The 57,671-nt window shown below is 69.9% G+C and carries 50 protein-coding genes, 1 tRNA gene and 1 pseudogene (2 of these 52 running past the window's edge); 30 read left to right on the top strand and 22 right to left on the bottom strand.

Going from position 1 to position 57,671, the window contains the following annotated elements; all coding sequences use genetic code 11:
• Positions 1–281 carry the 5' end (the start) of a CCA tRNA nucleotidyltransferase gene (locus ACFFR3_RS36900; RefSeq protein ID WP_345393119.1) on the bottom strand. Its footprint begins 1,117 nt before the window's first position, so the window shows 281 of its 1,398 coding nt (coding positions 1–281); its start codon is at positions 279–281; the stop codon falls past the left edge of the window.
• A 158-nt stretch (positions 282–439) separates the two neighbouring features.
• On the opposite strand from ACFFR3_RS36900, the gene ACFFR3_RS36895 reads away from it, so the two are divergent.
• From ACFFR3_RS36895 to trxA, 8 genes are all read left to right on the top strand, one after another.
• Positions 440–964: an aminoacyl-tRNA deacylase gene (locus ACFFR3_RS36895; RefSeq protein WP_379484635.1), complete on the top strand. Its 525-nt coding sequence runs from the start codon at positions 440–442 to the stop codon at positions 962–964.
• A 20-nt stretch (positions 965–984) separates the two neighbouring features.
• Positions 985–3,144 carry a DUF6049 family protein gene (locus ACFFR3_RS36890; protein ID WP_364368734.1) on the top strand — a complete coding sequence of 720 codons (2,160 nt, stop codon included), beginning with the start codon at positions 985–987 and terminating at the stop codon, positions 3,142–3,144.
• Positions 3,141–4,745, top strand: coding sequence for a murein biosynthesis integral membrane protein MurJ (murJ, locus tag ACFFR3_RS36885; protein ID WP_345393127.1), 1,605 nt, complete (start codon positions 3,141–3,143; stop codon positions 4,743–4,745). The genes ACFFR3_RS36890 and murJ overlap by 4 nt, the downstream gene beginning before the upstream one ends.
• 166 nt (positions 4,746–4,911) lie before the next feature.
• The gene (locus tag ACFFR3_RS36880; protein ID WP_379484634.1) at positions 4,912–6,432 is read left to right on the top strand and encodes a protein kinase family protein; all 1,521 of its coding nucleotides are present in this window, start codon (positions 4,912–4,914) and stop codon (positions 6,430–6,432) included.
• A 15-nt stretch (positions 6,433–6,447) separates the two neighbouring features.
• Positions 6,448–7,083: an RNA polymerase sigma factor SigM gene (gene sigM / locus ACFFR3_RS36875; RefSeq protein ID WP_345393136.1), complete on the top strand. Its 636-nt coding sequence runs from the start codon at positions 6,448–6,450 to the stop codon at positions 7,081–7,083.
• On the top strand, positions 7,073–8,098 hold the full coding sequence (locus ACFFR3_RS36870) for an anti-sigma factor family protein (RefSeq protein WP_345393139.1): 1,026 nt from the start codon (positions 7,073–7,075) through the stop codon (positions 8,096–8,098). The genes sigM and ACFFR3_RS36870 overlap by 11 nt, the downstream gene beginning before the upstream one ends.
• A gap of 164 nt (positions 8,099–8,262) precedes the next feature.
• On the top strand, positions 8,263–9,195 hold the full coding sequence (gene trxB / locus ACFFR3_RS36865) for a thioredoxin-disulfide reductase (protein WP_345393142.1): 933 nt from the start codon (positions 8,263–8,265) through the stop codon (positions 9,193–9,195).
• A gap of 10 nt (positions 9,196–9,205) precedes the next feature.
• Positions 9,206–9,520 (top strand): thioredoxin, encoded by a 315-nt coding sequence (gene trxA / locus ACFFR3_RS36860; RefSeq protein WP_345393145.1) that lies wholly within the window; start codon positions 9,206–9,208, stop codon positions 9,518–9,520.
• Positions 9,521–9,743: 223 nt separating this feature from the next.
• On the opposite strand, the gene ACFFR3_RS36855 is transcribed toward trxA, so the two are convergent.
• Complete coding sequence (locus tag ACFFR3_RS36855) at positions 9,744–10,361, bottom strand: GNAT family N-acetyltransferase (RefSeq protein WP_345393148.1); 618 nt, start codon at positions 10,359–10,361, stop codon at positions 9,744–9,746.
• Positions 10,362–10,538: 177 nt separating this feature from the next.
• Between ACFFR3_RS36855 and ACFFR3_RS36850 the strand changes: the two genes are divergently transcribed.
• From ACFFR3_RS36850 to ACFFR3_RS36835, 4 genes are all read left to right on the top strand, one after another.
• Positions 10,539–11,864, top strand: coding sequence for an aminotransferase-like domain-containing protein (locus ACFFR3_RS36850; protein WP_379484633.1), 1,326 nt, complete (start codon positions 10,539–10,541; stop codon positions 11,862–11,864).
• A gap of 169 nt (positions 11,865–12,033) precedes the next feature.
• Positions 12,034–12,990 (top strand): D-alanine--D-alanine ligase family protein, encoded by a 957-nt coding sequence (locus ACFFR3_RS36845; RefSeq protein ID WP_364368722.1) that lies wholly within the window; start codon positions 12,034–12,036, stop codon positions 12,988–12,990.
• Positions 12,991–13,198: 208 nt separating this feature from the next.
• On the top strand, positions 13,199–14,245 hold the full coding sequence (locus ACFFR3_RS36840; protein ID WP_364368719.1) for a threonine aldolase family protein: 1,047 nt from the start codon (positions 13,199–13,201) through the stop codon (positions 14,243–14,245).
• A 433-nt stretch (positions 14,246–14,678) separates the two neighbouring features.
• Positions 14,679–14,864, top strand: a complete 186-nt coding sequence (locus tag ACFFR3_RS36835) for a hypothetical protein (RefSeq protein ID WP_379484632.1) — start codon at positions 14,679–14,681, stop codon at positions 14,862–14,864.
• Positions 14,865–15,962: 1,098 nt separating this feature from the next.
• Here the strand turns inward: ACFFR3_RS36835 and ACFFR3_RS36830 are convergent.
• The 8 genes from ACFFR3_RS36830 to rpmH all read right to left on the bottom strand — a co-directional run bounded on the left by ACFFR3_RS36830 (position 15,963) and on the right by rpmH (position 23,410).
• Complete coding sequence (locus ACFFR3_RS36830) at positions 15,963–16,925, bottom strand: ParB/RepB/Spo0J family partition protein (protein WP_364368713.1); 963 nt, start codon at positions 16,923–16,925, stop codon at positions 15,963–15,965.
• 1,620 nt (positions 16,926–18,545) lie between these two features.
• Positions 18,546–19,313 carry a ParA family protein gene (locus tag ACFFR3_RS36825; RefSeq protein WP_345409462.1) on the bottom strand — a complete coding sequence of 256 codons (768 nt, stop codon included), beginning with the start codon at positions 19,311–19,313 and terminating at the stop codon, positions 18,546–18,548.
• 305 nt (positions 19,314–19,618) lie between these two features.
• Positions 19,619–20,290, bottom strand: a complete 672-nt coding sequence (rsmG, locus tag ACFFR3_RS36820; protein WP_345393151.1) for a 16S rRNA (guanine(527)-N(7))-methyltransferase RsmG — start codon at positions 20,288–20,290, stop codon at positions 19,619–19,621.
• Between the two features lie 842 nt (positions 20,291–21,132).
• Complete coding sequence (locus tag ACFFR3_RS36815) at positions 21,133–21,621, bottom strand: Jag family protein (RefSeq protein WP_364368706.1); 489 nt, start codon at positions 21,619–21,621, stop codon at positions 21,133–21,135.
• A 20-nt stretch (positions 21,622–21,641) separates the two neighbouring features.
• Positions 21,642–22,565, bottom strand: a complete 924-nt coding sequence (gene yidC / locus ACFFR3_RS36810; protein ID WP_364368703.1) for a membrane protein insertase YidC — start codon at positions 22,563–22,565, stop codon at positions 21,642–21,644.
• A 4-nt stretch (positions 22,566–22,569) separates the two neighbouring features.
• Positions 22,570–22,854: a membrane protein insertion efficiency factor YidD gene (gene yidD, locus ACFFR3_RS36805; RefSeq protein WP_355417625.1), complete on the bottom strand. Its 285-nt coding sequence runs from the start codon at positions 22,852–22,854 to the stop codon at positions 22,570–22,572.
• Positions 22,851–23,213, bottom strand: coding sequence for a ribonuclease P protein component (rnpA, locus tag ACFFR3_RS36800; protein ID WP_345393154.1), 363 nt, complete (start codon positions 23,211–23,213; stop codon positions 22,851–22,853). Before rnpA ends, yidD begins: the two co-directional genes overlap by 4 nt.
• A 59-nt stretch (positions 23,214–23,272) precedes the next feature.
• Positions 23,273–23,410 (bottom strand): 50S ribosomal protein L34, encoded by a 138-nt coding sequence (rpmH, locus tag ACFFR3_RS36795; RefSeq protein WP_043614899.1) that lies wholly within the window; start codon positions 23,408–23,410, stop codon positions 23,273–23,275.
• Between the two features lie 483 nt (positions 23,411–23,893).
• Here rpmH and dnaA point away from each other — a divergent pair, with 483 nt between their 5' ends.
• The 9 genes from dnaA (at position 23,894) to ACFFR3_RS36750 (ending at position 35,646) form a co-directional block, all read left to right on the top strand.
• Positions 23,894–25,435 carry a chromosomal replication initiator protein DnaA gene (dnaA, locus tag ACFFR3_RS36790; protein ID WP_379484658.1) on the top strand — a complete coding sequence of 514 codons (1,542 nt, stop codon included), beginning with the start codon at positions 23,894–23,896 and terminating at the stop codon, positions 25,433–25,435.
• Between the two features lie 542 nt (positions 25,436–25,977).
• Positions 25,978–27,117 (top strand): DNA polymerase III subunit beta, encoded by a 1,140-nt coding sequence (gene dnaN / locus ACFFR3_RS36785; protein WP_345393157.1) that lies wholly within the window; start codon positions 25,978–25,980, stop codon positions 27,115–27,117.
• Between the two features lie 45 nt (positions 27,118–27,162).
• A complete protein-coding gene (gnd, locus tag ACFFR3_RS36780; RefSeq protein ID WP_345393160.1) occupies positions 27,163–28,107 on the top strand; it encodes a phosphogluconate dehydrogenase (NAD(+)-dependent, decarboxylating) in 945 nt (314 codons plus the stop codon).
• A 64-nt stretch (positions 28,108–28,171) separates the two neighbouring features.
• Positions 28,172–29,416, top strand: coding sequence for a DNA replication/repair protein RecF (gene recF, locus ACFFR3_RS36775; RefSeq protein WP_364368695.1), 1,245 nt, complete (start codon positions 28,172–28,174; stop codon positions 29,414–29,416).
• Entirely contained in the window at positions 29,406–29,918 is a 513-nt protein-coding gene (locus tag ACFFR3_RS36770; protein WP_364368692.1) for a DciA family protein, read from the top strand. The genes recF and ACFFR3_RS36770 overlap by 11 nt, the downstream gene beginning before the upstream one ends.
• A 341-nt stretch (positions 29,919–30,259) precedes the next feature.
• Positions 30,260–32,203, top strand: coding sequence for a DNA topoisomerase (ATP-hydrolyzing) subunit B (gyrB, locus tag ACFFR3_RS36765; protein WP_345393163.1), 1,944 nt, complete (start codon positions 30,260–30,262; stop codon positions 32,201–32,203).
• Positions 32,204–32,221: 18 nt separating this feature from the next.
• A complete protein-coding gene (gyrA, locus tag ACFFR3_RS36760) occupies positions 32,222–34,720 on the top strand; it encodes a DNA gyrase subunit A (RefSeq protein ID WP_364368689.1) in 2,499 nt (832 codons plus the stop codon).
• Between the two features lie 3 nt (positions 34,721–34,723).
• Positions 34,724–35,446 (top strand): DUF3566 domain-containing protein, encoded by a 723-nt coding sequence (locus ACFFR3_RS36755; protein WP_345393166.1) that lies wholly within the window; start codon positions 34,724–34,726, stop codon positions 35,444–35,446.
• A gap of 126 nt (positions 35,447–35,572) precedes the next feature.
• Positions 35,573–35,646: transfer RNA gene (locus tag ACFFR3_RS36750), tRNA-Ile, on the top strand.
• 739 nt (positions 35,647–36,385) lie between these two features.
• Here ACFFR3_RS36750 and ACFFR3_RS36745 read toward each other — a convergent pair.
• A complete protein-coding gene (locus ACFFR3_RS36745) occupies positions 36,386–36,943 on the bottom strand; it encodes a GNAT family N-acetyltransferase (RefSeq protein WP_345393169.1) in 558 nt (185 codons plus the stop codon).
• 134 nt (positions 36,944–37,077) lie between these two features.
• Between ACFFR3_RS36745 and ACFFR3_RS36740 the strand changes: the two genes are divergently transcribed.
• The 4 genes from ACFFR3_RS36740 (at position 37,078) to ACFFR3_RS36725 (ending at position 39,755) form a co-directional block, all read left to right on the top strand.
• On the top strand, positions 37,078–38,121 hold the full coding sequence (locus tag ACFFR3_RS36740; RefSeq protein WP_345393172.1) for a DUF418 domain-containing protein: 1,044 nt from the start codon (positions 37,078–37,080) through the stop codon (positions 38,119–38,121).
• A gap of 83 nt (positions 38,122–38,204) precedes the next feature.
• Positions 38,205–38,387, top strand: a complete 183-nt coding sequence (locus tag ACFFR3_RS36735; protein WP_364368682.1) for a hypothetical protein — start codon at positions 38,205–38,207, stop codon at positions 38,385–38,387.
• Positions 38,362–38,904, top strand: a complete 543-nt coding sequence (locus tag ACFFR3_RS36730; RefSeq protein ID WP_379484631.1) for a GNAT family N-acetyltransferase — start codon at positions 38,362–38,364, stop codon at positions 38,902–38,904. The genes ACFFR3_RS36735 and ACFFR3_RS36730 overlap by 26 nt, the downstream gene beginning before the upstream one ends.
• 5 nt (positions 38,905–38,909) lie before the next feature.
• The gene (locus ACFFR3_RS36725) at positions 38,910–39,755 is read left to right on the top strand and encodes a hypothetical protein (RefSeq protein WP_379484630.1); all 846 of its coding nucleotides are present in this window, start codon (positions 38,910–38,912) and stop codon (positions 39,753–39,755) included.
• Between the two features lie 43 nt (positions 39,756–39,798).
• Here ACFFR3_RS36725 and ACFFR3_RS36720 read toward each other — a convergent pair whose 3' ends face one another.
• Positions 39,799–40,719, bottom strand: a complete 921-nt coding sequence (locus ACFFR3_RS36720; RefSeq protein ID WP_379484629.1) for a GNAT family N-acetyltransferase — start codon at positions 40,717–40,719, stop codon at positions 39,799–39,801.
• Between the two features lie 173 nt (positions 40,720–40,892).
• On the bottom strand, positions 40,893–41,465 hold the full coding sequence (locus ACFFR3_RS36715) for a hypothetical protein (protein ID WP_364368670.1): 573 nt from the start codon (positions 41,463–41,465) through the stop codon (positions 40,893–40,895).
• 74 nt (positions 41,466–41,539) lie between these two features.
• Between ACFFR3_RS36715 and ACFFR3_RS36710 the strand changes: the two genes are divergently transcribed.
• Entirely contained in the window at positions 41,540–42,265 is a 726-nt protein-coding gene (locus tag ACFFR3_RS36710) for a hypothetical protein (protein WP_379484628.1), read from the top strand.
• Between the two features lie 492 nt (positions 42,266–42,757).
• Here the strand turns inward: ACFFR3_RS36710 and ACFFR3_RS36705 are convergent, their stop codons facing one another.
• A complete protein-coding gene (locus ACFFR3_RS36705) occupies positions 42,758–43,378 on the bottom strand; it encodes an FMN-binding negative transcriptional regulator (RefSeq protein WP_345393190.1) in 621 nt (206 codons plus the stop codon).
• Positions 43,379–43,412: 34 nt separating this feature from the next.
• Here ACFFR3_RS36705 and ACFFR3_RS36700 point away from each other — a divergent pair, with 34 nt between their 5' ends.
• Positions 43,413–44,741: an aminotransferase class I/II-fold pyridoxal phosphate-dependent enzyme gene (locus ACFFR3_RS36700; RefSeq protein WP_364368664.1), complete on the top strand. Its 1,329-nt coding sequence runs from the start codon at positions 43,413–43,415 to the stop codon at positions 44,739–44,741.
• Between the two features lie 159 nt (positions 44,742–44,900).
• On the opposite strand, the gene ACFFR3_RS36695 is transcribed toward ACFFR3_RS36700, so the two are convergent.
• The 3 genes from ACFFR3_RS36695 to ACFFR3_RS36685 form a co-directional block, all read right to left on the bottom strand.
• Entirely contained in the window at positions 44,901–46,127 is a 1,227-nt protein-coding gene (locus ACFFR3_RS36695; protein WP_379484627.1) for a Dyp-type peroxidase, read from the bottom strand.
• Positions 46,124–46,648: a copper chaperone PCu(A)C gene (locus tag ACFFR3_RS36690; RefSeq protein WP_345393196.1), complete on the bottom strand. Its 525-nt coding sequence runs from the start codon at positions 46,646–46,648 to the stop codon at positions 46,124–46,126. Before ACFFR3_RS36690 ends, ACFFR3_RS36695 begins: the two co-directional genes overlap by 4 nt.
• A 96-nt stretch (positions 46,649–46,744) precedes the next feature.
• Positions 46,745–47,299 carry an MFS transporter gene (locus ACFFR3_RS36685; protein ID WP_364368658.1) on the bottom strand — a complete coding sequence of 185 codons (555 nt, stop codon included), beginning with the start codon at positions 47,297–47,299 and terminating at the stop codon, positions 46,745–46,747.
• A 314-nt stretch (positions 47,300–47,613) separates the two neighbouring features.
• On the opposite strand from ACFFR3_RS36685, the gene ACFFR3_RS36680 reads away from it, so the two are divergent.
• Positions 47,614–48,324, top strand: coding sequence for a hypothetical protein (locus tag ACFFR3_RS36680; protein ID WP_345393205.1), 711 nt, complete (start codon positions 47,614–47,616; stop codon positions 48,322–48,324).
• Here ACFFR3_RS36680 and ACFFR3_RS36675 read toward each other — a convergent pair.
• Genes ACFFR3_RS36675 through ACFFR3_RS36665 form a run of 3 tightly spaced genes read right to left on the bottom strand, consistent with a single transcriptional unit; the run spans position 48,321 to position 54,420 of the window.
• Entirely contained in the window at positions 48,321–50,960 is a 2,640-nt protein-coding gene (locus ACFFR3_RS36675; RefSeq protein WP_345393208.1) for a LuxR C-terminal-related transcriptional regulator, read from the bottom strand. The genes ACFFR3_RS36680 and ACFFR3_RS36675 overlap by 4 nt on opposite strands.
• 48 nt (positions 50,961–51,008) lie before the next feature.
• Positions 51,009–51,170: a hypothetical protein gene (locus ACFFR3_RS36670; RefSeq protein ID WP_345393211.1), complete on the bottom strand. Its 162-nt coding sequence runs from the start codon at positions 51,168–51,170 to the stop codon at positions 51,009–51,011.
• A gap of 43 nt (positions 51,171–51,213) precedes the next feature.
• The gene (locus tag ACFFR3_RS36665; protein WP_379484626.1) at positions 51,214–54,420 is read right to left on the bottom strand and encodes an AfsR/SARP family transcriptional regulator; all 3,207 of its coding nucleotides are present in this window, start codon (positions 54,418–54,420) and stop codon (positions 51,214–51,216) included.
• A gap of 108 nt (positions 54,421–54,528) precedes the next feature.
• On the opposite strand from ACFFR3_RS36665, the gene ACFFR3_RS36660 reads away from it, so the two are divergent.
• Positions 54,529–55,044 (top strand): universal stress protein, encoded by a 516-nt coding sequence (locus ACFFR3_RS36660; protein ID WP_364368646.1) that lies wholly within the window; start codon positions 54,529–54,531, stop codon positions 55,042–55,044.
• Here ACFFR3_RS36660 and pdxR read toward each other — a convergent pair.
• Positions 55,003–56,394 carry a MocR-like pyridoxine biosynthesis transcription factor PdxR gene (pdxR, locus tag ACFFR3_RS36655; RefSeq protein WP_379484657.1) on the bottom strand — a complete coding sequence of 464 codons (1,392 nt, stop codon included), beginning with the start codon at positions 56,392–56,394 and terminating at the stop codon, positions 55,003–55,005. The two genes, ACFFR3_RS36660 and pdxR, sit on opposite strands and share 42 nt — an antisense overlap.
• 65 nt (positions 56,395–56,459) lie before the next feature.
• On the opposite strand from pdxR, the pseudogene ACFFR3_RS36650 reads away from it, so the two are divergent.
• Positions 56,460–57,221: pseudogene (locus ACFFR3_RS36650) on the top strand (MFS transporter); the annotation flags it as partial.
• 411 nt (positions 57,222–57,632) lie between these two features.
• On the opposite strand, the gene ACFFR3_RS36645 reads toward ACFFR3_RS36650, so the two are convergent.
• Positions 57,633–57,671, bottom strand: partial view of a heavy metal translocating P-type ATPase gene (locus tag ACFFR3_RS36645; protein ID WP_379484625.1) — the 3' portion only. Its footprint extends 2,187 nt past the window's final position; 39 of the gene's 2,226 nt are visible here — the last part of the coding sequence; its start codon lies beyond the right edge, outside the window — the gene reads right to left on this strand; its stop codon occupies positions 57,633–57,635.

The raw sequence follows: 57,671 nt of genomic DNA, 5'->3' as shown, positions 1-57,671 counted from the left end.
TCGCTGCGGTACGTCGTGATCTCGATCAGCCGGTCGCCCTTGCGCAGGCCGACCGTGCCGAAGTCGATGCCGATCGTCCACACGGCGTCGGCCCAGTCTCTGGCGATCTCCAGCACCTGCTCGGGGCGGGCGTCGGTGGTCAGGTCGAGGTCGTTGCCTGCGCGCCCGAGCAACAGGTCGCGTACGGGCCCGCCGACGAGGGCGAGCTCGTGACCCTGTGCGGCGAACAGGCGGCCGAGCTCGTCGGCCACTGGGGCGATCTTGCGGAACAGGTCGTTCATGGCCTGCTGCTGGCTTTCGGTCAGAGTTGAGTCGGACAAACTGCGATCGGCCTTATCTGAGTGTGCTTCCGGAACATATCCCCCGAGCCACACCAGGTCCGGGTTACCGTCGGTCAAGGGACCGTCGGGGGGCACTGGAATGCGGCAAGGAGGACTATATGAAGGACGCCCTCGCGCTCCACCGCTGGCTCCTCGCACACCAGGTCCATCATGAGATCGTACGCCTTCCGCGTCCCATGACATGCGCGGAAGAGCTGCCGGAGACGGTCTTCGCGGCCGCCGGGCGCTGCCTCATGGTCACGGTGCTGGACGTCACGACCAGGGTCGGCAGCGAGGTCGTCATCGCCGTCACCACCCCCGTCTCGTCGCCGCCGCGGCCCGGGATCGTCGGAGGGCTGCTCGGCGCCCGCCAGGTACGCCCCGCGCCCGCCCACGTCGTCAACGCGGCCACCGACTACGCCGACGGGCTCGTGTGCCCGCTGCTGCTGCCCGCCGCGCTGCCGATGTTCATCGACGACCGGCTGCACGCGGACGACGAACTCCTCTACACGCCCACGGGAGAGCGGCACACCGCGCTCGCCATGAGGGCTCTCGACCTGCTGGCCGTCCTGCCGGGGAAGATGGTGGACCTCCGCGGCACACGCCCGCGAGGATCACGTGCGGCGGTCGCGCGACGGCACTGAACCCGTACCATTGCGGGCGTGTGTCGTCCTCGTCCGGCTCGGGCCTGCGCGTGATCCGTAAGACCACGCTGCTCGCCGCGCTGTCCGCCGCGTTGCTCGCCCCCACGATGGCGGTGACGCCCGGCGAGGCTGCCGCGACACCGGTCCTGACCGAGATCAGGCGGCAGACGCTCGCCGTGTCGATCACGTCGATCACGCCCGAGGTGCCGAAGAGCCTGACCGATGTGATCAAGATCACCGGCACCGTGCGCAACGACACGGGCACCGCGATGTCCGGCCTCCAGGTGCGGCTGCGCTACAGCGCCCTGCCCTTCACCGACCGCGCCTCGATGGCCACCTACCAGGCCGACCAGAACAACGCGACGCTGCCGAGCAGCGTCTCCACGCGCAACTCGTTCCAGAATCTCGAGCCGCTCGATGTGGGCGGCACCGCGCGCTGGGAGATCACGGCCACACCCGTGCAGCTCGGCCTGCGGCAGTTCGGCGTCTATCCCATCGCGGTCGACGTCGCCCAATGGGGTGTGCCGCTCAGCGCGCAGCGCACCTTCCTGACGTACGCGCCGCCCACCACGCCGCGCCCGCCGCGCAACAAGCTCGCCGTCGTGCTGCCCGTCATCGACCAGCCGCGCCGGGCCACCGACACCGACCCCGACGCGCCCGGCAAGGGCCCGTTGTTCCTCGACGACAAGCTGAGCCAGGCCGTGACCGGCCGCGGCCGGCTGGCCGACCTGCTCAGCATCGCGCAGTCGGCGCCGAGCAGCGTCACCTGGGTGGTCGATCCCGCGCTGCTCGACGACCTCAGCGCGATGACCAAGGGCTACCAGGTCAAGACGAAGGACGGCAAGCGCTCCCAGCCGCCGAGCGCAGCGGCGGGCCAGTGGCTGACCGACATGCGCACCTCGCTGGCCGCCTCCCCCGTGGTGGCCCTCCCCTACGCCGACCCCGACGTGGCGGCGCTGGCCCACCAGGGGCTCGACCCGCAGACCCGCAGGGCAGTCGAGCTCGGCGGGCAGAAGGCCCAGCAGTTGCTCAGCGCCAAGGCCAAGACCAACCTCAACTGGCCGGCCGCCGGCGTGCTCGACCCCGACGCGCTCGACCTGCTCGCCGTCAGCGGCGTCAACACCGTGCTGCTCAACTCCACCAACCTGCCGCCGCAGCCGCCCGTGCCCACCACGCCCGACGCCGCCGCGACGCTCGACTCGGTCAACGGCCCGGTCACCGCGCTGGTCGCCGACCCCGAGCTGAGCCGCCTGTTCGAGCCGGCCGGGCCCACCTCGCAGGCGCTGACCAGGCAGCGGTTCATCGCCGAGACCGCGATGATCGCCGCGGAGCCGGGCCAGACCGTGCCGCGGTCGCTGGTCGTCGCGCCCTCCCGGCGGTGGAACCCCAACCCGGCGCTGATCAGCTCACTGCTCAAGACCGCGGGCCGGCTGCCCTGGCTGCAGCTGACCACGCTGGAGTCGCTCAAGCCGGGCAAGACGTCCGTGCCGCGCGCCGGGCTGACCTACACCGACCAGAACCGCAAGCAGGAGCTGTCCGGCAAATACCTCGACTCGGTGAAGGAGTCGTGGTCGATGGCGCAGCTGCTGTCCCGGGTCACCACCGACGGCGCGCCGTCCAGCTTCGACGCCGCCGTGCTCCGCCTGACCTCGTCGGCCTGGCGCGACAGCACCCGCGCAGGACGCGCCGCGGCCAAGATGGTCGGCACCGCCGTCACCAACACCACCAACAAGATCCAGATCTTCGGCGTGGGCGGCCCCCGCACCCTGGCCGGCAGCAGCGGCGTGGTGCCCATCAGCGTGAAGAACGGCATGGGTCACCCCGTCGCCCTTTACATCGACGTCAAGTCCGACAACCCCGAGCTGCTGCAGATCAAGATCGTCGAGGAGACGCGGACGATCGGCCCGGGCCAGAGCACCACGTTCCAGGTGACGATGAACGCCACCCCCGACACCAGCGGCGACGCCACCGTGACCGTGCAGCTCAAGACCCCCGACGGCCAGCCCTACGGCAAGCCGCAGCGGCTGACGATCCGCACCACCGGCTACACCGGCATCGCCCTGGTGATCGTGGGCGCCGCGCTGACCGTGATGCTCGCCGCCGTCGTCACACGGCTCTTGCGGCGCAGGTCGCAGCGCAAGCTCGCGCGTACCAAGACCCGGGAGAGTGAGACCGTATGAGCCGCATGCTGCGGGCCAGCGCCATCATGGCGGCCGGCACCATGGTGTCCAGGGTCACGGGGTTCGTGCGGACGATGGTGCTGGCCTACGCCATCGGCACGGCGGCGCTCGGCGACGCCTACAACGCCGCGTACGCGATCCCGTACAGCATCCTCGACCTGCTGCTGCTCGGCGTGCTGAGCAGCGTCGTGGTGCCGATGATCGTGCGGGCCCAGCAGCACGACGCCGACGGCGGCAGGGCCTACGAGCAGCGGCTGCTGACGCTCTCCACCGGCGCGCTCATCGTGGTCGCCGCGATCGCCGTGCTGGCCGCGCCGCTGCTCATCGACCTCTACACGGTCTGGGACCACGGCAGCAGGGAATACGACGTCGCGGTCACGCTGGCCAGGTTCATCCTGCCGCAGCTCGCCTTCTTCGGCGTGGGCGCGGTGGCCGGCGCCATCCTCAACACCCGCGACCGCTACGGCGCCCCCATGTGGGCCCCGGTCGTCAACAACCTGGTCGTCATCTGCGTCTTCCTGCTCTACGCGGTGGCCGGGCCCGGCAACGACATCTCCCGCGTCACCACCGGCGATCTGGCGCTGCTCGGCGTCGGCACCACGGCCGGCATCGTGGCGCAGGCGGCGGTGCTCATCGTGGCGCTGCGGCGGGCCGGGTTCCAGTTCGTGCCGCGCTTCGACCTGCGCAACGCGCGGCTCGGCGAGATGGGCAAGGCCGGCGTCTGGACGATCGGCTACGTCATCGTCACGCAGGCCGGCTTCATGCTGACGACCAACCTCGCGAGCGCCGCGGGTGACGAGGTGGCGGGGCACGGCATCAGCCCGTACACGCTGGCGTTCCAGCTTTTCCAGCTTCCTTACGGCGTGATCGGCGTCTCCGTGATCACCGCGATGCTGCCCAGGATGAGCAGGGCCGTCGCCGACGGGCGCTTCGGTGACGTGCGGGCCGAGTTCGGGTCGAGCGTACGGCTGGTCTGCGCGCTCATGGTGCCCGTGTCGTTGCTGCTCATGGTGGTCGGGCCGGCGATCACCGTACCCATCTACGGCCACGGCGCCAACTCCGTGGCCGACGCCGTCTACATCGGCAACGTGCTGCAGGTCTACGGGCTCGCGCTGGTGCCGTTCGCGGTGTTCCAGCTGCTGCTGCGGGTCTTCTACAGCTTCGGCGACACGCGTACGCCCGTCTTCATCGGGGCCGGCACGACCGCGGTCAACGCGGTGCTCATGGTGCTGTTCCACCTCCTGCTGCCGGCCAGGTACGCGGTGATGGGGCTGGCGCTGGCGTACACGGTGGCCTACGGGCTGGGCGCGGTGCTGGCCTGGTGGCTGGCCGCCCGCCGGGTGCAGGGGCTGGACGGCTGGGCCGTCGGCATGGCGATGACCAGGATGTATCTCGCGGCGCTGCCCACCGCCGTGCTCGCGCTCGCCACGGTCTGGGTGATCACCACGGTGTTCGGCGGGCTCGACTTCCTCAACTCCGTGATCGTTCTGGCGATCGGCGGTGGCCTGGGAATGTTGCTCTATCTCGGCGTAGCCCACAGAATGCGCATCCCGGAGGTCAACTCGATCGTTGGGATGGTCGCGAGGCGGGTAGGTCGGTAAAGAACGCGGGCGGAATCTCCTCGGCACTACCATGGAGCCCGACACGCGCGAATGGAAGCAGGAGGGGCGTGGGCGGATCCACCCGGCATAGCGTGCCTTCGTGGGACACCACCACGCAGGTGAGTCGAACCATGAGCACGTCCGATCGGCCAAGCGGAGTGAGCCAGTGAGCAGCACGTCGGCCGTCGCACCCGGCACCCGTCTCGCCGAGCGTTTCCGGCTCGAAGATCGCGTCAGCGAGTCCGACGGCGCCACCCTGTGGAAGGCCATCGACGAGATCCTCGCCCGTCCCGTCGCCGTCCACACCTTCGCCCCCGACTTCCCACGCGTCCACGAGGTCGTCACGGCCGCCCGCGCGGCCAGCCGGCTCACCGACCCCCGGCTGACGCAGGTCTTCGACGCCGCCGAGGACGACAAGTCCGCCTACGTCGTCAGCGAGTGGGTCACCGGCGAGTCGCTGACCGACCTGCTCGCCGCCGGCCCGCTGGAGCCCGATCGTGCGGCCGGGCTGATCGCCGAGGCCGCGGAGGCGCTCGCGCACGCCCACGAGGCCCACCTCTACCACCTGTGCCTTCGCCCCTCCCACCTGGTGTGGACGACCGGCAACACGGTCAAGGTGCTCGGCGTCGCGGTCGACGCCGCCATGTGGGGCCTGACCACCGACCAGCCGGCGCTCGACGACGCCGAGGGCCTCGGCCGGCTGCTGTACGCGGGCCTGACCGGCCACTGGCCGGGTGACGAGGAAGAGGGCGGGCTGCCCGCCGCCCCCATGAACGACGGCCACTTCTGCACGCCCCGCCAGGTGACCGCGGGCGTGCCCGGCTACCTCGACACGGTCACCGTGCGGGCCTGCCTGCCCGAGTCGCGCAGGGGGCAGGGCGCGCTGTCGAGCCCGTCCGAGGTGGCCGAGGCGCTGGCCGACGTCGCCAGGCCGATGCCGATCCCGATCTCCTACCCCTCCACCCCGGCGGTCGCCTCGGCGTCCCACACCGAGGGCCTCGACATCGCCCACCGGCAGCAGTCGGCGCCGCCTCCCCTGCCGCCGGTGATGCAGCCGCGCCGGCCGTCCGGCGGGGGCGGCAGCACGCTCAACCGGGTGCTGATGACGCTCGTGGTGCTGCTCGTCATCGCCGCCGTGGGCGTGGGCGCGTGGACGATCGGCCGCAGCCTGGGCAGCCCGACGACGTCGCAGACGACCAGCGCCAGCCCCACCGCATCGGCCTCCGCGCCGGCGGAGACGCAGGCCGTCAAGCCGGTCAAGGCGCAGGGCTTCGACCCGCTCGGCGACGGCGACGAGAAGCCCGACCTCGCCAAGCTGGCCATCGACGGCAAGCCCAGCACGCTGTGGAAGACCGAGACCTACACCAGCGCCGACCTGGGCAGACTCAAGGACGGCGTGGGCCTGCTGCTCGACATGGGCAAGTCCGTGCAGATCAGCGACGTGGTCGCTACGCTGTCCGACGCGTCGGGCGCGACCGTCGAGCTCAAGGTGGGCGACTCCCCTGAGCTCGGGTCGCTCAAGACAGTCGCCACGAAGAAGAACGCCGCAGGTAAAACCACCCTCGCTCCGGAACAGGCGGTGACCGGCCAGTACGTTTTGATCTGGTTTACGCGCGTTCCGACAGATGCGGGCACTTTTCATGGCACCATCTATGAGGTAGTGGTGCACTCTCCCGGATCGGCATAATCAGGAAACTCTCTTGTGAACTCCCCACCCGAGACACCCTCAGCAGCGGAGCGGCCGGCGGTCACAGACGCCGAGCTGCTGACCGCACATATCCACGGGGATCCACACGCCTTCAGCGAAATCGTCAAGAGACACCGCGACCGCATGTGGGCGGTCGCCCTGCGCACGCTCGGTGACCCCGACGAGGCCGCCGACGCCGTGCAGGACGCCTTCGTCTCCGCTTACCGCAAGGCCGCCACGTTTCGCGGCGAAGCGGCCGTCACCACCTGGCTGCACCGCATCGTGGTCAACGCCTGCCTTGACAGGATGCGCCGTAAATCCGTCCGGCCCGTCGCCGACGACGAGCTGATCGAGGCCGCGGAGCGCGAGACCCCGCTGCCCGACCAGACCGTCGAGCGCGAGGTGTCGATGGAGGTTTCGGCCGCGCTGAAAATGCTGCCCGCCGACCAGCGGGCCGCGCTCGTGCTGGTGGACATGATGGGCTACTCAGTCGAAGACGCAGCTCAGGTGCTGCAAGTGCCGAGTGGCACGGTGAAGAGCCGGTGCGCCCGAGGGCGCGCGAAACTTGCCCCAATTCTTTCGCATCTGCGGAACCGAACCGACCTGAACCGCGTCTCATCCGCGAAGGGAGCAGAACTTCGTGACGGGTGATACGCACTACGATCTGGAAATCCTCGCCGAGCTGGCCGAGGGTCTCCTGGACGCCGACACGGCACGCCAGGTCCGCGAGCATCTCGCGGTCTGCGACCCCTGTGGGGAGCTACTGGCCGACCTGGCGGCGGTTCGCGAGGTGCTGGCCGCGACGCCCACACCGGCCATGCCGATGGGTGTCGCACTGCGCATCGACAAGGCGCTGGCCGCCGAGGCCGAGTCCAGGCGTGGCGGGGGTGTCGGCCTCGCGGAACCACCGGACTGGGATGAGCTCATGCGGGACGCCCCGTGGGAGCGGCCGGCGGAGGTCCCCGAGCCCGTGCGGCTCCATCGGGACGTGCCTGCTCAGGCCCCGGAGCCGACGCGTCTGTCCGGGGACTCGCCCGCCGAGGTCCCCGAGCCGGCTTCGACCGGACCGGGCGGCATGCCTGAGCCGGTGCGGCTCGGCGTGGTCTCCGACGACGGCACGGTCGTCCCGGCGAAGAGCCGGTCGATCAGGCGGCGCCGGTGGGCGATGCCCGCGGTCGCGGCAGCCGCCGCGGCGGCCGTCGTGGCCGGGTCCGCGGTGGCCGGAACGGCCCTGCTGGCCAGTGGCGGTGAGTCGCCGGCGCCTCCGGTGGCGCTGCCGGTTCCTTCGTCGTCCTCCGCCGCCCCGCAGCCCGAGCGGAGCTCGGTACGGGCGACACCGTCGAAGCCGCCGCGGGGCTACGCCCTGACCAACAGCGACCACAACTACAGCGACCCCGAGCTGCGCAGGCCGCTCGAGCTGTTCCTGGCGCCCGCTCCGATACTGCACGGCGACTCCAACGACGCCGACAAGGTCGCCAAGTGCGTCAGCGCGGTCTCCAACCGCTCCAAGCTCGACGTGTTCGCGGTGGACCAGGGCCAGTACAACGGCCAGGAGGCACTGCTGGTGGCGAGCTGGAAGCAGCAGTCGACCAAGAGGATCCGCATCGACGTCGTCGATCCGTTCAACTGCAAGAACCTGCGCAAGCCCGCCCTGGGCCGCTGGTAGACCACCGTCACCGGCCAGGTCCGCCGGCTGCGAAGCCCGACGTCAGAGCCCGCTTCTCGCGGGCTCTTTCGTTTGTCCCGGCGTTGTGGGGTAGGGCGGGAATCACTGCGGCCTAGGATCTGTTGTCGCCGGTGGCATCGACAGACGAGGAAGGCGTGGGAGCGTTGAGCGACGTTCGTAACGTGATCATCATTGGTTCCGGCCCTGCCGGTTACACGGCGGCCGTCTACTCCGCTCGTGCCGAGCTCAAGCCGCTCGTCTTCGAGGGCTCCGTCACCGCGGGTGGCGCGCTCATGAACACCACCGACGTGGAGAACTTCCCCGGGTTCCCCGACGGCATCATGGGTCCCGACCTGATGGACAACCTGCGCAAGCAGGCCGAGCGCTTCGGCGCCGAGCTGGTCGCCGACGACGTGGTCGAGGTCGATCTGCAGGCTGACCCCAAGGTGGTCAAGACCCACACCGAGACCTACTACGCCAAGTCGGTCATCCTGGCCATGGGCTCCGGCTACCGCGAGCTCGGACTGGAGAACGAGAAGCGGCTCTCCGGCCGCGGCGTGTCCTGGTGTGCGACCTGTGACGGGTTCTTCTTCCGCAACAAGGACATCGTGGTCGTCGGCGGCGGCGACACCGCGATGGAGGAGGCCACGTTCCTGACCAGGTTCGGGCGCATGGTGACCGTCGTGCACCGCCGCGACACGCTGCGGGCCAGCAAGATCATGCAGGATCGCGCGCTCGCCAACGACAAGATCCGCTTCGTCTGGGACTCCGAGGTCGTCGACGTGCTCGGCGAGTCCAGGGTCGAGGCGGTCAAGCTGCGCAACGTCAAGACCGGCGAGGAGTGCGAGCTCGCGACCGACGCGCTGTTCCTCGCCATCGGCCACGACCCGCGCACCGAGCTGGTCAAGGGCCAGATCGACCTCGACGAGAACGGCTACATCAAGGTGGCGTCCCCCTCCACCGCGACCAACATCGAGGGCGTGTTCGCCGCCGGCGACGTCGTCGACCACACCTACCGCCAGGCCATCACCGCGGCCGGCACCGGCTGCGCCGCCTCGCTCGACTCCGAGCGCTGGCTGGCCAACAACGAGAAGTAAGGAGCGCACCGTGAAGGCTGTCACCGACGCCAATTTCGATTCCGAGGTCCTCAAGAGCGACAAGCCCGTCCTGGTCGACTTCTGGGCCGAGTGGTGCGGCCCGTGCCGTCAGGTCGCGCCCATCCTCGAGGAGATCGCCAAGGAGCACGGCGACAAGCTGGAGATCGTCAAGCTCGACATCGACGCCAACCCCGAAGTTCCGCGCCAGTTCGGTGTACTCCAGATCCCGACCCTGAACGTCTATAAGAACGGCGAGGTCGTGAAGCAGATCATCGGCGCCAAGCCGAAGGCCATGCTGCTGCGCGAGCTCGAGGGCATCATCTAGCTCGTCTTCCGGCGGATGGGTTGCCCCCTCGGGGGACGCGCTGCGCCCTGCGAAAGCCCCTCGTGGTTCGGTCCGCGAGGGGCTTTCCGCTTGGCGGGTGTGCGTAGGGGATTGTGACGCTGTGGCGCCTGCGGCACCGTCAGGCGGGCCTGTGAAGCCGTCAGGCGGGCCTGTGAAGCCGTCAGACGGGCCTGTGAAGCGGTTGGACGGGCCTGTGAAGCCGTCAGACGGGACGCAGGGCGCGTTCCGGACTCATGGAGCCCAGGAGGCGTTCGAGAGCCACCTCGACGTCCTCACGCCACGAGACGGCGCTCTTGAGCTCCAGCCGCAAGCGCGGAAAACGCAAATGCGGACGCACGGTCTTAAACCCCACAGAAAGCAAGTATTCCGCTGGAACTACGCAACTTGGTTCTTCCCACTTCAAGTCCCCGAAAGCTTCAATGGCTTTCACCCCGCGCCGCGTCAGGTCTTTGGCGACACCCTGAATCAGCATGCGCCCGAGCCCGCCACCCGAGAACTCCGGAATGATGTGGGCCGTCATGAGCAAGACCGCGTCGGCGCTGACCGGCGAGGTGGGAAAGGCCACCGAGCGCGGGCTGTAAAGGGGCGGGCTGTAGAGCACGAACCCGGCAGGCACCCCGTCGACGTACACGATCTTGCCGCAGCTGCCCCACTCCAGCAGCGTGCCTGAGAGCCACGCCTCTTTCTCAAGGCCCGGGTCGCCCGAGCCGAGCGCCCGCTCCCCGTTGACGGGATCCAGCTCCCAGAACACGCACCGCCGGCAGCGGCGCGGCAGATCTTCAAGATTATCCAGGGTTATGTTGACCAGCCGGCGCGACAACTACCGCCCCTATCGTTGACCCGGAAAAGCGCGCGAAAACCGCGTCCACAGGTGGCATCGTAGCCCAGTACAGATGTCGTCAGCGGACACCACGACGGTCCAGCCCGGTCACGGGCGACATGTCCGTCTGGCGTAATCTGGTATTTCAGTCCGATATAGACACTTAGGAGGTGGGCCGTGACAGAAGAGCTGGATCACGGTCAGACACCCGCGACCCAAGGGTCGCGCATTGACGCCTACGTCGATCGGTACGCCGCGCGAGCTACCGGGATGGTCGCCTCCGAGATCCGAGCTCTCTTCGCCGTCGCGTCGAGGCCCGAGGTGGTCTCGCTCGCCGGCGGCATGCCGTACGTCACGGCCCTCCCCCTCGACATGGTCGGCGAGCTCGTCTCCGACCTCGTCACGCGGCGCGGCCCCGTCGCGCTGCAATACGGCTCCGGCCAGGGTGACCCGCACCTGCGCGAGCAGATCTGCGAGGTCATGAAGCTGGAGGGGATCAACGCCGGGGCGAACGACGTCGTCGTCACCGTCGGGTCGCAGCAGGCCCTCGACCTCATCACCCGCATCTTCATCGACCCGGGCGACGTGGTGCTCGCAGAGGGTCCCTCCTACGTGGGCGCCCTCGGCACGTTCGCCGCTTATCAGGCCAAAGTCGTCCACATCGCCATGGACGACCAGGGCATCGTGCCCGAGTCGCTGGCCCAGACGATCTACGCCCTCGAAACCGCGGGCGCGCCCGTCAAGTTCCTCTACACCATCCCGACCTTCCAGAACCCGGCCGGTGTCACGCTCAACATCGCCCGCCGCCAGCAGGTGCTCGACATCTGCCAGCGGGCCGGGATCCTGGTCATCGAGGACAACCCGTACGGACTGCTCGGCTTCGACGGCGAGCCGCTGCGCGCGCTGCGCGCCGACAACCCCGACGGCGTCGTCTACCTCGGCTCCTTCTCCAAGACACTGGCCCCCGGCTTCCGCGTCGGCTGGGCGCTCGCGCCCCACGCCATCCGCGACAAGCTCGTGCTCGCCATGGAGTCGGCCGTGCTGTCCCACTCCTCGTTCACGCAGCTCGCCGTCGGCCAATACCTGGCCACGCAGCCGTGGCGCGAGCAGATCAAATCCTTCCGCGAGCTCTACCGCGAGCGCCGCGACGCGATGCTCGACGCGCTCGAATCGCTGATGCCGCCCGAGGTGACGTGGACCCGTCCCGGAGGCGGCTTCTTCGTGTGGGCCACCCTGCCCGAAGGGCTCGACTCCAAGGCGATCCTGCCGCGAGCCGTGGCCGAACGGGTCGCGTTCGTGCCCGGCACCGGGTTCTTCTCCGACGGCAGCGGGGCCCGCCACATGCGGCTGTCCTTCTGCTTCCCCCAGCCCGACCGCATCCGCGAGGGCGTACGCAGGCTCGCCGGGGTGATCGAGCAGGAGATGCAGCTGCGCGACACGTTCGGCACGGGGTCCACGCGCGAGCACCAGGGCGTGGACACGCCAGGGCCCGACCTGGCCTAGCCGGCTGATCCGCCGGGACGGGAGGGCGCTCCATGCGCCCTCCCGTTCTCCTTTTCCCCAAGGAATCCGGCTGAGATGGGATGGGATCGCCGCACATAGCACCTCACGTACACCCCCCATCCCCAGCGCCGGTACGGTTGGACAGCGTGTCGTCAGCGGAGGAGTTGTGATGAGCGATCTGGGCCACGTGCTCGTGCTGGCCGGAGGTCTCTCCTACGAGCGAGAGGTGTCTCTGCGCTCAGGTCGCCGGGTCAGCGAGGTGCTGCGGGCCACGGGCATCGACGTCGAGGCGCGCGACACCGATGCCTCGCTCGTCCCCTCGATCCTGGCCGACCCGCCCGACGCGGTCTTCGTCACGCTCCACGGTGGCGCGGGCGAGGACGGCGCCATCCGTTCCGTGCTTGAGCTGCTCGACGTCCCCTACGTCGGCGCCGACCCCGACGCGTGCCGGGTCGCCTTCGACAAGCCGACCGCCAAGGCCGTCGTACGCTCCGTCGGCCTCCGCACCCCCGAGTCCGTCACCCTGCCGAAGGAGACCTTCCACGACCTCGGCGCGACCGTGGTGCTCGGGCGCATCGTCGAGCGGCTCGGGCTGCCGCTGTTCGTCAAGCCCGCACGTGGCGGCTCGGCGCTCGGCGCCTCCTTCGTCCGTACGGCCGAGGAGCTGCCCGCCGCCATGGTCGGCTGTTTCGCGTACGGCGACACGGCGCTCATCGAGCGGTACGTCGAAGGTGTCGAAGTGGCGGTCTCCGTCGTCGACCTCGGCAACGGCCCGGTCGCGCTGCCGGCCGTGGAGATCGTGCCCGACGAAGGGGTCTACGACTACGCCGCCCGCTACACCGCCGGCCACACCGAGTTCTTCGCCCCCGCCCGCCTGTCCGCCGCGGCCGCCGCGGCGTGCGCCGAGACCGCCGTGACGGCGCACACGGCGCTGGGGCTGCGGGACGTCTCGCGTACAGACCTGATCGTGGACGCCGCCGGCGTGCCCCACTTCCTTGAGGTGAACGTGGCGCCGGGGATGACGGAGACGTCCCTGCTGCCGATGGCGGCGGAAGCGGCCGGGCAGGACCTGGGCGAGCTCTGCCGCGCCCTGCTCCAGAACGCCGCCAGCCGCGCCAGTCGCTGAGGGGCGCTTGCATTGGCGCGCTTGCATTGGGGCGCCTGCCGTGGTGGGCACCTGCGTAGGGGGCGCTTCGCGCAAGGTGGCGCAGTGGGCGGGCAGGGGCTTCGCGCAAGGGGGGTGCCAACCGGTCCCAGTGGGCCGCTAGGGGGGCGCTTCGCGCGAGGTTGGCTTGGCACCGACTCGGTGTCAGTGACCTAAGTAGCCTTACGGTGTGCTGTTCGATTCCATGTACCCCAAGAGCTTCGCCAGCGACAACCACGCAGGCGTACACCCGACGATCCTCGCCGCCATGACCGCCGCGAACCACGGGGACGCCCCCGCCTACGGCGACGACACCTGGACGGCCACCTTCGAGGACAAGATCAGGGAAGTCTTCGGCCCGACCGCCCAAGGCTTCCCCGTCCTCAACGGCGCAGGCGCCAACATGGTCGGCCTGGCCCCCATGCTCGGCCGCTACGACGGCATCATCTGCGCCGAGACCGCCCACATCGCCACGCACGAGACGGGCGCCACGGAACGCCTGCTCGGGGTGAAGCTCCTGACGGTCCCCACGGAAGACGGCAAACTCCGCCCTGCGGACATCAAGTCCCGCCTCAACGTCCTGGGCCTCCACCACGAGCCCCAGCCCACGGTCGTCTCGATCTCCCAGGTAACAGAACTAGGAACCTGCTACTCCCCCGAGGAGATAGTCGCCCTCGCCGAGACAGCCCACGAGTCAGGTTTGCGGCTCCACGTCGACGGCGCCCGCCTCGCGAACGCCGCCGCGTACCTGGGCTGTGACCTGAGGTCGATCACCACCGACGCAGGCGTGGACATCTTCAGCTTCGGCGGCACCAAGAACGGCGCCCTAGCCGCAGAGGCCGTAGTGGTCCTGAACCCATCTTTGGCAACCGCAATCCCCTTCCTCCGCCGCCAGTCCCTCCAACTGGCTTCCAAGATGCGCTTCATCTCAACCCAACTGACGGCCCTCCTAACGGACGACCTTTGGCGCGAGAACGCCACCCACGCCAACCACATGGCCATCCGCCTAGCGGACGGCTTGAAGGACATCTCAGGCGTGTCCCTGGCCCACCCCGTACAAAGCAACGCCGTCTTCGCCACCCTCCCCCACGAGGTCGCGAAATCCCTCCTGCAGCGCTACCTGTTCCACTTCTGGGACGAGCCCGCCGGCACCGTCCGCTGGATGACCGCCTTCGACACAACAGAGGACCACGTGGACGACTTCCTAGACTCCCTCCGCAAAGCCTCCACGAGCTAACCCAAGGCACCGCCGGCTCCACGTGAAACCACTCCCACAGCGGCAGCTCCCCCACTCTCCACCAAAGCCGAACTCTTGAGCTCCACCGCCACGAGGGCAAGAGCCGCAACCACGAACCCACAGACCCGCCCACGCCTGAGGCCAGCTACCCCCCACCACCGGCACCCGCATGAGACGAACAACCCGCCGTCTCCCGCTGCCTCGTTTCACGTGAAACAAGGCAGCGAGAGGGCGCGGCGGGAGGGCAAGCACTCGCCCCCGACGGCCGAGGATCGCAGAAACCGAGCACTCCCACTCAACCTCCAACGCACCCGCCGCCGCAGCGCCAGCCCTAGCCCCAGCTCAGCTCCAGCCGAACCGCAACCCCGACCAAAACCAGAACCGCAACGGGCAATGGACAATCGACAGCGGACAACGGCATGGGGCAAACGGCATGGAGCAAACAGCACGGGCACGAGCACCGCACGGGCACGGGCAGGGGCAGGGGCAGGGGCAGGGGCAGGGGCACGGGCACGGGCACGGGCGCCGCACGGCACGGGTACCGCACGGCGACGGCGACGGCGACGGCGACGGCGACGGCGACGGCGACGGCACTAAACCACAGCAACGTTTCACGTGAAACACGCCCAACCACACCACCGCTGAGGGACTCTCTCAAGAACCGGTCCCCCAGACACACGGCGCTCGGCTCAGCACCGCAGCAACAGCTCGTGCGGTTCGCATAGGTGTTCCTGCCCGGATTCGGGGTCGGCGTCGGTGGCACGGACACAACGGGCCCACCACTCACCAACCAGCCGGCACCTCTCCCTACCCCCGCTAACCCCACCGCCTGACCGACTCCCGCTCGCCGTCTCCCTCCCCCGCTTCACCCTCACCCACCTGTCTGTCGCCACCCCACGTTTTCCACCCACACGGGGGGGCACGCAACGCCCTGCCACACCCCGATTGAGCCAACGCACACTCCCCGCCCCGCGGCCCCTCCGCCCCCACATGTCACGCCTCAAGCCGCCCCACCCCATGTCTGAGCCAAGGCACACCTCCCGGCTCCCCGGCTCCCCGGCTCCCCGGCATGTTCACCCTTCAGAGTGGTCCACCCTTCGGGATGACTCACCCCTCGGATGGCTCACCTCGCCCTTGCCTCCTCCCGCACTACTCCGCTTGGCGATGCCGCGCACCCCGGCGCTGCCTTCCAAGACGCCACGCCTCCGCTCGGCTCACCGATTCGGTCAGCGTGCCTCTCCTTGCTCGCGCGCTGCGGATGCCACCGCACACGACCCACCGACGGCTACAAAGGCGGGCTACCCGCCCAGCTGCCGCCCCCGCCCACCACGCGCTGAGCAACGTGTTTCACGTGAAACACCGAGATGCCGCGCTCACCCTTGTTGGGCCTTAGAGCCTGGCCTCGGTCCCCGAGACATCCTGAGAACAGGTGACCGGCCTGATCCCCAGAATGGTCAGCACCCCGGACGGTCGGTCCTCAACCACTAACCGGCCCGGACCGTCTCGGCAAGGCGCTGACGGCTCGGACGCGGTGTCCGTGGGAGATGCCGAGTCGGGGTCGCCGTCGCCGTGCATCTCGCCCTTGCGCCCATGCCGTCGGTTCCGGTCTCAGTCCCGGGGGTGCGGTCTTCGAATCTCCTCAGTGCGGCGGGCGTATCGCTCGTGTCCTTAGACCTGATGCGAGTGACAGACGGGCCCAGAGCCGGAACTTCGGGGGTCAGTCCTCGGTTTCTCGCATTGCTCGGGCTGCCTCCGGGGCCATCGTGCCGATGATGCGCTCCAGGTCGTCGATCGTGGCGAACTCCACGACGATGCGGCCCTTTCGCCGTCCCAGGTCCACCTTCACCTTGGTTTCGAAGTGGTCCGAGAGGCGGTCGGCGAGGTGGGTGAGGCCGGGGGCGGTGGGCTTGACGGGCTGGCGTTCGCGGGGTGCCTTCTTGGCCGCCTTGGCGCTGCCCATGGCGACGATCTCTTCCACCGCTCGTACCGACAGCAGTTCGGCCACGATCCGCTTGGCGAGCTGGATCTGCTCCTCTGCGTTGTCGAGGCCGAGGAGCGCCCGTGCGTGTCCGGCGCTGATCGTCCCGGCGGCGACCTTCAGCTGGACGTCAGGAGGGAGGTTCAGCAGACGCAGGGTGTTGGTGATGTGGGAGCGGGAGCGACCGACCTTCTGTGCCAGCTGTTCGTGCGTCGCCTGGAAGTCGTCAAGGAGTTGCTGGTACGCCGCCGCTTCTTCAAGGGCGTTCAGCTGTTCACGCTGGAGGTTCTCGATCAGCGCGTCCCGCAAGAGGTCGGTGTCCTGGGTGTTGCGCACGATGGCGGGCACCGGGTCCAGGCCGACCTGCTTGCACGCCCGCCAGCGCCGCTCCCCCATGATCAGCTCATACTGGCCACCGCCGATCGAGCGCACCACGATCGGTTGCAGCAACCCGACCTCACGGATGGACGCCGCCAGCTCCTCCAGGCGCTCCTCATCGAAGATCTCACGCGGCTGCCGGGGGTTGGGGACGATCGCCTTGAGCGCGACCTCCTTGAAGTACGCTCCGGCGATCGGCTTGGGACCCATCTCCTCCGTTGACCCGTTGGCCGGGGCCGGCGCCGCCCCCGTGCCGTCAACGATGGGACCGGTCGGGATGAGCGCCCCGAGTCCCTTGCCCAATCCCCGCCGCTGCTGGCTCACTGCGTCTCCTCATCCACCCGGTCGATTCCGGTCACTCCAGGAGAGGTTACCGTTGCGGGCCCGACCGAGTGCCCCCTCGCCACACACCGTCCGGTTGGATTTACACCGACACGGTCACAAACCTGCCCAACCCGTGACTGGACCCCACCCCACCCCCGTTTCGCCCTTCCCCCACCCACCTCCGTTCGGCCTGCGAGGGCGTCGCCACCAAAACCCCCTTGCCCAAGAGCCAGAACGCGCCGCAACGGCGTCACGGAAAACGACTAAAAAAGCGCCGTCGGAAGGCAGGAACATCGGGAGGTGAGGAGGCGGGCCAAGGAAGTTGGAGGACGCGCCCAGAGGACGCAATCCGGCCGTCCGGTCCCGGGCACACGAACCTGGGCACACGAACCTGGGGCACGCTTCAAAGGACACGACCTCAGAGGCGCGATCCCGGGAGCGCGGCTCCAGGGACGCGGTCCCGGGGACGCGGTCCCGGGGGCCCGATCCCGGGGGCACGATCCCGAGGGCACGGTCCTGGGGCACGATCCCGGGCGAGGCGGTCCTGGGGGCACGGTCCTGGGGGCGTGCTCCCCCGGGGCGCGGTCCGGGCGCGCGGTCCTGGGGGCACGGACTTGGGGATCCGATTCTGAGGGTGCGGCACGGTCTGGAACGGCGCTCCGGAGACGCGCCTTGCCGGCTCACTCAAGCGGACTGCATTGGGGCTCGGCTCGGGGCATGCCTTGTGTGGCGTGGCGTGGCGTCCGGTTCAACCGTGTCGTCCAGTCGAAACTGGGCGTGCGGATGAGTGACAGTGGCACTGGGCGGCCAGCCGCAACCGCTGTCACAGAATGCGCCTGGGGTACCGCCACGCGGCGCGCAAGCCGCCCTCACGCGATGGCCAGTGCGGGCAGATGCACGTTGGGCAGGAAGTTGACTGGCGCGGTCCGCGGCCAGGCGGGCGGGCGGGCGTTGGTGGTTACGCGGCTGTTGGTGGCTAGCGGTCGTCCGTGGTCAGCCGACTGCGGGCGGCCAGGCGGAGGTTGGTGGCTAGGCGGTCATCAGTAGTCAGCTGGCCGTAGGCGGCCCCGCGATCATCGGTAGGCAGGCGGCTGTCTGTGACCGGGCAGCTGTTGGTGCCTAGGCGTCCGGTGAGTGGCTAGCCGGCCGTGGACGATCAGGCGTCCGGTGAGTGGCTAGCCAGCCGGGGACGGCTAGGCGTCCGGTGAGTGGCTAGCCGGCCGTAGACGGCCAGGCAGCCGGTCAGTAGTTGGCCGGCCGGGGCGGCCAGACGGCCGTCCGTGGCCGAGCAGCCGGTGGCGCCCAGGCGGCTGCCAGTGGCTGACCGACCGTAGGCGGCTAGGTGGCCGTCAGCGGCTAGCCGACCCTAAGCGGGCGGCCGTCGGTGGTTGGCCGGCCCTAAGCGGCCGAGCGGCCGTCGGTGGCTGGCCGACTATCAGTGGCCGGCTGGCTGTTGGTGGCCGGGTGACCTTCGGTGGTTAACCAGCCGTCGGTCGCCGGGCGGCCGTCGGTAGTTGCGGTGGTTGGCCGACCGTTGGTAGCCGAGCGACCGTTGATGGCCGGTGGCCGGATGGCCGTTGGTGGTTAGTCGACCGATAGTGGCCGGGTGATCGTTGGTGGTCAGGAGACTGTGGCGCGGTGGGCTATCTCGCGGGCTGCGTCCATGTACGCCATCGCGCCGCTCGACCCCGGGTCGTACGTCATCACCGACTGCCCATAGCTGGGCGCCTCCGACAGGCGCACGCTGCGCGGGATGACCGTGTTCAGCACCGTGTCGCCGAAGTGCGCACGCACCTCATCGGCCACCTGGGACGCGAGGCGGGTGCGGCCGTCGTACATGGTGAGCACGATCGTCGAGAGTCGTAGCGTCGGGTTCAGGTGGGCCTTGATCAGGTCGACGTTGCGGAGCAGCTGCCCGAGCCCTTCCAGCGCGTAGTACTCACACTGGATCGGGATCATCACCTCGTCGGCCGCCACGAGCGCGTTGACGGTGAGCAGGCCGAGCGACGGCGGGCAGTCGATGACGATGTAGTCGAAGTTCACCGCCTCGTACGCCGCCAACGCCCGCCGCAACCGCGCCTCCCTGGCCACCAGGGACACCAGCTCGATCTCCGCACCGGCCAGGTCGATGGTGGCGGGAGCGCAATAGAGGTTGGGCATGTCGGGCACCTGCTTGACGATGTCAGCCATCGGCAGGTCGTCCACGAGCACCTGGTAAACGTCAGGCACATCGCCGCGATGCTCGGTCGCCAGCGCGGTGGACGCGTTGCCCTGCGGGTCAAGGTCGACCACGAGGACGCGCTGGCCGTGCATCGACAGCGCGGCGGCGATGTTGACCGACGTGGTCGTCTTGCCAACGCCGCCCTTCTGGTTCGCCACGGCGATCACTCGGGTCTGGGACGGGCGCGGCCAGGTGCCGTCGCCGTCGCCGGAGGTCTCGCCGGTCTGGGCGGCCGTCTGGGTTGCAGATGTTTCACGTGAAACCACTGAGCTGAGCGCCTCTCGTACCAACGGCGAATCACCGGGGTTCAGGGGGGTCTGGGTCACGATGGCCATCCTTTCAACCAGTGGTGTGCCGGTGCCGGGAATTTGCTGTCGCGACACGCCCATTTCGGGCCAGCCAACCCCGGTTGGACTCTCGGACGAACGGCTGTCCGGCCAGCCAAGACCACTTGACGCGACTGGCACAACCGTCACCTCCTTCGTCGCCGCCTGGCTCGCTCCGGCGCGCGACCCGCTACCACCCGAACCAATGTTGCAGGCGGCTCGACCTTACCGCGCCCGACGGTGACAAGCTCGGCCGTTCGGGCCCCGCTGGCGCGCAATTGCTCCTGCGCCTCGGCCAGCTCGCCCGCCGCCCGCTCCCCCTTCATGGCAATGAGCTCGCCGCCCTCGCGCAGCAGCGGCATGGCCCAGGTCAGCAGCCGGTCGAGCGGCGCCACCGCGCGGGCGCTGGCCACGTCGAACTCGCGCTTGCCCGCCAGCTCCTCCGCCCGGCCGCGCAGCACCTCGACGTTGTCGAGCTTGAGCGCCTGCACGCACTCCTCAAGGAATACGGTACGGCGCAGCAACGGCTCCAGCAGCGTCACCGTGATGTCCTGCCGGACGATGGCGAGCACCAGCCCGGGCAGGCCGGCGCCGGAGCCGATGTCGACCAGCCGCACGTCCGGCGGCACGGCCTCGGCCACGACAGCGCAGTTGAGCAGGTGGCGATCCCAGATCCTGGGCACCTCCCGCGGGCCCAGCAGCCCGCGGACGACACCGGGACCCGCCAGCAGGTCCGCGAACGTGTTGGCGCGATCCCAGGCCTCCCCCGCGAAGACGTCCCGCGCTATCTCCGGCGGCTCCGGAAGCTCATCGCTCACTGGTTGGTGGCCTTTCTGGGGCTCGTGGCCCGCGTGATCGGGGTGATGGTCGCCGGGCGCGATCAGGCTGCGGCGACAGGGTCCGGTCTCCACCCAAGGCTACGGGGTGAGATCACAAGGGAAGCCTAGCGGGCCTTGGTGAAGGTGGCCTGTGAGCACGCCGTCAGTGCAACGTTGCGTGGGCAAGTAAAGCGTGACATGTCGGTATACGGGGTCGATCCATGTGGGTGACTGGTCGCCGTACAGGCCGTACAGGCCATACAGGAGGAAGGGGTGAATGTGCACCGGCCGTCCCTCGCGCAGGACGGAGGGCACTGGCCGGGCGCGTCCGCTGCGAGCGAGCCTCGATCGGGCCGCTCGGAGAAGGTCCCAACAGCCGGCCGATCCGACAGTTTCCGGAGCAGGCACAAAGGCCGGCCCGAAAGGACCGGCCGGGGCGCAAAAGCCAGGGCGCAACGGCTCAGTCCTGAAGGACCGGCCGGATGGATGTCGGCCCCTCGGAGAAGTCCCGCCGTCCAGGTCGAAAGAGACTGGACGGCCGGTTCGACGACTCAGAAGAGGGCGGTGCGGAAGGACCGGCCGGATGGATGTCGGCGCCTCGGAGAAGTCCCGCCGACCGGTTGGAAGAGACCTGGTTGGCCGGTCCTCCGGCTACCGGAGCAGCGGCCGGGACCACGAAGGCCGGTCCCGAAGGACCGGCCGGATGGATGTCGGCGGGCCGGAGAGGTCCGGCCGGCCGACCGGGAGAGACCTGGACGGCCGGTCCGACATGGTCGGTACGGCCGGTGAGACGGGGACATGTCGCCCGGCCACAGCGCCGCCGGCGCCCGGCAGCGAGGGTCTCAGGCGGGGAGGACCACCACGTAGCGGTTGGGCTCCTCGCCCTCCGACTCGCTGCGCAGCCCCGCGGCCGCTACCGCGTCGTGCACGATCTTGCGCTCGAACGGCGTCATCGGCTGCAGCGACTTCGGCTCGCCCCGATCCTTGACCTGGTCGGCGATCTCGGTGCCGAGCTTGGTCAGCTCGGCCCGCCGCCGCTCGCGGTAGCCGGCGACGTCGAGCATCAGCCGCGAGCGCTCGCCCGTCTGCCGGTGCACGGCGAGGCGGGTCAGTTCCTGGAGCGCCTCGAGCACCTCTCCCTCGGGCCCCACCAGCTCGGTGCTCTTGAGCCCGACGACGGAGACGAGCGCGCGGTCGCCCTCGACGTCCATGTCGATGTCGCCGTCGATGTCGGCGATGTCGAGAAGGCCCTCGACGTAGTCGGCAGCGATCTCGCCCTCCTGCTCCAGCGCAGTGAGATCAGGAGCCTTCTCCTGCTCGGCCTCGGTCATGGCCGGCCTCTCCTTCGTGTTCAAGACTTCTTGCTGCCGGTGCGCTTGCTGCGGGGTTGCCTGCTGGGCTGCTGCCTGATGATCTTAGGCTCCGGAGGGGGCGGAGGGGCCTGTTCTTCCGGAGTGGTCTTGCGGAGTTTCGCGATCAGGCCGGGCTTGGGCTGCACCGGGACGGGGTTGCCCTTGGCGTCGTACTCCGGCATGGGGTGCCGGCTGTAGAACCAGTGCTGCTGACCGAGGGTCCACACGTTGGTGGTGACCCAGTAGAGGATCAGACCGAGCGGGAAGTTCAGGCTGAAGAAGGCGAACAGCGGCGAGATGTACATCAGGATCTTCTGCTGCTGCGCCATGGGGTTGTCCGGCATCTGGGCCATGGAGCGGGTGACGCTCTGCCGGACGGTGAGGAACGTGGTCAGCGAGCTGACCGCGACGAAGAAGCCGATGACGATCTTCTCGCTGATGGCGGGCGCCTCGAAGAACGTCGCCGGCAGCGGCGCGCCGATGATGAGGGCCTGCTTGGCGCTGTCGACCAGCTCCTGCGTCATGCCGAACTTGGCCTCGTCGGCCGCGATCGCGCGGAGCACGGTGAACATGGAGATGAAGATGGGGAACTGCGCCACGATCGGCAGACAGCCGCCCAGGGGGTTGGCCCCCGCCCCCTGGTAGAGCGCCATGACCTCCTGGTTCATGCGCTGCTTGTCGTTCTTGTAGCGCTTGCGGAGCTCCTGGACTTTCGGCGCCAGCTCCTGCATCTTTCGCGACGATCGCATCTGCTTGAGGAACAGCGGGAAGATCAGGATCCTCATGAAGATGGTCAGCGTGATGATGGTCAGCGCCCAGGTCAGACCGCTGTTGGGATCGAGAACCGTGCTGTACGCGGTATGGATCCAGGTGATGACTTGGGCGACGGCTGTATACAGCCAATTGAGCCAGGACAGCTCCACCGAGCTATCTCCCTTGCGTTTCGTGGGACGGGACCGGGCGTGGGGGCACCGGGTCTATACCTCCGGGATGAAATGGATGGCACCGCCCGATGCGCCGGACAGTCAGCCATATGCCGCGCAGTGCTCCATGTACGGCAATCGCTTCGAGCCCGTATGCGCTGCACGAGGGGTAGAACCGGCAGCGTGGACCGAGCAGTGGGCTGATGAACGCCCGATAGAACCGGATGGGGAGGATCAGCGCCCGAGCAGCGAGGCTCGGCGCCGCCACTCCTTGCGGTTGCTCCGTCATTTCCGTCCACCCGTCGAGGACTCGCGCCGCCTGAGACAACGTTCCAGCGCGAGGTCGAGTTCGGCGGCCAGTTGCTCGAATCGCGCGGACGCGGCCGGTGGATTGGCGCGTACCACAAGCAGGCTACCTCGCGGCAGCCGGTGGAGTCGGTCCCGCATCAGGTGTCGGAGCCGTCGTTTGACCTTGTTCCGGGTCACCGCGCCACCGACGGCCTTACTCACCACGAAACCCACCAGGGGTGGCTCTTCCCCAGAAGTGGTGAAATGCACCACCAAAGTGGGGCGACCGGCGCGCTTTCCGCGCCTGACCGCCGCCTCGAACTCCTCCCCGCGTCGCATGCGGGATTGACGGGACAGCACCGTATACGTCTAACGCCCGCCGGCGTGATCCGCCGGCGGGCTGTCGTCGCGCGGGACGGTCAGGCCGACAGCTTCTCGCGGCCCTTACGGCGGCGAGCAGCGAGGATGGCGCGACCGGCCCGGGTGCGCATCCGCAGCCGGAAGCCGTGGGTCTTCGCGCGGCGACGGTTGTTCGGCTGGAAAGTACGCTTGCTCACGGGTGGGCTCCAGGCTTGATGGTGCGCCGCAGGGGCGCCTAACACACATGGATGGCCTGCCAAGGAAGCGAGGGCACGCGAAATAGCCGTCGCGTGACAAGCCGACCGTCGTACGTTACGGGTCAACGCACCCACAGGTCAAACCGGACGCGTTATCCACTGATCCACAGGCCACTTTTCCACACCGGCCCCACGTCCACAGTTTGTGCACTCAGGTGCCACTAGGCTGTGGACAACGTCTTGAACACAGCTGTGCACAAAGCTACTGTCAGCCCTTCCGGGCCGCTCAAGCCCTGTGGACAGCCTGTGGATCTCCTGTGGAGGGCGTAGCGGAACGCCCGCAGGCCGCGTGTGGACGAAGGGGTCACCGATCATCGTGAGCGGCCGCGGCATGTGGATATCCGATCGCGGGGGGCCGCGAATGAGAGGAGGGGGAACCGCATCGTGAACGGTGTCGACCTCGGCACGGTATGGGCGAGGGCCTTGGGCAACTTCCTCAACGAGAACGTGCCCATCCAGCAGCGTACGTGGCTGTCCATGGTGCGCCCGATCGCGCTGGCCAACGACACGATCGTGCTCGGCGTCCCCAACGACTTCCTCAAGGACCTCATCGAGGGCAAGCTGCGCCCGCTGGTGGCCCACGCGCTGTCGCAGGAGCTCGGCAGGACCATGCGGCTGGCCGTGATGATCGACACCACGGCGCCGGAACAGCCCGCTGGCGACGCTCATCAACAGCCTGTGACTCAGAGTTATCCCCAGGGTGTGGAGAGTCAGCTGCGTTATGCACAACCCGCGCAGCCGCAGCACAACCAGCCTTCCGAGCCTCCGCAGTTCTATTCTCCACAGCCCGAGCAGCAGCAGATATCCACCGACTATCCACAGCAGGGCTTCGATTTTGAACAGGCGCCGTCGTACACACCGCCTGTGGAGAAGTCGCCCGAGCCGGCCCAGAATCGGTGGGAGGCGAAGAGCAGCAAACCTAGCGAACCGGCCAGGCTCAATCAGAAGTACACATTCGAGACATTCGTCATCGGGGCCAGCAACCGTTTCGCCCACGCCGCGGCAGTGGCGGTCGCCGAGTCCCCCGCGAAGGCGTACAACCCGCTGTTCATCTATGGGGATTCCGGGCTCGGCAAGACGCACCTGCTGCACGCGATCGGCCATTACGCCCAGAGCCTGTACGACGGCGCCCGTGTCAGATACGTGAGCTCCGAGGAGTTCACCAACGACTTCATCAACAGCATCCGCGACCACAAGGCCGACGGGTTCCGCGGCCGCTACCGCGCGATCGACATCCTGCTCGTGGACGACATCCAGTTCCTGGAGGGCAAGGAACAGACGCAGGAGGAGTTCTTCCACACCTTCAACACCCTGCACAACGCCAACAAGCAGATCGTCATCTCCAGCGACCGGGCGCCCAAGCAGCTCATCACGCTGGAGGACCGGCTGCGCAACCGGTTCGAGTGGGGCCTGATCACCGACGTCCAGCCGCCCGAGCTGGAGACGCGCATCGCCATCCTCAGGAAGAAGGCCATCCAGGAGGGCCTGGCCGCGCCGCCCGAGGTGCTCGAGTACATCGCCAGCCGCATCTCCACCAACATCCGTGAGCTGGAGGGCGCGCTGATCAGGGTCACCGCGTTCGCCAGCCTCAACAGGCAGGGTGTGGACCTGCAGCTGGCCGAGGTCGTGCTGAAGGACCTCATCACCTCGGAGTCCGACACCGAGATCACGATCGCGGCGATCATGAATCAGACCGCCCAGTACTTCGGCATCAGCATCGACGACCTGTGCGGCACGTCGCGCAGCCGCGCGCTCGTCAACGCCCGGCAGATCGCCATGTATCTCGCCCGCGAGCTGACCGAGCTGTCGCTGCCGAAGATCGGCCAGCAGTTCGGCGGCCGGGACCACACGACCGTGATGCACGCCGAGCGCAAGATCCGGTCGCTGATCGCCGAGCGCAGGTCGATGTACAACCAGGTCAACGAGCTGACAATGCGGATCAAGCAGACACAGCGCGGATCGTGAAGTCGTACACAGCCTGTGGAAAACACTGTGGACCAGCGGAAACGCAAAATCGGGGCGGTCGTTCGCCCCACAATGCTGGGAAAAATCCGTCCACAACGGCTGGGGACAGTGCTGGGGACATCCTGGGGAGAACTTGGGGACTACCAGTGGACAACGTGTGGACAGACTGTGAACAGTCGATCTGGGGCTCCAGAAGGGCCCCTTTTACCCCGTGGATAACCTGTGGAAACCTCGTGGATAACCCCCGATCTTCCGTGGATGACGGGACCATGATCTGGGGACGGCCTGTGGGCGAAGTTTCGTCATCCCCAGGCGCGCGAGTTCTCCCCAGGCGTCACCCACACCCTCGGTGGATAAAAACAGGGGCGCTGACCAGCAAGGACGCCGGTTGTCCCCAGTTTCCACAGCCCCTAGTGTGATGACCTCTTCTCTCTCTAACTAGAAACTCAAAGACCCATAGAGGGGTTCTCCCGGAGCGCGAGGCCGGGAGGGTGGATCCTTGAGATCCTTGAATCAACGACGAACCCAGGAGGCTGATCACCGTGATGTTCCGAATCGAGCGAGACGTCCTCGCTGAGGCGGTGGCATGGACGGCGCGCAGTCTCCCGGCGCGCCCGTCGGTGCCCGTGCTCGCCGGCATGCGCCTGGAGGTCACGGAGGAACAGCGGCTCAAGCTGTCCGGCTTCGACTACGAGGTCTCGGCGGAGGTCACGCTCGAACTGCACACCGGCGAGCCGGGCGTCGTCCTGGTCTCGGGCAAGCTGCTCGCCGAGATCACCCGCGCGCTTCCCGCACAGCCTGTGGACTTCGTGGTGGACGGTGCCAAGGCCGTCGTCACGTGCGGCAGCGCCCGCTTCACCCTGCTGACCATGCCTGTGGAGGACTACCCGTCGCTCCCCGCCATGCCGCCGGCCGCCGGCCGGGTGGGCAGCGACGTGTTCGCCTCCGCCGTCGGCCAGGTCGCCGTCGCCGCCGGCCGCGACGACACGCTGCCGATGCTCACGGGCGTGCGCATGGAGATCGAGGGCGACACGGTGACCCTCGCCGCGACCGACCGCTACCGCCTCGCCGTCCGCGAGCTGAAGTGGCAGCCTGGCCAGCCCGACTTCTCGGCGATCGCGATGATCCCCGGCAAGACGCTGGCCGACACCGCCAAGGCGCTCGGCGCGACAGGCGCCGAGGTGGAGATCGCGCTCAGCTCCGCCGGAGGCACGGGCGAGGGCATGATCGGGTTCTCCAGCGCCGGCCGCCGTACGACGACGCGCCTGCTCGACCCCGAGTTCCCCAAGTACCGCTCGCTGCTGCCGACCGAGTTCTCCGCCCGCGCGGACTTGTCCACAGGCCCGTTCGTCGAGGCCGTCAAGCGCGTCGCGCTGGTCGCCGAGCGCAACACGCCGGTGCGGCTGGCGTTCAGGAGCGGCGAGGTCGTGCTGGAGGCGGGCAGCGGCGACGAGGCGCAGGCCGTCGAGGCGCTGCCGGTCGAGTACGAGGGCGAGGAGATGAACATCGCCTTCAACCACCAGTTCCTGCTGGAGGGCCTGGGCGCCATCGACTCCGACGTGGCGCGGCTGCAGATGACCACGTCCACGAAGCCCGCTATCCTCACCGGTGGCAAGCCTGTGGAGGACGGCGCCGTCACGGACTACCGTTACTTGATCATGCCTATCCGGCTGTCAGGCTGAATCGGCCGTCAGGGATGATGGAAGCCTGACAAGGGGGTAGACAACATGCAGATCGGCATGGTCGGACTGGGCAAGATGGGCGGCAACATGGCCGAGCGGCTGCGCCGCGGCGGTCATGACGTGATCGGCTACGACCGCGACCCGGCGATCAGCGACGTGGCCAGCCTCAAGGAGCTGGTCGAGCGCCTGGAGGCGCCGCGCGCCGTGTGGGTCATGGTGCCCGCGGGCAAGCCCACCCAGACCACCGTCGACGACCTCGGTGAGCTGCTCGACGTGGGTGACATCGTCGTCGACGGCGGCAACAGCCACTACGTCGACGACCAGAAGCACGCGCGCGAGCTGTCGACCAAGGGCATCGGCTTCGTCGACTGCGGCGTCAGCGGCGGCGTGTGGGGCCTGCAGAACGGCTACGCGCTGATGTGCGGCGGCGACAAGGCCCACGTCGACCGGCTGATGCCGATCTTCGAAGCGCTCAAGCCCGAGGGCGAGGACGGCTTCGTGCACGCCGGCGACGTCGGCGCGGGCCACTTCGCGAAGATGGTCCACAACGGCATCGAATACGGCATGATGCAGGCCTTCGCGGAGGGCTGGGAGCTGCTGGAGGCATCCGACGTCGTCAAGGACGTCAAGGGCTCCTTCGCCAGCTGGCGCACCGGCACGGTCATCCGTTCCTGGCTGCTCGACCTGCTGGTGCGCGCGCTCGACGACGACGAGCACCTCGAGCAGCTGCGCGGTTATGCACAGGACTCCGGCGAGGGCCGGTGGACGGTGCAGGCGGCCGTCGACCACGCCGTCCCGATGCCGGTCATCACCGCCGCGCTCTACGCCAGGTTCGCCTCGCGCCAGGACGACTCGCCCGCGATGAAGGTCGTGGCGGCGCTGCGCAACCAGTTCGGCGGCCACGCGATCACCTCGGCCGAGGGCAGCACCGGCAAGGGGGCCGACTCCCCCGGCGCCGACGTCACGCCGCCGCGCGAGAGCGATCGCTAACGGTTTTCCACAGGCTGCATGCCGGTGACCCCGGTGGCGGGCGAGGCGCACTAACCTTCGTGGGGTGCATGTCGCCCACCTCTCGCTGACCGACTTCCGGTCCTACGCGTCCGTGGAGCTCGGCCTGGAGCCGGGCGTCACGGCGTTCGTCGGGCCCAACGGCCAGGGCAAGACCAACCTGGTCGAGGCGCTCGGCTACGTCGCGACGCACTCCAGCCACCGGGTGGCGAGCGACGCGCCGCTCGTCCGCAAGGGCGCCACGCGGGCGATCGTGCGCTGCGCGATCCAGCGTGACGACCGGCGGGCGCTGATCGAGCTGGAGATCAACCCCGGGCGGGCCAACCGCGCGCGGCTCAACCGCTCGCCCGTCTCCAGGGCCCGCGACGTCGTGGGCCTGCTGCGCACGGTGCTGTTCGCGCCTGAGGACCTCGCGCTGTCCAAGGGCGACCCGTCAGAGCGCCGCCGCTTCCTCGACGACCTGCTGGTGGCCAGGGCCCCCAGGTTCGCGGGCGTGCGCGCCGACTACGACCGGGTGCTGAAGCAGCGCGGCGCGCTGCTGCGCACCGCCGCGCAGGCCCGCAGAGGCTCCAGGAGCGCCCGGCGGCAGGAGAGTGACGCCGGGTTCTCAGCGGCGGGCGCCGGCGACGTCCTGAGCACTCTGGAGGTCTGGGACGCCCATCTGGCGCGGCACGGGGCGGAGCTGTTGCGGGCGCGGCTGGAGCTGATCGAGGCGCTGCGGCCGCTGGTGGCGAACGCGTACGCGACGCTGGCGCCGTCGAGCGCTCCCGCGACACTCGCCTACCGCAGCACGTTGTCCACAGGTGGGGACGAAGAAGGGGCTCCCGGTGACCCGGAAGCCCCCGCTGAGCGGGGATCTTTCGATACACAGACGTTATCCACAGACTTGGGGAAAACCCTTGAAGAACGTCTGCGCGAGCGGCTATTGGAGGTCCGCCAGTCCGAGCTCGAACGCGGTGTCACGCTCGTCGGTCCCCACCGCGACGACCTGATACTCGGGCTCGGCGACCTGCCCGCGCGCGGTTACGCCAGCCACGGCGAGTCGTGGTCGTTCGCGCTGGCGCTCAGGCTCGCGGCGTACGACCTGCTGCGGGCCGACGGCGGCGACCCTGTGCTGATCCTCGACGACGTCTTCGCCGAGCTCGACAGCCAGCGCAGGCGCCGCCTGGCCGAGATCGTGGCGCCGGCCGAGCAGGTGCTCATCACCGCGGCGGTGCCGGACGACGTGCCGTCCGAGCTGTCCGGCGGCCGATACGACGTCGCAGAGGGGAGTGTCACCCGTGTCCGCTGACGAGAGTCGCGGCGAGAACGCCACGGCCAGGGGCGTGGCGATGGCCCGCGAGAAACTCGCCCAGGCCAAGGCCGACGCGGCCAAGCGCGGCCAGCTCCCCCGGCGCGAGCCCAGGCGCAAGGCGAAGGGCCCGCGCAGGGAGGCCGGCGATCCGCAGCTTTTCGGACGCGCGATCGCCGACCTGCTCGCCGACCGCGGCTGGGAGCGCCCCGCCGCGGTCGGGGCGGTGTTCGGCCGCTGGCCCGAGATCGTGGGCCCTGACCTGGCCGCTCACACCAAGCCGGAGTCGTTCGACGATGGCGAGGTGCTCATCTTGGCCGACTCCACGGCCTGGGCGACGCAGGTGCGGCTGCTCGCGCGCACGCTCGTACGCAGGCTCAACGAGGAGCTGGGCGACGGCACGGTCACGAAGGTCAAGGTCAGAGGCCCGCAGAACGCCCCTCGTCCATCAGGTGGATTGCGGGTGACCGGAAGCAGGGGTCCGGGCGACACCTATGGCTGAGCCCGCCGTCGGGCGCGCGTTCTCCCCTTCGCCGTACGTCGCCGGGAGCGGCCAGAAAGCCACAGACGCGATAAGCCCCCTTTCCGGAGGGGGGATGCTTGCCTGGGGGCAAAACGAGCTAGCGGGCATCACAGGCGCGTTCATTGCCACCTTGGCCCTCCGGAAGCGGTAGAATGAAAAAGGATTCCGGACACGTCCGCTTGCGTGTCACCCCGGCAGCAAGCCGACTCCCCTGGGTGACCGCGCATCGGGGCACTCACGACGGTGACGGGCACGGCAGGGGCAGCTTCACGAGATGACGGCCTCCCCCGCCGCGTGTCCGCGGCAGGAGGATTTCGCAGTTGTCCTACGACGCTAGCTCAATCACCGTACTCGAGGGGCTTGAGGCGGTCCGCAAGCGCCCGGGTATGTATATCGGCTCCACCGGTGAGCGCGGCCTCCACCACCTCGTCCAAGAGATCGTGGACAACGCGGTGGACGAGGCCCTGGCAGGTTACGCCACCAGGATCGACATCACGCTGCTCGCCGACAACGGCGTCCGCGTGGTCGACGACGGGCGCGGCATCCCCACGGGCATCCACCCGGTGGAGAAGATCTCCGCGGTCGAGCTCGTGCTGACCACGCTGCACGCGGGCGGCAAGTTCGACAGCCAGTCGTACGCGGTCTCCGGCGGCCTCCACGGCGTCGGCTCGGCCGTCGTCAACGCGCTGTCCAGCGCCATGGAGGTGGAGGTCAAGCAGAACGGCCACTACTGGCGCCAGCGCTACGAGATGTCCAAGCCCACGGCCCCCCTGGCCAAGGGCGAGGAGACCGACGAGACCGGCACCACAATCACGTTCTGGCCCGACCCCGACGTCTTCGAGACCACCACCTGGAACTACGAGACGCTCTCGCGGCGCTTCCAGGAGATGGCCTTCCTCAACAAGGGCCTGCGGATCACCTTCACCGACGAGCGGCCCGACCACGTCAACGGCGAGCCGAAGACGGTCGAATACCACTACGAGGGCGGCCTGGCCGACTTCGTCAAGCACCTCAACACCAAGAAGGAGCCGGCGCACGCGTCGATCATCTCCTTCGAGGAGGAGAGCGACGGCCTCGCGGTCGAGATCGCGATGCAGTGGAACAACTCCTACTCGGAGTCGGTCTACAGCTTCGCCAACGTCATCAACACCGCTGAGGGCGGCACCCACGAAGAGGGCTTCCGCGCGGCGCTGACGTCCATCGTCAACCGCTACGCGCGCGAGCAGAAGTTCCTCAAGGAGGGCAAGGACGACAACCTCTCCGGCGAGGACGTCCGCGAGGGGCTGACCGCGATCATCTCGGTCAAGCTGTCCGACCCGCAGTTCGAGGGCCAGACCAAGACCAAGCTCGGCAACACCGAGGCGAAGTCGTTCGTCCAGAAGGCCTGCAACGACCACCTGCGCGACTGGTTCGAGCGCAACCCGGGCGAGGCCAAGGACATCATCAACAAGTCCCTGCAGGCCTCGCGCGCCCGCATCGCCGCCCGCCAGGCACGCGACCTGACCAGGCGCAAGTCGCTGCTGGAGTCGGGCAGCGGGCTGCCCGGCAAGCTGGCCGACTGCCAGTGGAACGACCCGGAGAAGTGCGAGCTGTTCATCGTCGAGGGCGACTCGGCGGGCGGCTCGGCCAAGGGCGGCCGCGACTCGCGTTACCAGGCGATCCTGCCCATCCGCGGCAAGATCCTCAACGTCGAGAAGGCGCGGATCGACAAGGTCCTGAAGAACAACGAGGTCCAGGCGCTGATCACGGCTCTGGGCACCGGTGTGCACGACGAGTTCGACATCAGCAAGCTGCGCTACCACAAGGTCATCCTCATGGCCGACGCCGACGTCGACGGCCAGCACATCAACACGCTGCTGCTGACGCTGCTGTTCCGGTTCATGCGGCCGCTGATCGAGGCCGGCCACGTCTACCTGTCGTGCCCGCCGCTCTACAAGATCAAGTGGGACCGCAAGGGCGAGGACGCCTCCTACGCCTACTCCGACCCGGAGCGCGACGCGGTCATCGCCGAGGGCATCGCCAACGGCAAGCCCGACCCGCGGCCGCGTGACAACGTCCAGCGCTTCAAGGGCCTCGGCGAGATGAACGCCAGCCAGCTCTGGGAGACCACGATGAACCCGGAGACCCGGCTGCTGCGGCTCGTCACCCTCGACGACGCGGCCCAGGCCGACGACCTGTTCAGCGTGCTGATGGGCGAGGACGTCGAAGCGCGGCGCGACTTCATCATCCGCAACGCGCGCGACGTCCGCTTCCTCGATGTTTAGTCAGAAGGACCTTTACCTGTGACGGACGTGAACACCACTCCCCCGGCTGAGCGCATCGAGCCGGTGGACATCCAGTCCGAGATGCAGCGCAGCTACATGGACTACGCGATGTCGGTCATCGTGTCCAGGGCGCTGCCGGACGTGCGAGACGGCCTCAAGCCCGTGCACCGCCGGGTGCTCTACGCGATGTACGACGGTGGCTACCGTCCCGACCGCGGCTACTTCAAGTGCGCCCGCGTCGTCGGCGACGTGATGGGCACCTACCACCCGCACGGCGACACCTCGATCTACGACGCCCTGGTGCGTCTGGCGCAGCCGTGGTCGCTGCGCTACCCGCTGGTCGACGGGCAGGGCAACTTCGGCTCGCCGGGCAACGACCCGGCGGCGGCGATGCGCTACACCGAGTGCAAGCTCGCGCCCATCGCCATGGAGATGCTGCGGGACATCGACAAGGAGACCGTCGACTTCCGCCCCAACTACGACGGCAAGTCGCAGGAGCCCGACGTCCTGCCGGCCCGCTTCCCGCAGCTGCTGGTCAACGGCTCGGGCGGCATCGCGGTCGGCATGGCGACCAACATCCCGCCCCACAACCTGCGCGAGGTCGCCTCGGCGGTCAAGTGGGCGCTGGAGAACCCTGAGGCCACCGACGAAGAGCTGCTCGAGGCGTCGATCAGGCTCGTCAAGGGCCCCGACTTCCCCACCAAGGCGCTCATCGTGGGCCGCCGGGGCATCGAGGACGCCTACCGCACCGGCCGCGGCTCGATCACCATGCGGGCCGTGGTCGAGGTCGAGGAGGACAAGGGGCGGCAGGCGCTGGTCGTCACCGAGCTGCCGTACCAGGTCAACCCCGACAACCTGGCGCTGAAGATCGCCGAGCTGGTGCGCGAGGGCAAGCTGACCGGCATCGCCGACGTACGCGACGAGAGCTCGTCGCGGGTCGGCCAGCGGCTGGTCATCGTGCTCAAGCGCGACGCGGTCGCCAAGGTCGTGCTCAACAACCTGTACAAGCACACCCAGCTCCAGGACACCTTCGGCGCCAACATGCTGGCGCTGGTCGACGGCGTGCCCCGCACGCTGCGCCTCGACCAGTTCATCCGGCACTACGTCGCCCACCAGATCGAGGTCATCGTCCGCCGGACGCGCTACCTCCTGCGCAAGGCCGAGGAGCGGGCCCACATCCTGCGCGGCCTGCTCAAGGCGCTCAGCCGGCTCGACGACGTCATCGCCCTCATCCGGGCCTCCGAGTCCGCCTCCGCCGCCCAGCAGGGCCTCATGGGGCTGCTGGACATCGACGAGGTGCAGGCGCAGGCCATCCTCGACATGCAACTGCGCAAGCTGGCCGCCCTGGAGCGGCAGGCCATCCAGGACGAGTACGACTCCCTGATGACGCAGATCGCCGAGTACAACTCGATCCTGGCCAGCGAGAGCCGGCAGCGCGAGATCATCAACGAGGAGCTGGCCGAGCTGGTCGGCCGCTACGGCGACGACCGGCAGACGGAGATCATCGCCTACGACGGTGACATGTCCATCGAGGACCTCATCGCCGAAGAGGAGATCGTCGTCACGATCACCAGGGGCGGCTACGCCAAGCGCACCCGTACCGACCTCTACCGGGCGCAGAAGCGCGGCGGCAAGGGCGTGCGCGGTGCCCAGCTGCGCCAGGACGACATCGTCGACCACTTCTTCGTCACGACCACCCACCACTGGCTGCTGTTCTTCACGAACAAGGGCCGGGTCTACCGGGTCAAGGCGTACGAGCTGCCCGACGCCGGTCGCGACGCGCGCGGCATGCACCTGGCGAACCTGCTCGCCATGCAGCCGGACGAGACCGTCATGGAGGTCCTCGACCTGCGCGACTACAACGTCGCGCCCTACCTCGTCCTCGCCACCCGCAGCGGCCTGGTCAAGAAGACCCGCCTGGCCGAGTACGACTCCCCCAGGTCGGGCGGTCTGATCGCGATCAACCTGCGCGAGGACGACGAGGTCATCGGCGCCCGGCTGGTCTCCGAGGCCGACGACCTGCTGCTCGTCTCCAAGGGCGCGCAGTCCATCCGGTTCACCGCATCAGACGACGCGCTGCGGCCCATGGGCCGCGCGACCAGCGGCGTCATCGGCATGAGGTTCCTCGAAGGTGACGAACTTCTCGCCATGAATCGGATCGCCGACGGTCAAGACGTGCTTATCGCCACCGAGGGCGGGTACGCGAAACGGACGCCAGTTGAGCAGTATCCGGTCCAAGGACGTGGCGGTAGAGGCGTGCTTACTGCGAAGATTGTGACTTCTCGTGGCAAGCTGGTCGGAGCCGCCATGGTCAACCCAGAGGACGAGGTCTTCGCGATCACGTCCGCAGGCGGCGTGATCCGGACGAGTGCCGGTGAGATCAAGCAGTCCGGCCGCCAGACCATGGGAGTTCGATTGATGAATCTCGCTGAAGGCGACAGCGTGGTGGCCCTCGCCCGGAACGCGGAGTCATTGGAGACTTCGGTGGAGAGTGAGGAAGACGGGGGAGGAGAGTAACCCATGAGCGCCCAGGGTGGCACCGCCAGGACCACGGCGGCTTCGGGTAACGGACAGCAGCCGAAGAAGCCCACAGAAACCGAGATCTTCAACGCGGTGGACGACGGCAAGGACACCTCGCCCGCACAGGGCAGGCCCAGGCCGGGCCAGGAGGACAACAAGCCCTCCCAGCCGCAACAGTCACACCAGGCGGGCCCGATGAGCCCGCCCGCGTCTGCCGGCCCTCAGGGCGGGCAGACGGAGAACAACGACACCGTGCGCCTGCGCCCGTCGCTGGCCACGGAGGCCCCACCGGCCGTCGAGCTGCCCAAGAAGAAGTCGTCGTCCAACTCGTCGGGAGGTCGGCTCCCCCGCAAGGCCCACCTGGTCCTGCGCCGCGTCGAGCCGTGGTCGGCCATGAAGTTCAGCTTCGTGGTCTCCCTGGTCTGCTTCGTGGTGCTGTTCGTGGCGGTCGCCGTGCTGTACGGCGTGCTGTCGGCCCTGGGCGTGTTCGACTCGATCGTCGACCTGGTCAACCAGCTCGGCAAGGGCGAGCAGGGCCAGAGCTCCATCCCGATCGACATCGCCTCCTGGTTCGAGCCCGTACGCATCCTCGGCTACACGGCTCTGATCGGGGCGGTCAACGTCGTCCTGATCACGGCGCTGGCCACCCTGGGTGCGGTCATCTACAACATCGCCTCCGATCTGGTGGGCGGCGTCGAGGTGACGTTCAGCGAGGCCGAGTAGGGTTTTTGCTCGCGTCGTGCGCCCACGTACGGCGCGAGCAGCCCGCCGGACACGGTAAGCTTTACCTCGTCCCGAACAACCGGTTCGCCTCTGTGCGGCGGATGCGATAACGTTCGGGGTGCGAGCGGGGCTATAGCTCAGACGGTTAGAGCGCTTCCCTGATAAGGAAGAGGTCCCAGGTTCAAGTCCTGGTAGCCCCACCCAGATGACCAGCCAAGAAGAGTCGCTTTCTAACTAGGAAGCGGCTCTTTTTCGCGTCGTGGGAGAATTTGGGAGACGACCTCGGACGCGGTGCCCTCCCGCCACTTCGTCAGTTCCCTGTCGAGCAGCGGGATCGCGCTGTACCGCGCGCCGGCTTGGGCCCGTACGCCGCGATTGCCAGTACTCCGGTGACACTTCGCGATCATGGCTGGTTCCGTCCTGGCAGTGGCGGCTACCCCGCGTACCGACGACATACCACGCCCATACCCCTGCTCCCTAAGCTCACGGTCCATGGGTCAGCCCCGGTGGCCACAAGCGTGGCGCCGGGTGCCGCGACACCCATGCTGCCCAGCGGAAGGATTCGCCGCGCAGAGTGTGGCAGTTGCACTTGCGTGGCCTCGGAGAAAGGTGTTCGGTGAGACGAGTTCTGGCGGTAGCCGCACTGGTAGCGGCAACCAGCATGACGCTTTTTGCCAGCGCGACCCCGGCGAGCGCGAATACGAGGGTGGCCTTCTACTCCTCGTGGGACGCTTGCAAGAGTGCCGAGAAGGTTTTGCAAGTGGTATTCGTCTGGAGGGACTACTACTGCGCCTTCGCCCCGAAGGGATATGAGTTGTGGTGGCGGTAAGTCTTGGGGTCCGTCGGGTGCTCGATTGATGGTGTGAGCTCACGAGACGCCATCACCAACGCGCTCCGCCATCCGATTTCCGGAGAGCGGCCATTCTGCTGTATGCGTGCTTATCCGCGTGACGGTCGCCACTCTCGCCTGAGCAAGCCGTACACCCATGAGTCGGACACATCGCCGTTCACGATGCAGTTCTCGCGCAACGTCCCTTCGCGTGCGAATCCGATCTTCTCCAGGACGCGGGCGGACGCTTCGTTGCGCGTGTCGGTCTCGGCCTGCACCCGGTTGAGATCCAGGGTGTCGAAGGCCCATCCCAGCAAGGCGTGGGCGGCCTCTGTCGCGTAGCCGTGGCCCCACATCTTCTCGTCGAGGCAGTAGCCCAGCGACGCGCTGCGGAAGTCCGGGTCCCAGTCGATCAGGCCGCACCAGCCGACGAAGGCCCCGTCAGAAGTACGGTCGATGGCCACCCGGGCGTCGGTGCCTGAGTCCGCCCTCTTGCGGCACAACTCGATGAAGCGCTTGGCGCGGGCCCTGTCGGTCCACGGCGGGGCGTCCCAGTAGCGCATGACGTAGGCGCTGCTGTGCATCGCGAAGAGGGGCTCGGCGTCGGCGTCAGAGAAGGGGCGCAGTCGCAGGCGGGCGGTGTCCAGGGTGGGGATGGCCAAGGTCATGCGTACATCCTGGCGTTTTGAGGGCGTCCGGGAAACCGAATTTCCGGGGGCCCCGCCCGGTCGAAAGTGCTGGTCCTGGACGGCACTTTCGACCGATGCCGCTCTTGGGGTGTGGTCCCGCAGACTTGGGGCTCATGTCAGAGAGAAGACGGCGTATCGACGCGCTTGATGTGATCCGCGGGTTCGCGCTCTGCGGGATCCTGCTGGCCAATGTGGGACCGATCTCCAACATCAGCGGCAAGGTCGTGCCGGCCGGTCCTGGCGACTGGACGGGGTACGTCGTTGATCACCGGTTCTTCCCCATCTTCGCCGTTCTGTTCGGGATGGGGTTCGCGCTGCTGCTGGAGTCGGCCGAGGGTCGTACGGCGAGTCCGCGGCTGCTCCTGGTGCGCCGACTGGTCGTGTTGCTCGTGATCGGCCTCCTGCACATGTTCCTGGTCTGGCCGGGGGACGTGCTCGCCATCTACGCGGCCTCCGGGCTGGTGTTCCTGCTGCCGTCGACCTGGCTGCCGCGGTGGACGGTCGCGGGCCTCGCCGCTGTGATCCTCGTGGCGTCCCTGTCCGTCACCGACGGCTACCTGCTCGCCCCGGGCCTGCTGCTGGCGGGCGCCGCACTGGTCAGGTTCGGCGTGATCGACCGGATCGAGCGGTCCGTGAAGGGGACGGCCATCACGGGCGCGCTGCTCGCGGCGGCCGCGGCACCGGTGCTGGCGGCGCAGGTCGTCATGCCAACGAACGGTCCCGTCGGCCGGGCCGGCGGTGTCGTGACGGCGGTCGCCGGCATGCTGATCGGCGGGGTGTACGTGTGCGTGCTGCTGCTCCTGCTCAGGACGCCGCTGCGGGCGGCGCTGCACGCGCTCTTCGCGCCGCTGGGGAAGATGGCGCTGACGAACTATCTCACCGCCTCGATCCTGGTGCTGGCCGTGGCGCACCTGCACGGTCGTCCGCAGGACTGGACGCAGCCCGTGCTCCTGGCGGTCGCGATCGGGGTGCTGGCCGCGCAGTGGGTGTTCTCCACATTCTGGCTGCGGCATTATCGGTACGGGCCGCTCGAATGGTTGTGGCGCTGGGCCACGTGGGGGCGCCGTCCGGCCATTGGACGTTCGCACAATTCTGGACGGACCATCACCGCAGGCCCCGGCTCAGGCGGGGTCGACTCGATCCACATCAAGAAGTAACGACGCCACCGCGCGGCCGGCGTTCCGGGTACGTCGGCCGTACGTATCCCCCGAGATGGCGATCATGGTTCAGGATGGCTCCTGTGACTGAGCGCGATTTATTCGCCTATGCGTTGGTGGCCGGGGGCGTCTCGCTGGCCGTGGCCGTCCTCGCGGTGGTCTTCGGAGGGACGGCGTTCGCGAGCGCGTGTGCTCTGATAGGCATCGGGTTCATGGTCGGGGCGCTGGCCCTGGCCGTCTATGAGCAGCGCGACAAGGGGGCCTGACGGGGTGGTCATCAGGGATGCCGTGAGCCAGGACTGGGACGGGATCTATCCGTTCTATGCGGCGATCATGGTGGAAGGGCGGACATTTCCGTTTCCTGAGCGGCAGAGCCTCGAAGAGGCGCGGCCGTGGTGGATGGAGCAGCCGCCCGGCAAGACCGTCGTCGCGGTCGATGACGACGGCGTGATCGTGGGGTCGGCCAAGATGGGGCCCAACCGGCCCGGGCGGGGGTCGCATGTGGCCACGGCGTCGTTCATCGTGGATCCGGCGCACCAGGGCAAGGGGATCGGGCGGGCGCTGGGGGAGTATGTGATCGACTGGTGCCTCAGCCGGAGATTTCGTGGCATCCAGTTCAATGCGGTGGTTGAGAGTAATCGGGCGGCTGTCCAGCTCTATCGGTCGCTGGGGTTCGAGGTCATCGGCACCGTGCCCGAGGCGTTCGATCATCCGGATGAGGGGCTCGTCGGGCTGCATGTGATGTATCTGCGGCTGAACCCCGCCGCAGGCTCGTACGTCTGAAGGGCATGCGATGTCTTGCCCTTCTCGGTCTCGTCGTGCTGACCGCCTGCGGGAGCACAACGGCTTTCAGCGAGCCGGCCACGTACGCAGCCGGGTCCGTCACCGTGCTGGAGAGTCCCGAGCACGGGCCGCAGCTGTGCGACGTGGTGGCCGAGTCGCTGCCGCCCCAGTGCACGGGGCCGGACGTCGTGGGCTGGGACTGGGCGAAGGTGGAGCACGAGAGCGCCGGCGGGACGAGGTGGGGCCGCTACAAGGTGACCGGCACCTGGGACGGCTCCCGGCTGACCCTGACCGAGGCGCCAGGAAAAGCGGTCGAGGTCAAGGCCGAGGAGCCGCGGTTCGACAGCCCCTGTCCGGCTCCTACGGGTGGCTGGCGACCGGTCGATCCCGCCAAGGCGACGCAGGCCGCGCTGGAGAAGACCCAGCAGCGGCTGCAGAACGAGGAGGCCGTGGGCGGGGTGTGGCTGGACCAGAGCTACCTGGAGTCGATTCCGGGCTACGACGACAGCAAGCGCGAGTGGTCCGAGAAGTACGCCAACGACCCCACTCGGCTGGTGCTGAACGTGAAGTTCACCGGCGACCTGGCCGGTCGGGAGGCGTGGGTGCGGGAGAGTTGGGGCGGCGCGCTCTGCGTCAGCCAGGCTCGGCGCAGCGAGGAGTCGTTGCGGCAGGTCCAGGAGGGCCTCGGTGAGGATCTCGGCCAGGCGTTCCTGTCGTCCTCGGTCGATGTGATGAAGGAGCAGGTCCTCGTCGGCGTCTGGGTGGCCGACGAGGACGTGCAGGGGCGACTGGACGACAAGTACGGGGCGGGCGTCGTACGGCTGGATGGGGTGTTGCAGCCGGTCGGCTAACGGCAGGCAGCCGGGCGACCCGGTCGGCCGACTTCCCCGATGCCTAGTCGGGCCAGGTCATGTTGATCGAGCGTTCGAAGTTGACGTAACCGGCCCTTGCGAACGCCTGCGCCATCGGGGTGTTGCCGAGGTCGGTGGCGGCGCGGATGCGGGGGACGTGCTCCGCGGCGAGGATGCGGGTGCCCTCGGCGAGGAGGTCGTCGATGTAACCGTTGCCGCGATGTGCGGGCAGGACGGCGATGTAGCCGATGATCGCGTTGTAGTCGTTGCGGCCGGGGGTGACGAAACCGACCGGTTCGCCGCCGGGCAGCGTCGCGACCCGCCACCACGCGCGGGGGCTGGTGTAGCGGGCGATCTCGTCCTCGTAGTGCCTGACGGCGGCCTCGCGGGGGGACATGTGGGTCAGATCGTCCCTGCTGTGGGCGTCGAGCGTGCCGTCGAGCACCTCGGTCATCAGGTCGAGCAGCTCGTTCTCGTCACGGACCGGCCGGAAGCTCAGGCGTCCCGACGGCTCGTGGATCGGCGTGCCTGGCCGCCATTCCAGGCGCAGGCGTTCGACGAACAGGCGGGCGCCGGTGCTCTCCAGCACGGCCATGCGGTCCTCGACGGCACGTCTGTCGGTCTCGCGCCAGTCGGGTGGGACGAAGCGGAGGTATTCCGGTGGTCTGCCGCCTGCGGGGAGCGTCTCGGCCATGGCGGTGCGCAGCAGGCGTACGGCGACGTCGACGGCGCCTTCTTCGAGGTCGAGGATGTCGAGCAGGAAGGGGTCGTCGTCCTTGTCGCGGCCCCACCAGGCGAGCCTGGCGAGCAGGCGGTCGCCGCGCAGGGCCATCCACATCCAGCTCGGATGGCGGCGGCCGGCGGCGAGGTCGTCGGCCAGCTCGTGGTTGAGGGTGTAGGGGTGCCGGTTGAAGAGGTCGAGCTCTTCCAAGCCGGTGATCGGGCGAATGGTCAGGTCTTGCACGGTCTAGGCACTCTCCGGTGGAAGGCGCCTGGCCGCTCCGGGGCTCAGCGGTGGTCGGAGCCCCGGGAGGGCACAAGCGCGATGAACGTGGGCTTCATGGGCTTATCCCTCCTCTCTGTGTCGTCTGGGTGGTTTCTATCGGGCTCGCCGGTGGGACCGCAAACGGTTTTCGGTCAGCACGTGTTCGGCTGCCGGGTGGTGCCGGGCGGTGCGGTGGAGCCGAACAGGCTCGTCGAGCCCCATGCCCTGATGAGCTCGGCGGGTACGGGCGCGGCGCAGACGCGGGCGTCGAAGCGGCCTCGGTAGGTCCAGGGGGAGTCGCCGCGGGCCGTCCAGTAGTGCTGGCCGTCGCGGAGGGCGACGGCGTGGAACTCGTCCTCCTGCGGGGTCTCGCCGAAGATCATGCCCAGGTAGACGATGGCGTCGTCCACAGGGACGCCGGTGGTGGCGAGCTGGGTGCGGGTCGCCGGGGAGAGGGTCAGCGGGATGGCGGAGCCGGCGGGGAGGCGGTCGTCCAGCGAGTCGTCGTACTCGGCGTTCTCCGGGTCCACGGTCTGCGCCGGGGTGGTCTGCGCCGGGGTGGTCTGCGCCGGGATGGTCTGTGCTGGAGTGGTCTGTGCTGGGGTGGGTGTCGCCTGTGGGGGCTGCAGGAGCACCGTGAAGGTGGCGGCCACGGCGGCGACGAAGGTGCTGAGCAGGCCCAGGACCAGTAACAGGGCGCTGCGTGGCCTTGATCGGTCGCTCACTGACGCTTTGTACCACGGTTCTAGGATTTTTGATCTGAATCCCGGCTATGGGAGCTGTGGGTAACGTGCCGGCGGTGAGGAAACAGAGGAGAAGCGCGCGGTCCGTCGCCGTCGTGGGGGCGGCGGCGGCCGTGATGCTCGGCGGGATGGCGGCGCCCGCGCAGGCGGCGGAGAACTATGGGCAGTACTCCCGGTTCGGCGAGCGCAGCGCCGGGCAGCATTGGGCGGACGGGCAGGTCGCGGGGCAGTGGGCGTGGAAGCCGCTGTCGTCCACGACGTCCGAGATCAGCTGGGGCGACCCGAAGAAGTGGCCGCCGGCGTACGGGGAGAAGTTCGTCCACAGCGGTGACTGGCTGATGCTGGACGGGTGGCGGGACAACGGGACGTACTACACCGTGCGCGTCACCAAGGAGCAGATCGGCGACGCCAAGTGCGGAAATCTGCGGGCTCTCGCCACGTCGGGGCGTCAGCACTACGTCAAGTGGGGCATCTCCTCCCAGGGCTACTGCTTGAAGGCGTGGGGGACGATCACCGAGAAATCGTCAGGGAAGGTGGTCGACTTCGGGCACACCCAGATCTGGTCGCCGCCCGCGCCCTGCTCGAACCGCTACCTGGGTGATCAGACCTGCATCAAGCAGTGGGAGTCCTGGTGGGACAACAACGGCAGCCCGGGCAAGCCGATCGCGCGGAAGCTCGAACGGGATCAGTACATCGCCCGCGGTAAGGGGATGGCTTTTAAGATCCACCAGTATTTCCCGAAGGAGTGGAAGTCGGAGGCCAAGTCGTACTGGACCTGGTGACTGGGGCTGTGGACGGCGGGTGGGAGCCGGCCTCTCGGGGCCGGGACCTGCCCGCCGTCTTTTGGGTTCCCGGGGTGGTCGGGGCGGTGTTCATCCACAGGTTGAGGGGCGCGGTGGATGACGGCCTGGTCCGACTGTCAGAGGTGGGGACGGGGGGTAATTTGCGGCGTTATGTACTAGTGACTTTTCCGGTGTGGTATGGCCGGTCCTGGGGTGTTGGGCAGCGGCTGGGCGATGGTCGGCCCGGCCGGTTGATGGCGGCTCTGAGCTGGGAAAACGTGGATCTCCGCTGGTCGGCGCGGGGGTGGCTGCTCAGGGGGTGCGGAAGGCTCCCCTGGAGGCTGTGGGCGGGGTCCGCGCGCGGGGGTTCTGCGGGCTGTGGATAACCGTCCTCGGCGAGGTCGCTCGGACGGGTTATCCACAGGGGGCATTGGTTATCCACAGATTGTGGGTCGGCGGCTTTCCGGCGTCGCGCAGCGGCCATGATGCCCGTCAGGAGGTGCGGCGACGATGTTGCTGAGCGAGGACGGCGGAGTCGCCGGGAAGGTCACGGGCGGCCAGGCCGGCGGCCACCCGGTCGCGGAGGTCGGCGGGCTTGTGGTCGTCATATTTGAACTTCGCGCGTACGCCGGTCACGCGCAGCCGCAGGCCGCGCACGGCGGACAACTGCTTGTGGTACGGGCCCGCGTCGGGCGCGATCTCCCCGTGGTCGCCGGCGGGCTGGTGGTGGGCGAGCTGGCGGCGCAGGATGTCGGCCTTGCCCTCCTTGTCGTCCACGATCTCGGCCTGGCAGATGAGCTGGACGGAGGCGTAATAGCTGGTGGGCACGCCGGTCTCGGGGGAGTCGGAGCGCCAGCCGGTCGGGATGTAGGCGTAGTCGTCATAGACGCTGACCACCGCCGCCGGGTTGGCCTCCAGGGCCTGCCAGATCGGGTTGGGGCGGGCCAGGTGGAGCAGCACGTGGTCGTGGCCGTCGTACAGGAAGTGGGTGGGCACGACGACCGGGGGATCGCCGTCCACGCCGTTGACGGCGATCTGGCCGAAATCTCGGGCGCTGAGCCAGGTGCGCCATTCGTCGTCGGTTCTCGCGGCGTCCCAGGGGTGAATCAACATGCCCGCCTCTTTGTATTAGTACATAATAGGCATTGTGTCAGAAACATACCTGATCGGCGGTACGACGGCCAGCGAGATCGCGGCGGGGGTCGAGGTGGCGGTGTCCGAGGGGCGGCTGCCTCCTGGGGCGACGCTGCCACCGGTGCGCGAGGTGGCCGCCATGGCAGGAGTCAGCCCTGGCACGGCGGCGGCCGCGTACCGGCTGCTGCGCGAGCGCGGCGTCATCGAGACGGCCGGGCGGCGCGGCACGCGGGTCAGGGCGCGGCCGGCGACCATGCTCAGGGAGGAGATCCGGGTCGAGGTGCCGCCGGGGGTGCGCGATCTGTCCCAGGGCAACCCCGATGCCCGTCTCCTGCCGCCGCTGCACGACGCCCTGGCCGCCGCCGCGCGGGCGCACGAGGAGCGGCCCGCCATGTACGGCACCGGCGACGACGACGAGCTGCTGGCGCTGGCGGGTGCGGGCTTGCGGGCCGATGGGGTGCCTTCCGGGCCGCTGGCCGTCACCTCGGGCACTCTCGACGCCGTCGAACGCGTGCTCGCCGGGCACCTGCGGCCTGGCGACGCCATCGCGGTCGAGGACCCGGGGTGGACGGCGCTGCTCGACCTCGTCGCCGTGCTGGGGTTGCGTCCTGTGCCGGTGCGGGTGGATGACGATGGGCCCGTCCCTGACGAGTTGGGGCGAGCGTTGCGTGGCGGCGTGCGGGCGGTGGTGGTCACTGCTCGGGCGCAGAATCCGACCGGTGCCGCCGTGACCTCCGCGCGGGCGGTGGAGTTGCGTGCGGTGCTGGGCTCTTATCCGGAGGTGTTGCTGATCGAGGACGACCATGGGGCCGGGTTCGTGGACGTGCCGCTGCATCCGCTGGCCGGGGCCACGGCTCGGTGGGTGCTGCTGCGGTCCACGGCCAAGGCGTTCGGGCCCGACCTGCGGCTCGCGCTGGTCACCGGCGACCCTGTCACGCTGGGGCGGCTGCGGGGGCGGCAGCGGTTGGCCGCCGGGTGGGTGAGTCACCTGCTGCAACGTACGGTCGCGTACCTGTGGCGTACGCATGCGGTGGATCCTACGGCGGTGGCGGCGTCTTATGGGCGGCGGCGGGACGGGCTGGTCGGCGCGCTCGGGCGGCGTGGCATCGCGGCGCACGGGCGGAGCGGGCTGAACGTGTGGATTCCCGTCGCCGACGAGTCCACCGCCATCACCCGGTTGCTTGCTCGGGGGTGGGCTTGTGCGCCTGGGGCTCGCAATCGCGTCGCTGCTCCGCCGGCGTTGCGGCTCACTGTCTCGACGTTGGAGGTGGAGGAGCTTGAGCCGCTCGCCGACGCCTTGGCGGCTGCCCTGATGCCGGTCGGGGGTGGGCGGTACGGGTGAGTGCGGTACAGGTGAGTGCGGGCGCGAGTTGAGGTGGAAAGGGGCCTGATTCGTCCACAGTGGGGTGGAAGGGAGCCGAGTTTGTCCACAGGGTGTGAGAACATGCGTCGCCCTGAGGCGTGAGGGCCCTCGCTTTTGCGGCGAGGGCCCTCACGGTGGTCAGGTCAGGAGCGGCTCGCCGATCCAGGTGCCGGGGGTGCAGCCTGGTGGGATGGCGAAGACTGCCGACCCGATCGTGGTGATCCACTCGTTGAGCAGGTCGCCTTCGGCCAGCATCCGCTGGATCGGGACGAACTGCTGGTCGATGTCCGCCTGGTACGACGCGAACAGCAGCCCCGAGTCCGGCTTGCCCTCAGGGGTCAGGCCGTCGTCGTAGTTGTACGGACGCCGCAGCAGCCGCAGCGCCGGGTCGGCCACGTGAGCGCGCCTGATGTGGGCGTACTCCGAGATGACCGGGAAGCCGAGCCGGTTCTTCCGGGCGTAGTCAGGTTCGTCCCGTTCGGTGGTGCCGGTGAGCGGGGCGCCGGTGTCGAGCCTGCGGCCGATGGTGAACTCCCTGGCCGTACGGTCGACGGCGTCCCACGTCTCCAGCGCCATCCGGATCCTGCGCAGCACCAGCGTGGTGCCGCCGGTCAGCGGGCCCTGGCTGATCCAGACGGCTTCGTCCAGGTCAGTGGCGTTGCCGGTGCCCTCGATCTGGCCCATCAGGTTGCGCCGGGTCGCGGAACGGAAGCCGCGTTGCGCCCACCGTACGCGGGCGAACGACCGTGCGTCCTTCACGAGCATCCGTACGGCGTGCGCGACCGTCACGTTGTCGTCCGCGCACACCTGCACCAGCAGGTCTCCCCCGCTCCACCGCTCGTCCAGGCGATCGGTGGTGAAGCGGGGCAGCGGTGACACCGGCGATTCCGTCCCGGCCGCCTTGAACAGCCCTGGCCCGAAGCCGAAGGTGCAGGTCAGGCGGGCTGGGTTCGCGGCCAGTTCGGGTTCGGTGTCGGCGAGCGCCGGACGTCCCTGGGTGAGGCGGGCGGCGTCGTCGGTGAGGAGCTTGAGCAGGCGTACGAGGGCCTCCTTGCGGGTGTCCGGCAGCAGGTCGAAGCCGAGGAAGACGGCGTGCGCCTGCGGCTCCGTCGCCACGCCTGCCTGGTGGGGGCCGTGGAAGGGCTCGGTACGTGACGCTGTCGTCCCGGCCGCAACGCCCTGGGCGGGCGTACCGGCCCGATCGATGCCGGTCGCGACCGTGCCCGCGCGGGTGGACGTGCCGGCGGACGGTGCGGACTGCGGGGCGGCGGGCGTACCGGGCTGATCGGTGGCTGGGGCGCAGCCCACCAGGGCGCCGGCCGCTGTGACGGCGCCTCCGGTGAGCAGGCCGCGGCGGCTGATCACTTGTGCCCCGGCTGGTAGTCCTCCTCGCCGCCGGCGAAGTCCTTGCCGACGGCCGTGAACTCCAGCGGCTGCCCGCCCTGCACCTGCAGCGTGAACGGGATCTGCGCGCCGGGCAGGACCTCCTTGGTGACGTCCATCAGCATGATGTGGTCGCCGCCCGGCTCGAGGAGGTGGGTGCCGCGGGCGGGCACCACGAACCCGCCCTCCTTGGGACGCATGACCATCTTGCCGTCGTTCTCCACCACCTCGTGCAGCTCGATCGCCGAGGAGAGGGATGAGGTGCCGGAGACGATGGTGATCGGCTGGTCGGTGTCGTTGACCAGCGTCCCGAATGCGGCGGTCATCCCCTTCTTGGTGGTCTTCACCCAGGGGTCGGTGATGCTCAGCCCACCGGTCGCGGCGACGGCGGACGTGGACGTGGCCGGTGAGGCGGCCGGAGCGGTCGGTTCCGCGGTGGGGGAGCCGCAGGCGGTCAGCGCCACGACGGTGGCCGCGAGCACGAGGACATGACGAGAGAACATGGGAATGCCTTTCTCCGCCCGGCATGCCGAAGCAGACCCTGCCGGGCGTGGTGGGTCGTCAGATGAAGGGGACGTACGTCGTGCCCGACCGGCAGGTCAGGCGGTGACGACGCGCGGCGGGCCCCTTCGGCTGACGACGTACCGCAGGACGGCCGAGCGCAGGATGAGCGGCTCGGTCGTGGCCGGCGGCGTGAAGAAAGGCGTGACGAGCAGGGGCAGCCACAGGACCAGCAGCCGTATGGCCAGCCGGCGCAGCAACCCCCAGAGCGCGGCCTCACCGCGCGCCAGCCACAACGCGGTCAGCCCGACGGCCCAGCCGTGGGTGATCAGCATGCCGAGACTCGGTACGAGCCCAGAGTGCAGGTGGTCGGCCAGGTGGTGCGGGTCAGCGGGGCCATCCGGTGGGAGGACGGCGTGGGAGAGCGAGAACATCAGGTGCAGCAGCACCTGCAGGCCGGCCAGGAGCGGCAGGATCACCGCCAGCGACCGCTCGCGTCCGGCCAGCGGGTACGCCGCCGCGAACGCCAACGCGAACGCCCCCACTCCGGCCTCCGCCGGCACGGTGGCACCGCCGAGCATGTGCGCCGCCGCGCCCAGCCCCAGACACACTGCGGCGAACACCGCGGTGCGGGCCAGACGGAACGGCGTCATGCGCCTAGCATTCCACGCCATGCGGGCGGTCCGGACCCCGATCCCGCTTCACGTGAAACCACCATCTTTCCCGCCGATGCGGGCGGTCTGGGGGGCGATCCGGGTTCACGTGAAACCACTGTCTCTCCCGCCGATGCGGGCGCTCTGGGGGATCCCGCTTTACGTGACACCACCGTCTCTCCTGCCGATGCGGGCGGTGTGGGGGTGATCAGGGTTCACGTGAAACCACCGCCTCCCTTCTCCATGTGCGGTGAATGGTCTGGTTTGGGTGGAGTGGATGCGGAGGGGTGGGGGGCGGTTGATAATCGGGGGCGATGCCGAAATTTCAGGAGTTGTCGGCGTTCGCGGAGGCGATCGCGCCTGTCATCAATGCCGCCAACGTCAATGTGCACGCCTCCGCCGTTCGAGCCGTCGCCGACCTCAGCACCGCCTCCGGGCTGACGCCGGGGCTCCTGTCGGATCTGCGGTTCAGCCTTCCGTTGCGTCCGCTGACCCGGCGCGGGCTGGAGGTGTTGTTTCGGTACGGCGAGGTCGCGGGTGATCTGCTTGAGCATCTGCGGCAGGGTGCGCTGGTCGAGGAACCTGATGGCGTGCTGCGGTTGACGGATGGCGGGCGGGACTTCATCCACAGCCTGTACGAGGTGCATGCCGCCGCCGTCGAGCGTGTCTGGGCGGGCAGTGACCTGGGGGAGGCGGCCGAGCTGGTGGGGCGGGCGGTCGATGCGGCCGAACGGCTGCCAGGGGGTGCCTTCGAGCTTGTGTCACCGCCGTACGAGCCGGAGGGGGCGTCGCCGGGGTTGCTGTTGTTCAACCGGCTGGCGGTGCTGCGGTATCACCGCGCCGATGCGCATGCCGCCGCCTGGCAGGCGGCCGGGCTGTCGGCGGCTGAGATCGTCGGGCTGGCGGACGGCCCGCTGCGCGCCGGCATCGAGGCGGACACGAACCGGCGCGCCGGCCAGGCCTACCGTACGTTGTCGGAGCGCGAGCGGGACACCTTGTACGAGACCCTCCTCAAGCTCATCTAAAGGGCGGTCAGGAGGCGGCCTGCCTCGGTGCGGTCGTTGACGCCCAGCTTGTCGTAGGCCGCCTGGAGATGGTTCGCCGCCGTACGGGTGGACAGGGTGAGGCGGTCGGCGATCTGGCGGTTGGTCAGCCCGGTCGCCGCCAGCTGGACGATCTCGCGCTGCCGGGGTGTGAGCTCCGGGGTGGCGAGCCGCACCAGCGCCGGTGTGGAGACCCCGGTGCAGCGGCGGGCCAGCGCGCACGCCCTGGTCTGCGCGCCCCTCGCCAGGGTGCCGCGTCCCGACTCGCGGTAGGCGGCGGCCTCCTGCGCGGTGGCCTCCGCGGCGTACAGGAGCATGCCGCGCCGCTCGAACTCACCCGCGACCGCGCGCAACGCGTCGGGATCGCCCTGAGCACGGGCGTGCCGCGCGAACAACACCGCCAACTCCCCCTCGACCCCACCGAACCGCTCCGCCCGAGGACTCGCAGGCCCGTCGGCCGCGCCCGGCCCGGGGCCCGCGAGCGAACCGGCCGAGCCGGCCAGACCCGAGCCGAGGCGGAGGAGGTCGTGGTGGGTGAACAGGAGGTGGCCGTACAGTTCGTGGCGTTCTGCGTGCTCCGCCGCAACGTGGCAGCGGCGTACGGCCTCCGCCACGTCCCCGCCGGCCGCCGCCACCCACACGGCGGCGTGCAGCGCGTGCTGGCGGGTGAAGGCCCAGCGGGCGGTCAGGCGGTGGGCTTCGGCGAGGGAGTGCTCGGCCTCGTCGAGCCGCCCGAGCAGGGCCAGCGCGTGTGCCTGCTCGGCGAGGCAGCGCCCCAGGTAGGGCTCGCGCGCGGGCAGCCGCCCGATGTCCTCGCGGCAGTGCCGCAGCGCCTCGGCGGCGTCGCCGCGCAGCCGGGCGGCCATCGCCCGGTACGCGCCGAACCCGGTCATCGACAGCTCGACCGCGGGCAGCTCCATCCCGCCCGATGCGATGCGGTCAAGCTCCGCCGGCCGCCCGGTGAACGTCTGGGCGGCGCACAGCGCGTCCAGGAGGGTGGGCAGCGCGTGCGGCGCCTCGTCCCGCCACTCGTCGAGCGTCTCCATGGCGGGCCCGGCCACGACCAGAGCCTGCTCGCCGCGCCCGGCGTACGCGTGGATCCACGCCTCCAGCGCGACCCCGTGCACGCGCCCGCGTACGGTGCCGGGCCGGCACGACCTGGCCAGGTCGAGCGCCCGGGAAGCGGCGCTGAGCCGCCCGGCGAAGCAGTCGGCCACGGCCCGATAGACGTGGGCCTCCTGCCGCCACCGGGGGTCGGTCAGGGTGGCGGCGGCGACGTCGAGCACGTGGCACGCCTCGGCGTCCGCGCCGGCCCACGCCAGGCTCACGCCGAGGCTGTGGGCGTGCTGGGCGCGCTCGCTCTCGGTGACGGCGTCGCGGGCGGCCCGCCGTAAAGCGGTGACGGCGGACCCCGCCTCGCCCAGCACCATGAGCACCTCGCCGAGCACGGCCACCGCCGCCACCCCGGCGCCCGCTTCGATGGCGGCTCTGGCCAGGCGTTCGGCGAGGCGCGGGTCCTGCCGGCCCCAGGCCAGCCGGGCGGCGGAGGTGAGCATGCCGGGGTCGGTGACCGAGCCGCTGTCGAGGCGCCAGACGGCGGCGCGCAGCTCGTCCTCGCGCCGCCGCAGCCCGGTGGCCTCCAGCGCCTCGGCCAGCGTGCGCAGCCGGCGCCTGGCCCGCAAGGTGCCGCAGTCGCCGCGGACCACCTCGCCGTAGAGCGGGTGGCCGAGCCGCAGCTGCTCGCGCCTGCCCTCGTCCACGGTGGCGATGAGTCCGCGGGCCTCGACGCGTTCGACCGCGCCGGACGAGGTCAGCCCGGCCAGCAGGTCGAGGCCCAGCGGCTCGCCGAACGCGACCAGTTCGAGCACCTCACGCTCGTCCTGGTCGAGGTGGCCGATGCGGTCGCCGACCAGCTCGCACAGGCGCGGCGTCATGGACAGCTCGCCCTGCCAGCGCCACTCGCCGTCCTGCTCGGTCAGGCAGCCGGACGTACGCCCGGCGTGCACCAGCTCGCGCAGGTAGAGCACGTTGCCCTCGCTGACGCGGGCCAGCCGCCGTACGGTCGCCGGCGCCAGCTCCCCGCCCAGCGCCCCGGCGAGCACCTGCCCGACCTCGGCCGGCGTCAGCGGCGTCAGCTCGATGCGTTCGAGCAGCTCGTCCTTCCACAGCGCGGTCACCGGATCGGGCTGCGGCTCCCCCGACCTGACGGTCACCAGCAGCCTGGCCTCGCCGCTGCCGGCGAGGTAGTGCACCAGCGCCGCCGACGCAGGGTCGAGCCGGTGCGCGTCGTCCACGCTGACCAGCAGCCCGCCGCGTCCTGCCTGGTCGCGCAGGAGGCGGGCGGCGGCCCAGCGCAGCAGGTTCTCGCCGCCGCGCGGCGGCCCGGTCAGGACGTGCGCGAACGCCCCGAACGGGATCATCGACGCGGTCTCCGTGCCCTGCGCCCGCACGACCCCGTAGCCCCGCAGTCCGTGCAGTGCCTGTGCGGCCAGCCTGCTCTTGCCCACCCCGGCCGAGCCGGCGATCATCATCCCCGTGCCGGACCGCAGCGCGTCGCGTACGGCCCTCAGTGATCCCCCTCGCCCGACGAACGGCCATCCGCTCCCCTGCTCGCTCATCGTGCCTCCTCTCACCACTGATGGTGATGAGCGAGGTTCGCGGCAGGTTCAGGCCGGATCGCGGGTCAGCCCTGCGGCGCCCATCAGCAGCTCGATGACGGCGTCCGCGCCGCTGAACGGCACCGGCTCGCCCCCCACCTCTTCGAGCAGCCCGCGGAGCTGGCCGCCGGACTGCTCCGGCTCGACCAGCCGGACGATGACCGTTCTCATGCGAGCACGATCTCGCCGCCAGGTTCAGGTCTGGTTCAGGTCGTCAGGCCGGGTAGGGCGCGGGCTCGACCTCCAGCTCGCGCATCAGCTCGGCGTAGAGGCGGTAGCGGCGGCGGGCGTCGCCGCGGCGGCCCGCCCGGTCGAGGACGCGGACCAGGCCGAGGTGGGCGCGCTCGTCGTAGCGGTCGCGTTCGAGCAGCCGCAGCCAGTAGCGGGCGGCCTCGTCGTGGCGGTGCTCGGCGGCGCGCGCCTCGGCGAGCCTGGCGGCGGCCTGCACGTACGCGAGCCGCGCCTGCTCGCGCAGCCCGACGGCCCAGTCGGCGTAGGGGTCCTCCTCGCAGAAGTCCCCGCCGTACGCGGTCTCGGCCGCCGCCCAGCGTTCGAGGGCCTCGCTCGTACGTCCGGCCTGGTCGAGCCGAACGGCCTGCCCCACCAGATCCAGAAATTTCTCGACATCGACGTCGACGTGGGCCGACTCCAGCCGCAACGCGCCCTCGTCCGAGACCACGATCTCGTCGGGCGGCCACTCCCGCCCAGGATCGAGCACCGACCGCAGCGTGGACACCATGACGTTCAGCCGCCGCAGCCCGACCGCCTCGCCCTCCTGCCCGGGCCACAGGATCTCGACCAGCCGCTCCCTGCTGACGCCGCTCCCCCTGCGGCTGACCAGGATCTTCAGCAGGTCACGCGCCTTGCGCGACTGCCACGCCGTACGCGGGATCGGCGCCGCCCCGCGCAGCACGCGGAACGTTCCCATCGTCTCGATGACGATCTTGGCGGCGCGCGGGGGAGCGGCGCGGGTGACCAGCGCGTCGATGCGGTCGTCGAGTGCCCGGCAGCCGATGGCGTGCATGCGCTCGCGTACCGCGACGGCCACCTCCGCCCCGGTCGCGGGGTCGGCGAGCGCGGCCCTGACCAGCTCGGCCCTGGCCAGGCCGACGGGGTCGCCGAGCGCCGACCAGCGCAGCACCGCCGCCTCGGCCTGCGCGAGGTCGGCGTCCAGCTCGGCGCGCAGCTCGGCGATCGCGGCGTGCGCGGCGTGGTCGCGGCGCTCGACGGCGATCGGCTCGGACGCGTCGAGCAGCGCCCTGACGTCCTCGCGCCGCCCGCCGGACAGCGCCACCCGGGCGGCGGCGATCCGCGCGGGCACGCCCGCGATGCCGTCGGCGTGTTCCAGCGCCCGCGCGGCCACCCGGCGAGCCTCGTCGGGGTCGTCGTCGGCGAGCAGCTCGGCCAGGCCGTTGAGCGCCTGCGAGAGCGCCTGCACCTCGCCCGACGGCTCGGACTCGGCGATGACTCGCCGGTAGAGCGCGATCGCCGCGGTCCTGTCGCCGCGCAGCGCGTGCACGGCGGCGAGCTGGGTCAGGCCGGCGCCGGTCAGCGTCGAGCCCATCGCCTCCCAGCGGGCGACCGCGTCGGCGGCCTCGGTGGCGGCCTCCTCCAGGCGGCCGAGGCCGATGAGGGCCTTGGCGCGGTTGGAGACGTTGAGGGCGGCGAAGGGGGCGAAGGCCACCAGGTCCGACAGCCGGCCGGCGATCTCCGTCTCGGCCAGCGCCTCCGCGTACGCCGCCTCGTCCAGATGCCGGGAGGCCCGGTTGGCGTGGATGCGGATGAGCTGCACCATGTCGCCGGCGTCGCCGGCCCGCTCGGCGTAGGCCAGCGCCCGCAGGTAATAGGCGTCGTTGGCGCGGCGGTCGCCGTCGAGCGCGGCGAGCATGGCCAGCACCGTGTTGGCCATCGCCAGCGCGGCCGCGTCGCCGGCGCTCCTGGCCTGTTCGAGTGCCTTGTCGGCGAGCTCGGCGCAGGCCGCGCGGTCGCCCTTCAGCCAGTGCACCGACGCCATGGAGGCGGCGCACATGGCGGCGTCGGCGGGCGGGCGGCCGTGGGCGTGGCCGCGCTCGTACATGGCGAGTGCGGAGTCGAGCGCGCCGCGCATGTGGTCGATGAAGGCCAGCCGCCTGGCCACGTGCGCGTCGAACGCGGGGCCCGCGGCGGCCCGCGCGAGCAGCTCGCGGGCGCGCGTCCAGTGGCCGCGGTTCTGCTCGGCGAGGCCGGCCAGCTTGAGCATCGGGGGAGCGTCGCGCGCCGACCCGGGCAGCAACTCAAGTGCGGCCGGTACGTCACCGCGCTCGGCCAGCCGCGGCCCGTGCGCGTCGAGCAGCGCGGCGGCCAGCTCGGCGTGCGCGGTCGCGACGGCGGCGCGCAGGGCCAGCTCGGGACGATCGTGCTCGACGTACCAGCGGGCGGCCACGGCGGCCACGTCGTGGGCCTCGTGCCGGTCGAGCGGGGCGTGCTTGGCCAGCACGTGGCCGCCGGTCGAGGTGAGCCGGTGGCCGTCCTGGGCGGTCTCGAGGAACAGGCCGCGCCCGGCCAGCGCGCCCAGCGTGTCGGGCGGGGCGCCGAGCGTCGCGGCCAGGCCGTCGGTCAGCATCGGCAGCACGGTCGCGGCCCGCAGCAGCTCGCGCATGGCCGCGGGCAGGTCCTCGTACGCGGCCAGCGTGAGCCGTTCGAGCGTGGCGGAGTTGGCGGCGAGCCCGGCCACCGTGGAGCGCCAGGCGGAGCCGTCGGTCCTGGCCAGCGTGTCGAGCGCGGCCCGCACGGCGGCCGGCCAGCCGCCGCAGGTGCGGTGCAGCTCGGCGGCGACCTCCCCGCCCGGCTCCCCCAGCACGGCCCGGGCCCACGCCTCGGTCTCCTCCGGGGTCAGCGCCAGGTCGGTCGCGTCGAGGTCGAGCACCTCGTGGTCCTGCCGGAGCCGCGCGGTGGGGAACGGCAGCGGCGCCCGCGCGGCCATCACCAGGTGCAGGTGCCGGGGCGCGGCCCTGACGAGCGTCTCGACGTACCGTACGGGGCCGGGCGCGCCAGCGATCGCCTCCACCCCGTCGAACACCACGACCAGCCCCCGCCGCAGCCGTCCGGCCAGCGCCTCGGCCAGCGCGCCCGCCAGCGCGGCGGCCCTCGATGTCTCGTCCGCTCCGGGACCGAGCGGCGCGCCCGCCGCGGTCACCAGGTCGGCGGGCAGCTCGGGAACGCGCCGCGACACCTCGGCGGCGACGGCTCCCGCCAGGGCGGGCAGCTCGCGGTCGGCCGGACCGAGCCGGTGCAGCACGGCGCCCACGGCCTGGCTCCAGCCCGCCAGCGCGGTGGACTTGCCGTAGCCCGCGGTCGCGACGAGCGCGGTCAGCCGGTGTGTGAGGGCCCCGTCGAGCCGCTGGTCGAGCGCGGGGCGCGGGTGTACCCACCCTCGTTCCACCCCCGCATGCTACGCCCGCTTTCACCGGGGACTCCAGAGTTCCCAAAGTGCCACCTCCCGGTAACCGGTGGGTAGGCGCACTATGGTCGTACTTCGACAGGAGGCACCGTGGAACAGGAACTGCCCGGCGGTGCGCGGCTGATCGTGGGAGTCGACGAGTCCCCGGCCGCGCGTTGGGCTCTGGCCTGGGCCATCGGGGCGGCCAGGCTGCACCGGATGGCTCTGGTGGCCGTGCACGTCAGCCGCGCGCCCGTCCATCCCTTCCCCGAGGCGCTGCCCGTGCAGCACGCGGTGCGTCAGGGTGAGGAGGCGCGCTGCTCCGAGGTGATCACGGCCGTGTTCGAGGAGGTCGCGGGCGGCGTACCGGACGATCTCACGATCGCGACGGTCGGACGGGTCGGCGACCCCGGCTACCATCTCGTCGACCTGGCCCGCGAGGGTGACCTGCTGGTGCTCGGGCGGGGGCGGCGGGGCCTGCTCAGCCGCATCTTCCTGCCCTCGACCAGCATGTACTGCGCCCGTCACGCGCGGACGACGGTGGTGATCGTGCAGCAGCCCGCGCCGCCCGACGACCCGGAGATGTCAGGAGAGCGCCACCGCCGCTGGACCCGCCGACATCCGTGACCTGAGCAGCCGCAGGCCGGCGGCCACGGCGTCGGTCCTGATCGCGCCGTAGCCGAGCACCAGGCCGCGCTGCGCGGGGCGCTCCCCGCAGTACGCCTCCAGCGACTCCACCGCCAGCCCGTCCCCGTGCTCGATGGTCACGCCGGGGGCGAGGCGGGCACACAGGTGCAGCCCCGCGGTGGACGGCACCGGCAGCAGCCGCTCGTCCGCGCCGAGGGCCTCGGCGATCATGGCGTGCCTGGCGGCGTACTCGCGGGTGGCCTTCCTGATGTGCCGCGACAGCAGGCCCTCGTCGATGAAGCGGGCCAGCGCGGCCTGCGTGGGCAGCGCGCCGTGCCAGTCCGTGAGCTGCCTGGCCGCGCGCAGCGCCGGCGCGAGCGAGGCGGGCGCGACGAGGAAGCCGAGCCTGAGCATGGGCAGCAGGGTCTTGGAGAACGAGCCCACGTAGATGACCCGGCCGGCCCTGTCGAGGCTCTGGAGGGGTTCGAGCGGGCGGTCGCCGAAGCGGAACTCGCTGTCGTAGTCGTCCTCGATGATCACCGCGCGGCGGCGCTCCGCCCAGGCCAGCAGGGCGGCGCGGCGGGCCAGCGACATGGGGGTGCCGAGCGGGAACTGGTGCGACGGGGTGACGTAGACGATGCGGGCCTGGTGCGGGAGGGCGGTGACGTCGATGCCCTCGCCGTCCACGGGGATGCCGACCACCCTGGCGCCGAGCGTGCGGAACAGCAGGCGGGCCGGCGGGTAGCCGGGCTCCTCGACGGCCACGACGGTGCCCGGCTCGATGAGGACCCGGCCGATGAGGTCGAGTGCCTGCTGGGCGCCGTTCGTGACGAGCACGTCCTCGGGGCCCGCGTGGACGCTGCGGCTGAGGCCGATGTGCCGGGAGACGGCCGCGCGCAGCGGCTCGTGCCCCGCAGGGTCGGCGTAGCCGGCGGCGCTCACCCGCAGCTCGCGGGCCACCAGGCGGCGCCAGGTCTCCATGGGGAACAGGCGGGCGTCGGGGACGCCGACGCGGAAGTCGTAGCGGGCGGCGGGGGACGGGGCCGGGGGGAGCGGCAGGTCCTGCCAGACCGTACGCGGACGGACGACGCCCTTGGGCGCGGCCCGCCCCCTGACCTGCTCCGCCGACACGAATGTGCCCGCGCCCGCCCTGCCCACCAGGAACCCGTCCGCGACCAGCCGGTCGTAGGCGAGGGCGACGGTGTTCCTGGAGATCTCCAGGCGTCTGGCCAGCTCCCTGGTCGGGGGGAGGCGTTCGCCGGATCTGAGCCGGCCGTCGAGTATGGCGTCGAGGAGCTGCCGGTAGACCTGTGCGGCCAGGTCACGGCGGCCGTCGAGGCTGATGTGCACGTCCAACTTGGCCCCATCAGATTGCCGGAAATTGGAGCTTATCTCGGGACAAGTCGGGATCGAAGATGGAGGCATCGTTCAGAGGGGCGTACATCATGAAATTTCGGCGGATCCTGGCACATGCGCAGCTGGCGAACTCCATCGGTGACGGCGTCTACCTCGTCACCTCGGTGTTCTACTTCTCCACCGTCGTCGGGCTCTCGGCGACCGAGATCGGCCTCGGCCTGACCCTCGGCTGGGCGGTCGGCATGGTGGCCGGCGTACCGCTCGGACACCTGGCCGACCGGCGCGGCCCGCGCGGCGTCGCCGTGCTGCTCGCCTTCGCGACCGCCGTGGCCGTCGCGTCGTTCCTGCTCGTACGCACGTTCCCGCTGTTCGTGCTGGCCGCCTGCCTGTACGGCACCGCGCAGACCGGGCTGTCGGCGGCTCGCCAGGCGCTGCTCGCGGCCCTGATCCCGCCCGCCGAACGGACCGTCGTCCGCGCCACCCTGCAGGCCACGCTCAACGGCGGCCTGGCGCTCGGCGCCGCCATCGGCGGCATCGCCCTGCACGCCGGCACCCGGGAGGGCTATCTCGTGGTGCTCGGGCTCGATGCCGTGACCTTCCTGCTCGCCGCCGCCCTGCTGCTCCGCCTGCCGTCCGTACGCCCCGCGCCCGCCCCGGCCGGCCCCCGCCTGGCCGTGCTCAGAGACCGGCCCTACGCGCTCGTCACGCTGATCAACGCCGTGATGCTCTTCTACATGCCGCTGCTCAGCGTGGTCGTGCCGCTGTGGATCGCCGCCCGTACCGACGCACCCACCTGGGTCGTCTCGGTCCTGCTGCTGATCAACACCGGCGGCGTGCTGCTCTGCCAGGTCAGGGTGGCCCGCCGGGTCAAGGGGCTGCGCGACGCGTCAGGGGCGGTGCGGCGGGCGGGGCTGACGATGTTCGCGGCCTGCGCGGTGTTCGCGCTCAGCCCGTCGTGGTGGGCGTTCCTGCTCGTGGCGGCCGTCCTGCAGCTCGTCGCCGAGCTGTGGCTGGCGGCCGGCTCCTGGGAGATCGGCTTCGGGCTCGCCCCCGACGACCGGCAGGGCCAGTACCAGGCGTTCTTCGGCACCGGCGTGGCCGTGGCCCGCATGCTCGGGCCCGTCGTGCTCACCACGCTCGTGATCGGCGGCGGCACCCTCGGCTGGCTGCTGGTCGGCGCCGCATTCGTGACGGCCGGCACCGCTATGGCGCCGGCCGTCAGATGGTCGCTGTCACGAGAAGCGGCGCAGCCGCAGGCTGTTGCTGACCAC

Origin of the sequence: Nonomuraea salmonea (assembly GCF_042428605.1) — a bacterium.
In the GTDB taxonomy this organism is placed as follows: domain Bacteria; phylum Actinomycetota; class Actinomycetes; order Streptosporangiales; family Streptosporangiaceae; genus Nonomuraea; species Nonomuraea salmonea.
This window is presented reverse-complemented; position numbering and strand designations above follow the sequence as displayed.

Bases quoted from the DNA above. Each gene is read 5' to 3' on its own strand.
- gnd (WP_345393160.1), top strand. From the start codon at position 27,163: ATGCAGATCGGCATGGTCGGACTGGGCAAGATGGGCGGCAACATGGCC.
- ACFFR3_RS36845 (WP_364368722.1), top strand. From the start codon at position 12,034: ATGAGCGATCTGGGCCACGTGCTCGTGCTGGCCGGAGGTCTCTCCTAC.
- murJ (WP_345393127.1), top strand. From the start codon at position 3,141: ATGAGCCGCATGCTGCGGGCCAGCGCCATCATGGCGGCCGGCACCATG.
- ACFFR3_RS36740 (WP_345393172.1), top strand. From the start codon at position 37,078: ATGTCAGAGAGAAGACGGCGTATCGACGCGCTTGATGTGATCCGCGGG.
- ACFFR3_RS36730 (WP_379484631.1), top strand. From the start codon at position 38,362: ATGAGCAGCGCGACAAGGGGGCCTGACGGGGTGGTCATCAGGGATGCC.
- ACFFR3_RS36745 (WP_345393169.1), bottom strand. From the start codon at position 36,943: ATGACCTTGGCCATCCCCACCCTGGACACCGCCCGCCTGCGACTGCGC.
- ACFFR3_RS36685 (WP_364368658.1), bottom strand. From the start codon at position 47,299: ATGACGCCGTTCCGTCTGGCCCGCACCGCGGTGTTCGCCGCAGTGTGT.
- ACFFR3_RS36895 (WP_379484635.1), top strand. From the start codon at position 440: ATGAAGGACGCCCTCGCGCTCCACCGCTGGCTCCTCGCACACCAGGTC.
- ACFFR3_RS36705 (WP_345393190.1), bottom strand. From the start codon at position 43,378: ATGTTGATTCACCCCTGGGACGCCGCGAGAACCGACGACGAATGGCGC.
- ACFFR3_RS36690 (WP_345393196.1), bottom strand. From the start codon at position 46,648: ATGTTCTCTCGTCATGTCCTCGTGCTCGCGGCCACCGTCGTGGCGCTG.
- ACFFR3_RS36725 (WP_379484630.1), top strand. From the start codon at position 38,910: ATGCGATGTCTTGCCCTTCTCGGTCTCGTCGTGCTGACCGCCTGCGGG.
- ACFFR3_RS36680 (WP_345393205.1), top strand. From the start codon at position 47,614: ATGCCGAAATTTCAGGAGTTGTCGGCGTTCGCGGAGGCGATCGCGCCT.
- ACFFR3_RS36675 (WP_345393208.1), bottom strand. From the start codon at position 50,960: ATGAGCGAGCAGGGGAGCGGATGGCCGTTCGTCGGGCGAGGGGGATCA.
- yidD (WP_355417625.1), bottom strand. From the start codon at position 22,854: ATGACGGAGCAACCGCAAGGAGTGGCGGCGCCGAGCCTCGCTGCTCGG.
- ACFFR3_RS36815 (WP_364368706.1), bottom strand. From the start codon at position 21,621: ATGACCGAGGCCGAGCAGGAGAAGGCTCCTGATCTCACTGCGCTGGAG.
- ACFFR3_RS36835 (WP_379484632.1), top strand. From the start codon at position 14,679: ATGGAGCAAACAGCACGGGCACGAGCACCGCACGGGCACGGGCAGGGG.
- ACFFR3_RS36755 (WP_345393166.1), top strand. From the start codon at position 34,724: ATGAGCGCCCAGGGTGGCACCGCCAGGACCACGGCGGCTTCGGGTAAC.
- ACFFR3_RS36670 (WP_345393211.1), bottom strand. From the start codon at position 51,170: ATGAGAACGGTCATCGTCCGGCTGGTCGAGCCGGAGCAGTCCGGCGGC.